Genomic DNA, 53,292 nt, shown 5'->3' with positions numbered 1-53,292 from the left:
GGTGCGACGTCGGGCGCGCTGATCGTGAGCTCGCGGCCCTCCGCGACCCACTTCTCGCGGCCGCCGTCCAGCAGCCGGACGTCCGGGTGCCCGAAGAGCGAGAACACCCACAGGGTGTACGCCGCCCACCAGTTCGACCGGTCGCCGTAGAGCACGATCGTCGTGTCGCGGGAGATGCCGCGGCTGCCGAGCAGGCGGGCGAAGCCCTCGCCGTCGACGTAGTCGCGCACGAGCGGGTCGTTGAGGTCGAGGTGCCAGTCGATCTTGACGGCGCCCGGGATGTGGCCGGTCTCGTAGAGCAGCACGTCCTCGTCCGACTCCACGACCACCAGGCCGGGTTCGCCCCGGTGCTCGGCGAGCCACGACGTGCTCACGAGACGCTCCGGGTGGGCGTACTCGGCGAACTTGGGCTCGGTGTCGTCGACGGCGACCGGCATGGGTCCTCCTCCTGAGGCGGGACTCGGCGGGTCTTCAGCCTAGGTCGGGGCCGACCCGCGACCACGAGGCGGTCGAAGAAGTCCACCTGGTGGGACGGTCGGCTCAACCGACGTCCGGACGCGGCGCCGCCCGCACCGCGTCGATCGCGCGCTGCAGGTCCGTGGGCGTCGTGCCCAGCGCGCCGATCGCGGCCGCGACGCGCGCCGCGAAACCTCCCGTGGCGACCGGGAGCCGGGCCGTGCCGGGCACGAGGGCCTTCTCGTTCGTGACCCATGAGCCGGCGACCGCGTGCCACGCGTGCGCCACGAGCATCGCCGCGGTGCTGGTGCACAGCGCGACGTAGGCGACGTCGGCGGCCTTCGCCCCCTTGGCCGCCGCGTCGAGCAGGAAGTCCACCTGCCAGAGCCCGGCGAGCATCGCGTCGCGCAGCGCCCACGGGTACGGGGTGAGGCCGGCGACGAGCCGGGCGAGCACGCCGTCGTCGTCGGCGAGGGGGACGCACGTGGCGACCTCACCGGCGTAGGCCACGTCGAGGAAGCCGAGCGGGTGGCCCGGCTGCGGGTGGAAGGCGAGCTCGCCGCGACGGGCCCGTTCGCACTGCTCGGACACCCGGCCGAGGTCGCGCAGGATCCAGTCCACGGCAATCCCGTCGACCGTGAGCCACGCGCCGCCATTCACCCACGGACCCCACCGGCCCGGTGCGGCGACCTCGACCGGCCGACCGGCCCAGCGCGTCGCGAGGTCGGCCAGCGCGAGCAGATCGAGCGGGTCCTCGTAGTAGAGCCCGAGGTCGACGTCGGAGTCGCGGCGGTGGGTCCCCCGCGCCCGACTGCCGCCGAGCACCACGGCGACGACGCCCTCGATCCGGGCGAGGTCGCGCGCCATCGCGTGGAGCCGGGCGTCGCTGAGCACGCCCCGGACACTACCGGCGGGCGGGTGGCGGCCCACGGCTCGCCGCCGTGGTCCTCGTGGCCATCCCCGGCCCCGTCGCCGTCCCCGTCGCCGCCGCGCGTCAGCGCGGTCAGCGCACGTGCAGCGTCTCGAAGCCGAGCCCGCGCACCTCCTCGGCGAGCGCCGCGAACTCCGCGTCCCACCCGGGCGGGTGCGCGTCGGCGAGACTGAGGGTGCCCTCGGCGCGCGCCTGCTGCAGCGCGTACGTCCGCACGCCCGCCGCGCGCAGGTCCCGCGCGAGCACCAGCGTGTCGTTCGCCATCCCGGGCGCGACGGTCGTGCGCACCTCGTAACCCGTGCCCCGCTCGGCCGCCGCCCGCAGGACGAGGGCGAGCGACGCCGTCGCGCGCTCGCCGGCGTGCCGCGCGCCCGCGACGGTGTCGTACCGCGCGGCCGTCGCCTTGACGTCGAGGCCCACCCAGTCCACGTGCGGCAGCAGCGCGGCAAGCCGCGCCGGGTAGGCGCCCGCGGTGTGCAGCCCGACGGCGAACCCCTCCTCGCGCGCCCACCTCGCCGCGGCGAGCGCGCCAGGCTGGCGGGTCGGCTCACCGCCGGTGAGCACGAGCCCGTCGAGCAGCCCGCGACGACGCCGCAGCAGTGCCGCGACCTCGTCCCACGCGACCGTGCCGGGCGTGCGCGAGGGCATGAGGTCGGGGTTGTGGCAGTAGACGCACTGCCACGGGCAGCCCTGGAGGAACGCCGTCGCGACGAGCATCCCGGGCCAGTCGACCGTGGACAGCGGCACGAGCCCCGCGATCTGGAGCGACGCGAGCGCCGCCGCGTCGGCGCCCGAGGTGGGCTCGCCGTCGGGCGCCATCAGACCAGGGCGGGCTCGCGGAACGGCGTGCGCTCGGCGAACTCGCCCTTCTTGCCGATGTTGAAGGACTTCGTCGGACGGTGGTACCCCATCACGCGCGTCCACACCTCGCACTCGACCTCGCGCCCGGCGGCGGCGCACTGCGGGCACGTGGGCTGCTCCGCCGCGAGGTAGCCGTGGTTGGGGCAGATCGAGAACGTCGGCGTGATCGTGAGGTAGGGCAGCGAGAACCGCGTGAGCGCGCGGCGCACCATGTTCCGGCAGGCGTCCGCCGAGCTGATCTGCTCCCCCATGTAGAGGTGCAGCACCGTGCCGCCGGTGTACTTGCGCTGGAGCTCGTCCTGCAGCTCGAGGGCCTCGAAGGGATCGGTCGTGTGGGCGACCGGCAGCTGGGAGGAGTTCGTGTAGTACGGGTTCTCGTCGGTGCCGGCCTGGAGGATGCCGGGGAAGCGTGCGCGGTCCTCCTTGGCGAACCGGTAGGTCGCCCCCTCGGCGGGCGTCGCCTCGAGGTTGTAGAGGTGACCGGTCTCCTCCTGGAACTGCACGAGGCGCTCACGCACGTGGTCGAGCACGCGCACGACGAGCGCGTACCCCTCCGGCGTGGTGAGGTCCTCGGCGTCGAGGAAGAAGTTGCGGACCATCTCGTTCATGCCGTTCACGCCGAGCGTGGAGAAGTGGTTCTCCAGCGTGCCGAGGTAGCGGCGCGTCCAGGGGTACAGGCCGCCGTCGATGAGCCCCTGCACGAACACGCGCTTGACCTCGAGGCTGTCCTTGCCGAGCTCGAGCAGCCGGTCGAGCTCGGCGAGCAGGCCGGCCTCGTCGTGCGCGTGCAGGTAGCCCAGGCGCGCGCAGTTGACCGTGACCACGCCGATGGACCCGGTCTGCTCGGCCGAGCCGAACAGGCCGTTGCCGCGCTTGAGCAGCTCGCGCAGGTCCAGCTGCAGGCGGCAGCACATCGAGCGGATCATGCCCGGGTCGAGCTCGGAGTTGATGAAGTTCTGGAAGTAGGGCAGGCCGTACTTGGCCGTCATCGCGAACAGCCGGGACGCGTTGTCGCAGTCCCAGTCGAAGTCGGCGGTGATGTTGTACGTGGGGATCGGGAAGGTGAAGACGCGCCCGTCCGCGTCGCCGGCGGTCATGACGTCGATGTAGGCGCGGTTGATGAGGTCCATCTCGGCCTGGAGCTCGCCGTAGGTGAAGTCGACCGGCTCGCCGCCGATCATCGGGTGCTGCTCGGCCAGGTCCGCGGGCGGGTTCCAGTCGAACGTGAGGTTCGTGAACGGGGTCTGCGTCCCCCACCGCGACGGCACGTTGAGGTTGTGGATCATCTCCTGCAGGCACTGGAACACGTCGTCGTAGTCCATGGCGTCGAGGCGGACGAACGGCGCCAGGTAGGTGTCGAACGAGCTGAACGCCTGCGCGCCCGCCCACTCGTTCTGCAGCGTGCCGAGGAAGTTCACGATCTGGCCGCACGCGCTGGACAGGTGCTTCGGCGGACGCGACGCGATCGCCCCGGGGACGCCCCCGAAGCCCTCCTCGACGAGCGTCCGCAGGCTCCAGCCCGCGCAGTAGCCGGACAGCATATCGAGGTCGTGGATGTGCAGCGCGCCCTCGCGGTGCGCCGCTCCGGCCTCGGGCGCGTACACGCGGTCGAGCCAGTAGTTCGCGACCACCTTGCCGGAGGTGTTGAGCACCATCCCCCCGAGCGAGTAGCCCTGGTTCGCGTTGGCATTCACGCGCCAGTCGCTGCGCTCCAGGTACTCCTCGATGGTGGCGGCGGCGTCGACGGTCGGCATGGTGGAAGGCCCTTCTCTGGCACGGGTGGCTTGCGCCCCCACACTACGATGACCACAACATGCTGGGGTGCGAACGACGCGCCGACACTAGATGTTGTGGTGCGTGTGATCTATGTCACCGTGCAATCGGGACCTTGGTCCCCGGCATCGGGGGTCGCGATGTGGCACGGCGGGCGCGTCGGGCTCAGCCCACTTCCGGCCAGGGCGCGAGCCCACGCCGGGCGAACACCTCGACGGCGAGCGACGGCACGTCCGTGACCACACCGTCGACGCCGAGGTCGAGCAGGCGGTCCATCTCGTCCGGGTCGTTGACGGTCCACACGTGCACCACGTGGCCCGCGGCGTGCGCCGCCGCGACGAAGCGCGGGGTCACGACCGGGACGCCCCGGAACGTCAGCGGCACCTGGATCGCCCGAGCCGGGCCGGCTCCGACCAGCCGCGACGCGGCGGCCCGCTCGGGCATCCGCGCGAGGGCGACGAGCCGCGCCGCGTCGGCCATCCCGGCGCCGAGCATGACGCGCTCGCCGGTGATCCGGGCCATCCGGGCAACCCGACGCGAGGAGAAGGCCGTGAGGCAGACGCGCTCGGTGGCGCGTGCCTGCCGCACCGCGCGCAGCACGGGGCCGACCACCTCGTCGGTCTTCGCGTCGATGTTCACGACGACGTCGGGGTGCTCCGCGAGCAGCTCGTCCAGGCGAAGGGGTGCGGCGCCGTCGACGTCGCGCAGCGCGGCGAGCTCGCGCCAGGGCACGGTCGAGATGTCGCGCGGGTCCCCGAACCGACGCGCGAGGGTGACGTCGTGCGCGAGGACCGGGACGCCGTCGCTGGAGTGGCGCACGTCCGTCTCCATCGCACGCACCCCGACGGCGAGCATCGCCGACACCGCCTCGCGCGTGTTCTCGGGCGACTCCGCCATGCCGCCGCGGTGCGCGAGGATGACGGGCTTGCCCGGGTGGTACAGGTCACGTCGTCGATTCACGCTCCCATCCTCCCCCGTGCTAAAGTCGGTTCCCGCCGCACGGCATGCACCTCTAGCTCAATTGGCAGAGCAACTGACTCTTAATCAGTGGGTTCTGGGTTCGAGTCCCAGGGGGTGTACCACGAGGGCCCGGTTCCGCAAGGAGCCGGGCCCTCGCGTCGTTCCAAGCCCGGTGCGCCCTCGTAGAGCCCGCCGTCGCCGTCGCGGCAGCCCGCCAGCGCCCCCCGCGGGGGCGCCGTGCCGGGCGCCGTGCCGGGCGCCCGGGAATCTCCTCCGAAGAAGTTTCCCGACCGATGTATCAGGGCGTCCTCGCCCGCCTCTCTCGCAGTGTCACGGGGTCGAGGCACCTGCGCCGAGAACCCGCGACGCTCCGCCGCGCGACGTCGGTGGCGGGGCACGCAGGGGGTTGCAGGGGGCTCTGCAGGGGGCTGCAGGGAGGATCGGGTCGGGTCGGCGCACCGCTGGGGGGTGAGCCGACCGGCCCGATCCTGAACCACTCGCCCCGACTCCGTCGCAGGCACCACCTCGGCTACCGTCATGGCCGCCTTCTCGGCCGCTGTCGTGCGGCGTTCGTCACTCGCTCGGGCTGAGCCCGGCCGGGCCGATACGGTGTCCCCGTGACCACCACGCCACGCATCGCGCTCGTCACCAGCTCCGACAACCCTCAGGGCGAGCCGGAGGATCGGGCGCTCGTCGTCGCCCTCACCGAGCGCGACGCGCAGGTCAGCATCGAGATCTGGGACGACCCCGCCGTCGACTGGTCCTCGTTCGACCTCGTCGTGCTGCGCAGCGTCTGGGACTACAGCAGCCGCCGGGCCGAGTTCCTCGACTGGGCCGCGCGCGTGCCCACCCTGCGCAACCCGGCGAACGTCGTGCGCTGGAACAGCGACAAGCACTACGTGCGCGCACTCGCCGAGCACGGCCTGCCCGTGGTGGAGACCCTCTGGCTCGAGCCGGACCGCGAGTACACCAAGCGCGACCTGCACAACCGCTTCCCGGCCCGCGAGGACTTCGTGGTGAAGCCCGCGATCTCCGCCGGCTCGGTCGACACCGGCCGGTACACCGCCACCGACGCCGACTCCCGCCGCCTCGCGATCAAGCACGCCGAGCGCCTGCTCTCGGCCGGCCGCTCCGTGATGGTCCAGCGCTACATGCCCGAGATCGACACCTTCGGCGAGAGCGCGCTCGTCTTCCTGCACGGGGAGTACTCGCACGCGATGCACAAGGGCGCCATGCTCATGGGCGAGGACAACGGCGAGGGCGACGCCTACACCCCCGAGGTCATGGAGCCGTGGACGCCGTCGCAGGTCGAGATCGACGTCGCGAGCGAGATCATCACCGAGGTGCGCCGCCTCGTCCCCGGCCGCTCGATGCAGTCCCGCCCCCTCCTCTACGCGCGCGTCGACCTCGTGATCCGCGGCGACCAGCAGCCGCTGCTCATGGAGCTCGAGCTCGTCGAGCCCGCGCTGTACACGTCGCTCGCGCCCGGCTCGCTCGACCGGTTCGCCAGCGCGATCCTGCGCGAGGTCGCCTACGGCCCCGACCCTCGCAACGACACCACCGCCTGACCCAGCGCCGCGGCTAGGGTGGTCGCGTGAGTGCTGCCGTGGACCCCATCGTCTGGATCGACTGCGAGATGACGGGCCTGGACGCGCGCAACGACGCGCTCGTCGAGGTCGCCGTCATCATCACCGACTCCGACCTCGCGCCGCTGGACCCCGGGATCGACCTCGTCATCGCGCCGCCGCCCGGGGCGGTGGAGCAGATGGGCGACGTCGTGCGCGAGATGCACACGAAGTCGGGCCTCCTCAACGCGCTCGACGGCGGACTCCCCCTCGCGGACGCGGCCGAGCTGGTCCTGGAGTACGTCAAGCGGTTCGTGCCCGAGCCGCGCAAGGCGCCGCTCGCCGGCAACTCCGTCGGCACGGACAAGGTGTTCCTCGAGCGCGACATGCCGGCGCTCATCGAGCACTTGCACTACCGCGTCATCGACGTGTCCTCGGTCAAGGAGCTGGCGCGGCGCTGGTACCCACGCGCCTACTTCGCCTCGCCGCGCAAGGCCGGCGGCCACCGCGCGCTCGCCGACATCGGGGAGAGCATCGACGAGCTGCGCTACTACCGCACCGCGCTGTTCCCCGACGGCGAGGGCCCGAGCTCCGCGGACCTGCGCAAGCGGGCGGCGCTCATCGCGGCGGCGCCGACGCTCGCGGGGTGAGCGCTCTCGTGGGGTGATGGTGCGGCTGGTGGTGCGCGAGGCGGGACTTGAACCCGCACGCCCGAAGACACAGGAACCTAAATCCTGCGCGTCTGCCAGTTTCGCCACTCGCGCGCCGGCGCGGGCGCAGGGCCCGGGCACAGCCGGATCAGCGTAACCGCCGTGCTGCCCCCGGCCGGCCGCCGGGCTGCTAGACGAGGTCGAGGTCGCGGCGCAGCTTGGCGACGTGACCGGTCGCCCGGACGTTGTACTGCGCGAGGGTGAGCGTGCCGTCGGGCGCGACCACGAACGTCGAGCGGATCACGCCGACCACGGTCTTGCCGTAGAGCCGCTTCTCGCCCCACGCGCCGTAGGCCTCGAGCACCTTCTTGTCCGGGTCCGCAGCCACGGGGAAGGACAGGTGCTCGGCGTCCGCGAAGCTCGTGAGCTTCTTCTCGCTGTCGGGCGAGATGCCCACGACGGCGTAGCCCGCGCCCTGCAGCGACGCGAGGGAGTCGCGGAAGTCGCACGCCTGCGTCGTGCAGCCGGGCGTGCCGGCCGCCGGGTAGAAGTACACGATCACGCCGCTCGTCGCGCTCTCGCGAAGCTCCGCGAGCGAGACCGTGCCGCCGCCCGCCGTCGGAAGCGTGAAGTCCGGGGCGACATCCCCCACCGCGAGCGTGGCCATCGTTCTCCTCGTCATCGGATCAGGGCGCCGTCGTGGCGACCCCGGACGATCTTGCCGCACGCGTGCGGTGGGGGCGAACCGGGTGGGCCGTCAGCGGCCCGGGAACGCCGAAGGGCCGGATCCGAGAACGGATCCGGCCCTTCGTACCGGGTGAGTAACGGGACTTGAAAGCGCTACACCGGACACTCAGTGGAAGCGCGACCATCCGCGCCAGGACGCCGAAAAGCACCTCCGACACGCGGGAGACGACACGCCGATCTGCGATAGTCCGACACGCCCGAAACTGTGTACCGGGACACAGTGAGGCCTACTGCTTGAGCCACGAGCCGCACCCTCGCGTGGTGAAGTCCTGCCCCTCGGCGATCGTCACCGTCGGCCGACCACCCGTCACGATGTCGTTCTGCACGATGTCGTCCTGGTTCGTGCCGGAGACGTAGATCGACCAGTAGCACCCGCTCCTGACCTCGCCGGCCGTCGCGTAGGTGCCCGGCTCGACGTCGCGGCCCACAACCCACGTCCCCTCGCGGATCGTGGTCTCCGCGATCCGCTGCTCGGCGCCCGTGACGGCGGCCTCGCGTGCCGCCACCGCGGCCTCCGCTGTGGCCACCGCAGCCTCGCGCTCCTCGACCTCCGCGATGCGCCCCTCGGCCGCGACAGCCCGATCCTCCGAGGCCGTGACCGAATCCCGGTAGGCGTCCCGGTCCCCCGAGACGATCTCCAGCTCTGCGGACACGTCCTCAACCTCCGCCAGCGCGGCGTCTCGCTCGCCCTCGACGGCGGCGGCGTGCTGCTCCCACTGGCTCACCACGCCCGAGTAGTAGGCGGACGCGATGCCGAGCGTGACGAGCGCGGCGAGGACCGCCGCGACGGCGGGGAGCACCCACCGCGGGAGCGCGGCGAGACGGGACGAGATCGAGGCGGGGGTGATCATGCGCGCGAGGCTAGTAGGCCATCCGCGCACGTGCAGCCGAACGACAGCGCACACCCCCATCTACCGCTACGGGTTGATCCGAGCGGATCAACCTCACGCGCCCGGCTCCACGCGCTCGTACCGCTCCACGAGCGCGGCCCGCTCCCCAGGCGTCAGAGCGTCGATGCGGTCGCGCAGCACCTCGACCGTCACCCACAGATGATCCGCCGCCTCGTGCCAGTCCTGCGTCCACGCCAGCGCGTCCAGCAGCGCCGGCAGGGATATCAGGCGCCGCGCGGTCTCGGCGCGTACCGACCGCTCCACGGCCGGCGCGCAGCCGGAGCGGTGTCCACGCTCGACGTGCACGACCTCGTGCGTGATCGTGCAACGCCGCTCGACCTGTAGCTGCTCGGGGTGGAGGCGGATCAGGTCGGCGCCGTTCGTCTCCCCGCGCCGGCCGTGCAGCGGCACCTACTCCACGAGCACGTGCTCCAGGGCGCGCAGCGCACGCCACGGATGAAACCGACCAGCCCCCATGCCGTGACACGGTGCCACCAGGGGGTGACAACTACTCGGCCTCGTCCACCAGATCCGGCGCCTGCTGGAGGCTCATCAGCCTGTAGGTCGTCCGAACTCCGCCGGTCCGCGAGACGGCCTCCGTAACCATCATCTTCGCGAGAAACTGGTGACTGGCCTTCGATCGATCAGCCACAAGCGCCGCCACGTCAGACCTCATCGATTGCCCCACCGACACCTCGATTGCCCCGCCGTCCTTCTGGGCAAACCGCAGCGTGGAGTTCGACCAGCGCCACCCGTCGAGATAGCCGATGCTGTCGTAGGCCCTGGTCTCCTCGGGTCGGCGCTGCGCAGCATCGACGATTCGATCCGCCGCCTGAACGGTGAGGCGAGTGGGCCGGAGTTCGCCGTCGCGCTCGACGAGGGAGCCGGCGATGCTCCACTCCTGCTCGGCGACGGTCTTTCCGAGGAGCCGGAGCGCCTCGCGTGCGCCCACGCTGTACTCCGAGAGCGCCTCATCGAGGTCGTCAGTGCCAGCAGTGGCCAGTTCGAACGTATCCGCGAGGCGCTCCATCCCAACATGCCACAGGGCGCTACTGCCGTCCCGTCCATCTTCGTCAGCCTCTGCCGCGTCCGGCTGCTCGAGCAGCACGATCCTCACCGACCCTGGTGAAGGAGCGAGCACGTTGAGGTGGCCATGCAGGCGAACGAACCGTGAGCCAGACTTGGCCAGCTCTCTCACTGCGCCCTCGGCTCGTCGCAAGAACTCACCTAGCGCGAGGGCAGACGTCTCGTGTGCCAGATTTTCGCCGGAATCTTCGATGTGAAGGTCAAGCTGTGTCCGGGCACCAGTTTCGAGTGACCGCAGCGTCGCCGCAAGCCGCGGGTCTTGGGACGCGCCGGCAGAGAGGCTCCTGCGACGAAGTTGGTCGAGGTACTCATTCCCGGTCGTGGCGGTCCACGCCGACCGGAGGAGGTCGCTGCTCGTCATGGCTCCACCTCCAAGTAGCCCTTGCGCCGCCCCGGGTCGGCCGTGCCGTCGCTGTCCGTCACAGATGTCCACATGGACCGCCAGTAGTTCAGATCATCCAGCATCTCAGCCACTGCTAGGAAGCCATCCACCAGTCCTGCCATCGGCTGGATGCGCGGCGGGCCGGGAGTGGTCCAGAGATGCTCGCCCGCTTGCCCGACTGCGAGCACTTCGGCACCAGGAACCACCACGCAAACATCGATGTCGTGGGGTGCCGCCCACGTCTTGTGCGTGACGAACCCTCCGTTCACCCAGAACCTGGCCGAGGGGTAGTGCGCGAGCGCGACGGATCGGTAGGCCTTGAACGCGTCCCAGAGGATCCGACGCTCGGCCTCGAACGGCGCACCGACCACGAACACCTCCTCCACCTCAGCCATGGAGGCGCGGTGACGGCCCAGCCGCAAGAGCTCCCCGACGAGCTGGGCACGGAGCGGCAGGCGCGAGACTGGCGTGACGCGCAGGTCGTCGGTGCTCACGCCCCCTCCTCTGGTCCGGGCGGGTCGGGTGCTTCGCTGGCCGCGTCCTGCCCGCCTGTGCGCCGCTGGTACTCCGTCAGCCCGTCCGGGGTGCGGATGTCGTCCGCCGCCAGACCCATGTCGCCACGACGCGGCTCGTCGCCACGCCCTCCAGTCTCATCGGCCCCGCTCACCGGGGCGCGGCTATCCAGGGTGGGATCCCCATCGGGACCACCTGCCTCTCGCTGCTCTACTGCGATGCTCCGGATGAGCGCCGTCAGCGCATCCCTCTGGGACGCGGTGAGTAGCGCAGACTCGGCAGGAGGTTCGTACGGGCCCAGCTCGACGTGTACGCCGAGCCAGTCCTGCACGTCTGAACCCAATGCTCCGACGAGCGCGGCCACGGTGGCCGGGCTCGGACGGCGTCTCCCGTAGATGACGCCAGAGACGGTCGAGGCGTGAACCCCGACAGACTCGGCGAGCCTGCTCATGCTCGGGATGTCGGCGGTGTAGCGGGGGTCGGTGAACCCTCGCTCCACCATCCGACTGCCCCAAGGCTCGGGGATCGCTGCTGTACTCACGTCTACGAGACTCCCCGTTGTCGCCGCCTACCGTCTACCGGGAGTGTAGACGCGGGCGCTACAAGTTCCATGGTTGTAGTTCTAATTCGCACTGATCAGACGAGTGGCTACGCCCGCGCTGCTGTAGACATGGGCGTCTACTCCGTCTACCCTCTTGCGCATGGCACAACGCAAGGTCTACAGTCCAGGGAGCACAGATGATCGCCACAACATGGAGGTTGGACATGCGGCTCAAGAGCCCGCAGATGCTCCGCCAGTTCATGGCCTACCAGGACGTGAATGTCCGGGAGCTCGCGAAAGCCGCCGGACTCGGGCACGCGACCGTCGGCCACCTTCGGTCCGGCGCGCGGAGCACGTGCTCGGCGGAGACGGCACGCGCAATCGAAGGTGCGCTCCAGGCGCCCCCGGGCCTCCTCTTCGACCCCGTTGCCTCTATCGTCTCGCGAGAGACTGCACGCAAGGCGGTGGCCTGACCATGGCTCCGGCCTCCTTCGAGCACGCGGCAGCGGAGGCCGCCTCCCTGGCGGAGCGGCTGTCCTACCTGCTCGACGTCATTCGCTCGGGCGGTCCGCGACGGGGAGCGGGCGATCCGAGCGTGACGCCCATAGTCGCGTCACCCAACCCACTCCCGGACGACATCGACTGGGAGCGAGTCGAGCGGACGCTCGGCGTCCGGATCGTGCCGGAGCCCCTGGTGGACCTAGCCGCGGGCTCGCTCGATCTCGCCGAGCTGCTTCACGGCGTCCGCGAGCCACACCACGGCGTGCGCAAGGTCGTGAAGCTCCCCGGACCCGACTCTGTCGCGGATGCCGATGGCCTTGGTCTCTGCCCATGCGGCGTAGTTGATGATGTCCGTGACGTTCGCGCTCATGGTTCTTCTCCTGTCGGTTCGGCGTCGGGGCCGGAATCCCTGACGCACGATCACACCGTAGGAGAGCCCCGCGACCGGGGCGACCTGTCGAGCCCCGGTCGCGACGGGGGTGCGTCGGCATGACCGTCGAGACCCCCCACGTCATGCCCGAGGCCGACGCCCGCCGCCTGACCGAGCGCATCCGCCTGACCGCGATGTCGGTGCGCGACGGCGTCGAGAAGTTGCAGCGACTCGTCGGTGAGGCGCAGGCGGGCCTCGCGCACCTCGCGCTCGGCTATGCGTCCTGGACCGCCTACCTCGCGGACCTGTTCGGCGACGAGCCCCTGCGACTCCCCCGCGACCAGCGTCGCGAGATCGTCGGCTGGCTCGCTGGCGAGGGGATGAGCACGCGGGCTATCGCCCCGATCGTGGGGGCAAGCGTCGGCACCGTCCACGCGGACCAGGTGTTCAGTTCTGAACACCTCGTCCCTGCCCCGACCATCGCGACCGCGGAGGGTGTCGTCGTCGCCGATCAGCACCGGGTGGACCTCACAACCGGGGAGATCCTGGACGACGGCCCCTCCCGCTTCATCGCGGGACCCGGCATCGACGGCTCGCTCGACGTGCCCGACTGGACCGAGGACGAGATCGCCGAGGTCATGGACCCGGACAGCGAGGGCGTCACCTACTCGAACCAGCCCATCCCCGAGACCAGCCCGATCACCGGCCTCGACGGCAAGACGTACCAGCGCCCCGAGCCCAAGACGCCGCGACGCCGCCCGCTCACCGACGCCTTCTGGGCCCTCTCCCACGACCTCACCAAGAAGGTCGACACCCTCTCGCTGCCGTTGCGGACGGCGAGGTCGATGAAGCGCTGCGCCGCGTCCTGCGTGGTGAAGGTCTCGCTGGTGGCGTTCGCTTCGCCGGGGAGTCGGAATCTGACGCGCCATCGGACCCCGTCTGCGCGGCTGATCGGTGCCGGTTTGACTGCCATGGTGCCCTTCTGTGGCGGGTGTCCTGACCGGGACTGTGTCTCACTGGTGTGTCCCAGGTTTGTCCTGGTTCGTACACCTGTGCATCGTCCCTGGTCAGGACCCTACCGCGATGGGGTGAGTAACGGGACTTGAACCCGCGACCCCCTGGACCACAACCAGGTGCTCTACCAGCTGAGCTATACCCACCATCGCGCCTGCGGCGCCGGACCAGTGTACCCGAGCCGCGCGGGACTCCCGCACATCGGCCGCTCCGGTCAGAACGTGACGAGCGACCCGGCAACCGTGGAGATCCCGAGCACCACCACCCCGATCACCACGGTCCGCAGGATCGCCACCCACGCCCGGCCGTGCTCGCTGCGCGACCCGACCCAGCCCGAGACGACGAGGCTGAGCCCCACCACGGGCACCGTCACCTCGCCGACCCAGCCGGTCGGCAGCAGGAGGCCCAGGAGCAGCGGGAGCAGACTGCCCACGAGGGGGCGACCCCGGCGTACGCGGCCATCCGCACCGGCCACCACGCCGTCGCGGGCGCGTCGAGGTCGAACTCGGAGTCCAGCTGCGCCGCGAGCGCGTCCTTGGCGTGCAGCTCCTGGGCGACCGCCCGGCTGAGCTCCTCCGAGAGCCCCTTCGCGCGGTAGTGCTCGACCAGCTCCTCGAGCTCCTCCTCCGGGGCGAGGGCCAGCCGGCGCTGCTCGTCCGCGACGATCGCGAGCTGGCTGCGGCGCTCCGCCGAGGTCTCGCCGAAAGCGGTCCCCGCCGAGGTCAGCACGCCAACGGTCATGAGCGCGGCCACGCCGATGACGGCTTCGCGGCCCGTGGCGCCGGCCGACAGCAGTCCCTGAAGGATGGCAGCGGACGAGATCACGCCGTCGTTGGCGTGCGAGGTGAGCTCGCGTCGCAGCGCGTCCCCCTCGGTGTCCCACTCCCCCGTCTCAGCGCTCCCCCGGGGCGCCAGCAACCATCGCAGCACGTGGCCAGGGTAGGACAACGATCGGTTGACGACCCGCCGAACTCCCGCGCCTTCCGTTCGCCTTCCCGGCGCCGTCCCTTCCCGCCTTGCCGCGGACGGCGTGCAGGGGCAGGGTGGGGAGCACCCGATCCGAGGGAGGACGAGTCATGGCTCGAGGACGTCAGCCGGGCAGCGACGAGGACGATGAGGGCCCGGGCCCGAGCGTCAAGGACCCGGAGCTCTACACCGAGCTGCGCAAGGACGGCGCGAGCAAGGAGAAGGCGGCCCGGATCTCCAACGCCGCCGCGGCGCAGGGTCGCTCCGCCGTCGGGCGCAAGGGCGGCGAGGCGGGCTCCTACGAGGACTGGACCGTCGCGGAGCTGCGCAAGCGCGCGGGCGAGCTCGGCATCTCGGGCCGCTCGTCGATGCGCAAGGCCGAGCTCGTCGACGCGCTGCGCAACCACTGACGGCGCGTGGGCACTCACGGTCGCCCCGGTCCGCCCGACGCACGCCCCACCGGGGGTGAGGCGGCGCACGACGGCGAGCCCGCCGTCGTGCGCTCGACCCACCCGGGTGCGCCGCACCCCGCCCACGTGCCGCCCGACGGCGTCGACGACCGGCCCGGCGACGGGCGCAGCGAGACGATCGAGCAGCGCTCGGACCGCAACTGGAACGAGCTCCTGCAGGAGCTGCGCGTCATGCAGACCGGCGTGCAGGTGCTGTCCGGCTTCCTGCTCACGCTGCCGTTCCAGGCCGCGTTCGCCGACCTCGACCACTACCAGCGCACGCTCTACCTCGTGCTGGTGGTGCTCGCCGTCGGGACGACGGGTGTGCTCATCGCGCCCGTGAGCGTGCACCGCGCGCTGTTCCAGAAGGGCCTCAAGGCGCCGCTCGTGCGCACGAGCAGCCGCCTGGCGCGCACCGCGCTCGTGATGCTCGGGCTCGTGGTGACGGGAACGGCGATGCTCGCGTTCGACGTCGTGCTGTCGCGCACCGCCGGCGTGATCGTCGGCGTCCTCGCGGCGACCGGGCTCGCACTGCTGTGGTTCGTGCTCCCGCACCGGCTCACGGGTCGTCGGGGTCGGGAGCGTCGTGCGGCGGACGCCGCGTGAGCACCGCGATCACCACGCCGACCGTGATCCCGATGACCGTCTCGACCCCGCGCGCGAGGAGGAGCTGAGCCACCGGCTCGGGCGCCGAGACCTGCACCACGAGCAGCGCGAGCGGCGTGATGAAGACGAGCGCCGCGCCGTAGTGCCGCGCGACCAGCAGCTCGGTGAGCATCTGCAGCACGACGACCAGCGCGAGGGTCACGGCCACCGACGGCTGCAGCGCGAGCGCCGGGGGCGGGCTTCACCTGGGCGAGGTCCGCGGCGACGGTGCGCGAGACGCGGCTCACGCGGGCGAGGTGAGGGTTTCGGGCGACCGCGTTGGCGGCCGCGGCCGCGTCGGCGGCCGGTGTGTCGGGCCGGCTGACCCCGTCCGCCGGTCGCGGTGTCTGCTCGCCCACGTCCGCCATTCTCGCGTCTCGCTCGGGTGAGTCCCGCCCGCAGGTGTCGCGCGCCACTCGGACGGCGGCCGCCGGGTCGAGGCGGACTCGGGCTGCGTCCGGTGGCCCGTGTGGTACTGATGGACGCGTGAGTGACGTGCGCGCGGACGACCTGGGCCCCTGGCTCTCCCCGGAGAACCTCGACTTCGTCCGGCGCAAGGTGCCGATGGTGTACGTCGACGTGGTGCCGGTGCGCCTGGACTCCGACGGCAGCCTCTCGCGCGTCGGCCTGATCCTGCGCAGCCCGCGCGAGGGCGGCCTGTGGCGGACGGTGATCTCGGGTCGCGTGCTGCTGCACGAGCCGCTCCGCAGCGCGATCGCGCGGCACATCGAGAAGGACCTCGGACCGATGGCGCTGCCGCGCATCCCCGCCTCCCTCCAGCCGTTCGCGGTCAACGAGTACTTCCCGACGGCGGTCCCCGGCGCCTTCCAGGACCCTCGCCAGCACGCGGTGTCGCTCGCGTACGTCGTGCCGGTCGACGGCGACGTCGCGGCCCAGGCCGACGCGCTGCAGCTCGCGTGGCTCACCCCCCGCGAGGCGCTCGAGGAGGCCGTCCAGGCCGAGTGCGTCTCGGGGCACGGCGCGCTCGTGACGGGCGCCATCGCGCACCTGGGCGCCCTGCCGTGACCACGGCATGACGGCCGTGAGCGCGGCCGCGTTCCTCGCCGAGCACGCCCCCGAGCTCACCGTGCTCGTGACGCAGGACTCGACGGCGACGGTCCCGCTCGCGGCAGCGGCGCACGGCGTCGCGCCCGGTCAGATCGCGAAGACCCTCTCGCTGTGGCACGGCGACGTCCCGGTGCTGCTCGTCATGGCGGGCGACGCCCGGATCGACAACCAGGCGTACAAGGCCACGTTCGGCTGCAAGGCGCGCATGCTCTCGGCGGACGAGGCCCTCGCGCGCACGGGACACCCCGTCGGCGGCGTCTGCCCGTTCGGCCTCACCGAACCGCTGCCGGTCTACCTGGACCGCTCCCTGCTCGCGTGGGAGGAGGTCCTGCCGGCCGCGGGCGGGACGAACACCGCGGTCCGCCTCACGCCGTCGCGCCTGGCCGACCTGACGGGCGGCACGTGGGTCGACGTCGCCCGCGTGGCTCCGCCGGCCTGACGGCGCGCGCTCGCCGTCGTAGGTGACTCCGCCGCGCGGTGGAGGCAACCCTCGGCGCAGATCGTCCCGACGACGGAGCCCTCCCGCCGCGGCGCGGCGTTCACTGGTCCCACCGCTACGGAAGGGACCGCTGATGGACCGCCCGCTCGCCGCCGACCTCCTCCTGCTCACGCTCGACGAGGACAAGGGCACCACGCTCGTCGACTCCTCGAGCCTCGGACCCGCGCTGCTGGGCGCGACGCTCGTCGGGTTCGTGCTCGACGGCACGCTCGGCCTCACGCCCGAGAAGGGCGAGATCCAGGACGCGCCCGCGCAGCCGTACCCCGTGGGGCCCGGCCGGTTCTACCGCACCAGCGCTCCCCCGCCCGAGGACGCTCTGCTCGCGCGGATCGCCGAGGACGCGGCCGGCAAGAAGCCCAAGGACGCCATCACGTCGATCGGTGTCTACACGTTCTCCGACACCACGGGGAAGCTGCGCGGCCACCTCACCGCGTGGCTGGTCGCCGAGGGACTCGTGCAGGAGTCCTCGCAGCGCGTGCTCGGGCTCTTCCCGCGCACCGTGCACCCCGCGCGCGACCCGCGCACCCGGCGGGCGCTGCTGGGTGAGCTCCGTGCGGTCTACCAGGGCAGCGACCCCGCCACGCCGCGCACTGCCGCGCTGGCGGCGGTCGTCGGGGCGATCGACGCCGCGCCGCGACTCTTCCCCGACCTCGACAAGAGGGCCCTCAAGGGGCGCGCGAAGCAGCTGCGCGAGACGCAGTGGGCCGGACGCGCCGTCGCCAAGACGCTCGAGGAGATCACCACCGTGATCATCGCCGCCGCCGTGGTGCCGACGATCGTGGTGACGAGCGGGTCCTGAGGAGCGCGGTCAGCGTCCGGCGGAGCGAGCCCAGGCGACCATCGCGTCGAACGCGGCGTCGAGCTCGCCGTCGAGCACCTGCAGCTCGGGGTGCGCGTCGTAGTGGGCGAGGATGCGCCGGGCGCCCTCGTCGAACGTGATCGTCGTGCGGAAGTCGGGCACGAGCTCGCGCACGGCCGTGCAGTCGAAGACGGCGGAGTGCGCCTTGTCGCCCACGAGGCCGGGGCCGAGGTCCGGGCGGAACGCCGCGATCGAGTCCGACGCGACGGGCACGAGCTCGACGTCGGACACCCCGGCCGCGTCGGCGAGCCACGTGTAGACCTGGTTCCACGTCGGCGCGTGCGTGCCGGTGAGCGTGAACGCCTCGCCGACCGTGCGCGGGTTCGCGAGCAGCCCCGCGAAGCCGACGGCGAAGTCCTCGGCGTGCGTGAGGGTCCACAGGCTCGTGCCGTCGCCGTGCACCACGACCGGCTTGCCCGCGCGCATCCGCGCGATGTCGGTCCAGTGCCCCATCGTGGGCAGCAGGGTGTCGTCGTAGGTGTGCGAGGGGCGCACGATCGTCGCTGGGAAGCCGCGCCCGCGGTAGGCGGCCACGAGCAGGTCCTCGCACGCGATCTTGTTCCGCGAGTACTCCCAGAACGGGTTGCGCAGCGGCGTCGACTCGCGGATCGGCAGGCGCGACGGCGGCTTCTGGTACGCCGACGCGGAGCTGATGAAGACGTACTGCCCGGTGCGACCCTCGAACAGCTCCACGTCCGTGGCCACGTGCTCGGGCGTGAACGCGACGAACTCCGCCACGGCGTCGAACTCGGCGTCACCGAGCGCGGCGCGCACGGAGCCCGGGTCGCGCACGTCGGCCACGAGCGAGCGGGCGCCGTCGGGCAGCGGTCGGGAGCCGTTGCCCCGGTTGAGGACCGTCACGTCGTCGCCGAGCGCGAGGGATCGCGCCACGCACGACGTGCTGATGACCCCGGTACCGCCGATGTAGAGGATGCGTCGCTGCGTCACCCCTCGACCCTACGCGTCACCCGAGGTCGAGCGTGGGCCAGTCCGCGAGGTCCGCGCGCATCCGGCGGTCGTGAGTCGCGACCACGACGGCGGCGCCCACCTCGCGCAGCCATGCCGTCAGCGCGTCCATGAGGTCGACGGCGAGGTGGTTCGTCGGCTCGTCGAGCACGAGGACGTGCGGCGTGGTCATCAGCGTGAGCGCGAGGTCGAGCCGACGACGACGGCCCACCGACAGCTCGGCCACCGGCCGGTCGAGGTCCTCGGGAGCGACGAGGCCCGTCGTGGCGAGCGGGACCACGGAGTCGGGGTCGAGCGACCCGTCCTCGAGCGCGGCGAGGATGCGCGCCGTCGCGACGTCCTGTGCGCCGCCGGCAGTCGCGGCGTCGAACGCGGCCTCCTGCGCGAGGTGGCCGACCCGCACGTCCGGCGCCACGGCCGCGGCCAGCAGCGCGAGCAGCGTCGACTTGCCCGCGCCGTTCGGGCCCACGACGAGCAGCCGCCCGCCCGGACCGAGCTCGACGGCGAGGTCGGGGCGGTCGAGGCGGCCCGGGACCACGGCGCCCGTGAGCGCCAGCACCCGACCCCCCGAGGCGATGGACGTGCGCGCGGCGGGCTCGCCGTCGAGCGCGGGCAGGGCGATCTCGGGCGGCGGGGGCGGCACGTCAACAGCCGTGCGCTCGAGCCGCGCGTGCGCGCGGTCGGCGGCCTTGACGTGCTGGCGCGCGCGGGTCCCGCGGCGGTTCTTCTTCGACCCCTTGGGCGGCCGCCACTCGTCCGAGAGGTGCTCGTAGGCGTAGTCCCGGCGATCGAACAGCTCCGCGAGCCGCTCCTGCTCGGCGCGGTACCGCGTGCGCCACCGCGCGAGGGCCGCCCGCTTGGCGCGCCGGTAGTCCGCGTAGCCGAACCCGACGCCGCGCCGGGCGCCGTAGCGGGCGGGCACGCCGTCGACGGTGGGGTCGAGATCGAGGACCGCGGTCGCGACGTCGTCGAGCAGCTGCCGGTCGTGGGTCACCACGATGACCCCGCCGGGCCACGTGCGGATGCGCTGAGTGAGGTGGGCGAGCGCCGTGGGGTCGAGGTGGTTGGTGGGTTCGTCGAGCAGCAGGGCGTCGGCGCCTTCGGCCAGCCGGCACGCGAGGCGCACGCGGTAGCGCTCGCCCGCGCTCATCGCCGCGAGCGGCCGCGCCGGGTCGCGCGGTGCGCCGAACCGGGTGAGCGCCTCGTCGAGGAGGCGGTCGGCGTCCCAGGCGGCGCTGGCCTCGTACTGCTCGACGGCGAGCGCGACGTCGCGCGCCCGCTCCGCACCGCCGCGCCGGCCCCCGTCGCCCGACGCGAGCGCTTCCTCCAGCCGCGCGGCGGCCGCCCGAGCCGTGCCGAGGCTCCGGGCGACGAGGTCGCCGACGGTGGCTGCGCCGTCGGCCATCTCCTGCGGCACGACGGCGAGCGAGCCCGCGCGCTCGACGTCCCCCGCCGTGGGCGCGAGGTCGCCGGCGAGCACGCCGAGCAGCGTCGACTTGCCCGAGCCGTTCTCGCCCACGACGCCGAGCCGGTCGCCGACGCGCAGCGTGAGGCCCAGGCGTGCGAGCACGGGCGTGCCGGGCGCGGAGGGGTAGGCGAACGCGACGTCGCGGGCGCGCAGCAGCGTGGTCATCGGCGCCTCACGCCCGCAGCAGGAGCGGGACGAGCGCGGCGAGCTCCTCCTCGGGCGAGGCGCCCCACTGGCGCCGTTCGTCCTCGTCGGCCTGGGCGGTCGCGCCGAGCCAGACCTCGGCGCGATTGACCTGGTGCAGGACGGCGACGGCGGTCGCGACCTCGGGCGTGACGTCGCGCCACGTGCGGCCCCACGGCGCGAGGACCTCGTCGAGCAGCGTGATCCGGACGAGCGGGTCGTCGCCGACGATGTGCCGGGGCATCTCGAGCTCGGTCAGCGGGTTCGACCACTGCGAGTCGCCGAGGTCGAAGACCCTGAGGCTCCCCGCCTCGGCGTAGACGTTCCACCGGTGCAGGTCCCCGTGCACCCAGGTGAGCGGCAGGCCGATCGACTCCGCCACCTCGCACGCCTGCGCGACGGCGGGGCGAAGCCCCAGCAGCTCCTCGGCGCGCGATGCGCTGAGGTGTCCCGGCTCCTCGTCCGGCCGGGCCGACAGGAGCGCGACGAGGGCGTCGAGACGGGCGGGCACCGTCGCCGGGGAGCGGTCCGGCACGCCGGTCGCGAGCAGCTCCTCACGCGCGTCGGCGCACGCGACGTGCAGCTGCGCGATGAGGCGGACGACCTCGACCCAGTCCTCGCGCACGAGGTGACCCTGCTCGCCGTCGCCCTCCCCGACCGACGGCCCGTGGTCGGCGGTGAGCAGCCAGCCGCGGGCCGCGTCGACGCCGAGCGGTTCCTGGACGTGGTCGGGAGCGAGGCGCGCGAGCACGACCTGCAGCCCCGGCTCGAAGCGGGCGTAGTCCGCGCACGCCTTGAGCCACACGTCACCGCCGCGCGTGGGGAGCACGACCTGCGCGGACCACGGCCGCACGCGGCGCAGACGGGCCGGTCCGACGGGCTCGTGCCGTGCGTCGCCGAGGCCGCTCAACGCGGCGGTCGCCCAGGCGCCGGCGTCCGCGAGCCACTCCGGGCTGCGGACGACGGCGGAGAAGGGTCGGGCGTCGGGCACCGACCCACCCTCCCCGAGAGCGACGCCGCGGACAACTCCGTTTCGGGGCGGAGGGACGACTCAGTCGAGGCGGTCGGCAGCGACCAGCCGCTCCTCGTCGACCTCGAGCTCCTGCGCCACGACCTGCGCGCGGCCCTCGAACACGTCGCGGTCGAGCTCACCCTCGGCGTCGGCCACGAGCATCGCGACGAAGGTGTCGCCGTTGACGTTGAGGAAGGTCCGGAAGATGCCGGTGAACCAGTCGACGGCGATGAGCAGGCCGACCGCCTCGAAGGGCAGCCCGAGCGTCGTGGCGAGGAACATCGCGACCACCGGGAAGCCGCCCGGCACCGTGATGGTGCCCATGTTCAGCAGAATCGCCAGGCCCATGCCGAGCACGACCTGGCCCGGGCTGAGCTCGACGCCACCGGCCTGGGCGAGGAACAGGATGACGATCGTGTAGTTGAGCACCGCGCCGTAGGAGCCCATCGTGAGGCCCAGCGAGAGCGTGAAGCTCGCAACCCGCTGGCTGATGCCGACCTTCTCCACCGCGGTCTTGAGCACCGTGGGGAAGGTGACCGCGGAGCTCGTCGTCGTGACCGCCACGACGGTCTGGTCGATCAGCGCCGTGAGCAGGCGCACCGGGCTCACCCGGGTGCGCGCCACCACGACGGCGAGGAACGCGGCGAACAGGATGACCACGCCGAGCAGCGTCGTGCCGAGGTAGCCGAGCGCCGTGGTCACGACGGCGAACCCGACGTCGCCGGCGAGCGCGGCCAGCAGCGCGAACACGCCGATCGGCGCGACTCGCATGATCATCCGGATCATGATGAGGACGACGCTCTGGATCTGCTCGAGGAAGTCCAGCACCACGGCGCTGCCGGACTGGCTGCGGTGGACGCGCAGCGCGACGCCGAACAGCAGCGAGAAGACGATGATCGGGACCATTGCCGCCGACGCCATGGCGCCCACGACGTTGGTCGAGACGAACCCGAGGATCGTCTCCTGCCACCCGCCGGCCTGACCGGCGGACTCCTGCAGCGACGGGTCGAGCTCGCCGCTGAAGACCATCCCCGTGCCCGGCTGCAGGAGCGTCGCGAGGCCCCACGCGAGCACGGCGGCCACCACGGAGAACCCGATCATCCAGGAGAACGTCCGCGCGGCGATCTTGCCCGTGCCGGCGCCCGACATCGACGCCGTCGCGACGATCACCGACGACATCACGAGCGGCACGATGGACATCTGGATGAGGCGGATGAACAGGTCGCCGACGAACTTGATGTTGCCTGCCCAGTCCCCGACCACGAGGCCGAACAGGATGCCGAGGACCGCGCCGATCCCGATCTGGACGCCGGGGTTCTTGAGAGCCTTCATGAGCCGAGACGCTAGGCGGGCGCCGTTGCGCGGCAGTCACCGGGGCGTGACCCGTCCGTTTCGGTGCCGTGACGTTCCGCGCTCGCGCCGGCGCCGAGGTGTGGTGGACGCGACACCCGGGCGAAACACCGCCCGTGCGAGGGTGTCCCCATGCAGCGCACGGCCACGGCCCACCTCGAGCTCGACGTCACCTCCCCCGCGACCCTCGCCCTCGAGATCGGCGTCGCGCAGCCCTACCTCGACGCGGGCGCAGCGACCGAGACGTGGGCGATCACCGCGAACGGGCAGTCCGTCACCCCGCAGGAGCTGCTCACGCAGCACGGCACGCGGGTGCACGTCGTCAACGCCGAGATCGGACCGCTCACCCTGGACTACTCCGTGACGGTGCAGGGGCGCATCGACCCGATCGAGGTCACCGAGTGGGACCTCCTGCGCTACCTGCGGCCGAGCCGGTACTGCGAGTCGGACGCGCTGGCCCCGACGGCGAAGGCGGAGTTCGCCGGCCTGCCCGCCTCGGACCTGCTCGCCTCGGTCAGCTCGTGGGTCGGTACGCGGCTGTCCTACGTCCCCGGCTCCTCGCTGCCGACCGACGGCGCGACCCGGACGTTGCTCGCGCGGCAGGGTGTGTGCCGCGACTACGCGCACCTCGTCGTCGCGCTGCTGCGCAGCCTGGACGTGCCGGCCCGGCTCGTCGCGGTCTACGCCCCAGGGCTGGACCCGATGGACTTCCACGCCGTCGCCGAGGCCTACCTCAAGGGGCAGTGGCACGTCGTGGACGCCACGACGCTCGCACCGCGCGAGACCTTGCTGCGGATCTCGACCGGGCTCGACGCCTCCGACACCGCGTTCCTCTCGGTGCACCACGGGCAGGCGGCGCTACAGGCGATCGAGGTGTCCGCCGTCGCCGACGTGCTCCCGAACGACGACGTCACACAGCTCGTCACGCTCGGCTGACCTCCGCCTCCCTTTCGCGAGGCGATCTTCGTCCTTTCGCGAGGTGATCTTCGTCCTTTCGCGAGGCGATCTTCGTCCTTTCGCGAGGCGATCTTCGCCGCCCTCAGGCCGACAGCGCGGCCGCGATGTCGGGCGCGAGGAGGCGGAACGCCTGGCCCCGGTGGCTGATCGCGTTCTTCTCCGCGGGGGTGAGCTCGGCGCACGAGCGAGCCTCGCCGTCGGGCACGAGGATCGGGTCGTAGCCGAACCCACCCTCGCCGCGCCCCGCGCGCAGCAGCGTGCCGGCCAGCCGCCCCTCCCGAACGACCTCGGTGCCTGACGGCGTGACAAGCGCCGCCGCGCACACGAACGCCGCGCCGCGGTGCTCGTCGCGGACGTCGGCGAGCTGGGCCATGAGCAGGTCGAGGTTGGCGGCATCGTCGCCGTGCCGGCCCGCCCACCGCGCGGAGAAGATGCCGGGCGCTCCACCGAGGACGTCGACGGCGAGCCCCGAGTCGTCCGCGACCGCGGGCAGGCCGGTGGCCGCCGCGAGGGCGCGGGCCTTGAGCAGCGCGTTCTCGGCGAAGGTCACGCCGTCCTCGACGACGTCGGGCACGTGCGGGAAGGCGTCCGCGCCGACGACGGCGTCCGGGGCGAGCGTGGGCAGCGCGCCCGGGGCGTCCGCCGACCCCACGAGGATGGCGCGCAGCTCGCCGACCTTGTGCGCGTTGCGCGTGGCGAGGACGAGGCGTGGCTGCGATGTCGCCGTGCTCGCCGTCGGGGCCGCGCTCACGCGTCCGCCGCCGTCTCTGCCGGCGCTGCGGTCGCTGCGGCGGGGAAACCTGCGGGTTCGGCGGCAAGCGCGTCCTGCTGGAGGCGTGCGAGGCGCGAGGTGCCGACGAGGGCGAGGTCGAGAAGCGCGTCGAGCTCGGCGCGGTCGAACGGCGCGCCCTCGGCGGTGCCCTGCACCTCGACGAACGAGCCCGAGCCGGTGACGACGACGTTCATGTCGGTCTCGGCGCGGACGTCCTCGACGTAGGGCAGGTCGAGCATCGGGACGCCGTCGATGATGCCGACGCTCACGGCGGCGACCGAGTCGCGCAGCACGGTGCCGGCCTTGACGTGGCCCGCGCGCTGGCCCCACGCGACGGCGTCGGCGAGCGCGACGTAGGCGCCCGTGATCGCTGCGGTGCGGGTGCCGCCGTCGGCCTGGAGCACATCGCAGTCGAGCACGATCGTGTTCTCCCCGAGCGCCGCGACGTCGATCACAGCGCGCAGGCTGCGGCCGATGAGGCGGGAGATCTCGTGCGTGCGGCCGCCGATGCGGCCCTTGACCGACTCGCGGTCGCTGCGCGTGGACGTGGCGCGCGGCAGCATCGCGTACTCGGCGGTGACCCAGCCCTCGCCGGAGCCCCTGCGCCAGCGCGGGACGCCCGCCGTGAACGACGCGGCGCAGAGCACACGCGTGCCGCCGAACTCGACCAGGACGCTGCCTTCGGCGGAGTCCAGCCACCCGCGGGTGATCCGGATCGGGCGGAGCTCGTCGGGGGCGCGGCCGTCGGCGCGCGTGATCGCCGCGGGAGTCTGGGAGGTCATGCGGCCATCCTCGCACTCGCGACGGGGACGAGGATCCTCTCGCAGGCGGCAGGAATCCTCTCGCAGGCGGCAGGAATCCTCTCGCGAAGCGGATCACCCCGTGTTCTGCAGCCCCGCCGCGACGCCGTTGACCGACAGCAGCAGCAGGTGGCGCAGCTCGGCCACCTCCTCCTCGGGCGCCCCGCGCCGCAGCCGGCGCAGCGCCCGCAGCTGGATCAGCGAGAGCGCGTCGACGTAGGGCGAGCGCAGCTGCACGGCTCGACCGAGCACGCGAGAGCCCTCGAGCGGTCGGCCGTGGCCGGTCGCCTTGAGCACCCACTCGCGGGTGAGCTCCATCTCCTCCATCACGAGGCCGGCGAGGTCGTCGCGATCTCCGAGCGCGAGGTAGGCGCGGGCGATCCGCTCGTCCGCCTTGGACAGCGACATCTCGACGTTGTCGAGCATCGCGGCCAGCAGCGGCCACTCGCGGTAGGCCTGGCGCAGCACCTCGACATCGCCCACGGCCGCGAGCGCCGTGCCGAGGCCGAACCAGCCGGTGAGGTTGATCCGGGCCTGCGTCCACGAGAACACCCACGGGATCGCGCGCAGGTCGTCAAGGGAGTTGACCGAGAGGCCACGCTTGGCCGGGCGGGAACCCAGGGCGAGGAGGCCGACCTCCTCCAGCGGCGTCACCTGTGCGAACCACTGCGGGAAGCCGTCCGCCTTCACGAGCTCGTAGAACCGCTCGCGCGAGACGCGGTCCATCACTGCCGCGATCTCAGCGAACCGCTCCGCGGCGCCCGCGTTGCGCTGCTCGATCGACGGCGAGCCCTGCATGAGCGTGGCGGCGCCGACCTGGTCGATGTGCCGGGACGCGATCGCCTTGTCGCCGTAGCGCGCGAAGATGACCTCGCCCTGCTCGGTGAGCTTGAACCGGCCCTCCACGGAGTGCGGGGGCTGGCCCAGCACCGCGCGGTTGGCCGGGCCGCCGCCGCGGCCGAGCGCACCGCCGCGGCCGTGGAACAGCGTGAGCTCGATGTCGTGCCTCTGCGCCCACCGCGCGATCCGCGCCTGCGCGTCGTAGAGCGCGAGGGTCGCCGAGACCGGCCCGACGTCCTTGGAGGAGTCGGAGTAGCCGAGCATCACCTCGACCTTGCGGCCGGTCGCCGCGAGCCGCTCCTGCACCTCGGGCAGCTCGAGCATCGCCTCGAGGATGTCCACGGAGTTGTTGAGGTCGTCGAAGGTCTCGAACAGCGGGATGGCGTCGATCACGGGCGGCTTGCCGTCGCCCGCCGCGAGGGCCGCAAGGCGGTAGACGTTCGCGAGGTCCTCGGGCGCCTGGGTGAAGGACACGATGTAGCGGCGCGCCGCGAGCGGGCCGTACCGGCGCTGGATCCGCCCGACGATCCGGTAGGTCTCCAGCACCTCCTTCGAGCGCGGGGAGAGGTCGCCGTCGATCCCCAGCCGCTCGATCTCCTCGAGCGTCTCGCGGTGCACCTGGGAGTGCTGGCGCACCTCGAGCTCGGCGAGGTGGAAGCCGAACGACTCCGCCTGCCAGATGAGGTGCTGCAGCTCCCCGTAGGCCGCGCGCGCGTCACCCGCCGCGGCGAGCGAGGCCTGCACCGTGCGCAGATCGGCGAGGTACTCCTCGGGACCGTGGTAGGCGAGGTCCGCGTTCCGGGTGCGCGTCGCGTCGAGGCGCTCGGCCATCATGAGCAGCACCTGGCGGTGCGGCTCCCCCTGCGTGCGCGACTCGATGGTGGCGGCGAGGTCCTCGGACAGGTCGTGGTGCTTCTGCTGGATCGCGAGCAGCGCCTTGCTGGGCGGCGTCGACGTCCTGTCGACCGTGAGCTCACGACCGATCCGACTCGTGTGGTGGCGCAGGCCCAGGAGGATGTGCTCGGCCGCGATGATCGACGCCTCGCGGGTGATCTTCGCCGTGACGTTGGGGTTGCCGTCCCGGTCACCGCCGATCCAGGTGCCGAACTTGACGAACGCGGGCGCCTTGGGCGGCACGGTGCCCGACGTCGTGGGCTGCAGCGCCATGTCGAGCGAGCGGTAGATGAGCGGGAGCTGCTCGAAGAGCGTGCCGTCGAAGATGCTCATCGCCGTACGGACCTCGTCCAGCGGGGTGGGCTTCTCCTTGCGGATCGGCGACGTCCGCCACAGCACGTCGATCTCCTCGAGGAGCCGGCGGCGCAGCTCGCGATGCTCGGCCTCGTTCGTGCGCGGGTCGTCCTGCTCCGCCAGCAGCGCCGAGATCCGACGGATCGCCTGCGAGACGGCACGACGGCGAGCCTCCGTCGGGTGCGCCGTCAGCACCGGGCGGAACTCCAGGGCCGCGAGGCGACGCATCGTCTCCTCCTCGCCCACCTCGCCGCGCAGCTGCGAGATCGCGCCGGGCAGGGTGTCGACGGCGGGCAGGATGCCTTCCGGGCTGGAGAAGTCCCGGCCGCGCAGCGTGCGCACCCGGTGGTACTCCTCCGCGAGGTTGACGAGGTGGAAGTAGCAGGTGAAGGCGCGGGCCACCTCGGCGGCGCGCTCCGGGGTGAAGGACTCGACCAGCTCCTCGGCCTTCGCGAACGCGTCCTCGTCGCCCGCGTACGCGGCGATGGTGAGCGCGCGCAGCTCCTCGACGGCCCCGAACAGCTCCTCGCCGCCGCTCTCGGTCAGGACCGTGCCGAGCAGCTCGCCGAGCAGTCGGACGTCGGAGCGGAGCTCGTCGGGCATCTGGGGAGCCACGCTGGTACGGGCGTCGGAGGCCATGCGGTCACCTTTCTCATCATCCGCGGCGGGTGGTGGCCGCCCGCGGAGGGTCGTGCCCCCGCGCAGGTTATCCCTCGCGTGTGACGCGCAGGTCACGCGTCCGCGTCGTGAACCCGGCCGACCAGTCGGCCGCGGTCCGCAGCCCGACCGGGCTACAGGTCGTAGATCGCCCCGGCGACCGCGAGCTCGGTGGGACCCGCGTACGCGGCACGGGCCGTGGCGTACACGACGCCGGCGTCGGCCCAGGGCTGCAGGTGGGTGAGGACGAGGGCGCGCACACCCGCGGCCGTGGCCAGGCCGCCGGCGCGACCGCCCGTGAGGTGGATCCCGCGGACCTCCTCCTCGCGCTCGAACGCCGCCTCGGCCAGCAGCAGGTCCACCCCGTCCGCGACGGCGGAGACGCCGTCGCACAGGTCGGTGTCACCCGTGTAGCCGAGCGTCGCGACGCCGCCGTCGGTCGCCGGCCCGGTCACGCGGTAGCCGAACGCGGGCACCGGGTGCAGGACCGCGTGCGGGACCAGGGTGAGGTCGCCCACGGTGGTGGGCTCGCCGTCGTGCACGATCTCGACGGCGAACGTCGCCGCCAGGTCCGCCGGCGCGAGATGGGTCAGCTCGAGCAGGCGTTCGCGCGTGCCCTCCGGTCCCAGCACGCGCACCGGGCCCGACGGCGAGGACGGGCCGTAGCGCAGCCACACCGCCAGCGCCGTGAGGTCGGCGCAGTGGTCGGGGTGGAGGTGGCTCAGCACGACGGCGTCGAGCCGGGACGGGTCGGTCGTCGCCATGAGCGGACCGAAGGCGCCCGAGCCGAGGTCGAGGACGAGGCTGGTGTCCTCGGTCGTCACGAGGTAGCTGGAGGCGGGCGACGTGGGGCCCGGCACCGATCCGGAACAGCCGAGCACGGTGAGCCTCATCGAGCGGCGCTCCCGGCCTCGGCGGCGGGGCGAGCGGCGGTGCGAGCGGCGATCGGCGCGGTGATCCGCGGGATCTCGCCGGTCACCGACGCGGCGTCCTGCACCGCGGGGACCTCGGGCCCGAGGAACCGGCGGGCCAGCCTTCGGAAGGAGTCGCGGTCCCCGGTGGCGAGCCACTCGTGCTGCGGCGGCTCGGGCGCCGTGCGGAGCAGGTCCTCGCGCACCAGGGTGCGGTACAGCTCCTTCGCGGTCTCCTCGGCCGAGGAGACGAGCGTGACACCCTCCCCCATCACGTAGGAGATGACGCCGGTGAGCAGCGGGTAGTGGGTGCAGCCCAGGACGAGGGCGTCGATGTCCGCCTCGCGCAGCGGCGCGAGGTAGTGCTCGGCGGCGTCGCGCACCGGGGCGCCGGAGGTCACGCCGGACTCGACGAACTCCACGAACGCCGGGCACGCCTGGGTGAACAGGCGCAGGTGGGGCGCGGCGGCGAACGCGTCCTCGTAGGAGCGCGAGGAGATCGTGGCGCGCGTCCCGATGACGCCGACCCGGCCGGTGCGGGTCGCGGCGACCGCGCGGCGCACCGCGGGGTGGATGACCTCGATCACCGGGATGCCCGACGGCTCGTACCGCTCGCGCGCGTCGCGCAGCACCGCAGACGAGGCGGAGTTGCAGGCGATGACGAGCGCCTTGACGCCCGAGTCGACGAGGCTGTCGAGCATCTCGAGGGAGTACCGGCGCACCTGCGCGATGGGCCGGGGACCGTACGGCGTGCGGGCGGTGTCGCCCAGGTAGCGGACGGCCTCGTTCGGCAGCTGGTCCAGCACGGCGCGGGCCACGGTCAGCCCGCCGACCCCGGAGTCGAAGATGCCGATCGGGGCGTCACTCATCGCTCCAGGGTAGTTCGTGGCGCCCCCGTCGCGGCTCGCACCCGCGGGTGATCCGCGACTCAGCCGAGCGGGTCGAGCCCCTCGGCGCCACCCTCGGGCAGCTCGCCGAGCATCGCCTCGACGAGCGACTCCTGCAGCCAGGAGAGCGCGAGGTAGAGCGTGGCCAGCGCACGGGTGGCCTCGTCGGCGTCGGCGATCGCGACCTGCTCGAGGGCCTGCGAGTCCTCCGCGTCCTCGACGCCGAGCCGCTGCGCGAGCACGAGCCGCACGTCCGTGAGGGCGCCGGCCCAGGTCATCGCCTCCTCGGGAGCGACGAGCAGCCGGCCGGGCTCCCCCTGCAGGTCCCACCACACGCGTCGCAGCCGCTCGCCCTTGGCGCTGCGGATGGACTCCTCGGTGAGGCGCCGGACCTCGCCGGCGATGTCGTCGTCCTCGCTCGCGGGTGGCAGCAGCCGGGCGAGCGCGGGGTCCAGCGGCGCGCGCGGGTCCTCCTCGTCCTCGTCGCCGCCGAGCCCGACGGCGCCCCAGTCCACGTCGGGCAGGTTCACGTCGGGGTGGGACGACGTTCCCTCACCGCGGCTCCCGCGCCGGCCGTCGGGCTCGGCGTCGTCGGGCGCGTACGGCTCGGTGACGTCCCAGCCGAGCAGCGTGGCGACGTCGGCGACGACGCGGCCGACGATCGCGCGCTCGGTGGCGTCGAGGCGGGTGAGGTACCCGCGTCGGGTGCGGCGGAAGGCGTGCACGTCAGCTCTCGTCCTGCTCGAGGGTGGCCCACAGGCCGTAGGTGTGCATGGCCTCCACGTCCGCCTCCATCCGCTCGCGACCGCCGCTGGACACGACCGCCCGACCCTCGTGGTGCACCGCGAGCATGAGCTGCTCGGCGCGCTCGCGGCTGTAGCCGAAGTGGGTCTGGAACACGTAGGTCACGTAGGACATGAGGTTGACCGGGTCGTCCCAGACGACGGTGCGCCAGGGCCGGTCCGGCTCGGGACGCGCATCGGCCGCGGGCCTGCCGACCGGGGCGGGCGCGGGCGCCAGCACGGGGTCGGCGGGGAGAGCGGTCACGTCGTCAGCCTAGGCTGGAACGCGTGAGCGAGGTGGATGTCGACGTCGCCGTCGTCGGCGCGGGCCCGGCCGGGTCGGCCGCCGCGCTGCGCCTCGCCGAGCGGGGGCTGCAGGTCGCCCTCGTCGAGCGCGGCGACTCCCCGGGCTCGAAGAACCTCTCCGGCGGCGTTCTCTACCCCGCCACGCTGGCCGCCGCAGTGCCCTCGTTCGCGGCCGACGCGCCCTACGAGCGGCGAGTCGTGCGGCACGTGACGACGCTGCTGCAGCGCGAGTCGGTCGTCAGCCTGGACTACACGGACAGCGCGCTCGGCGCCGCGCGCGGCGAGGCCGCCGCAGCCGCCGCGCCCACGACCGCCCCCAACGCCGTGACCGTCCTGCGCGCGCACTTCGACCCCTGGCTCGCGGGCAAGGCCGAGGAGGCCGGCGCGTTCCTCATGCCCGGGCTGAAGGTCGAGGCGCTCGCCACGCAGGGTTCGGGCTCAGGCACCCGCGTCGTGGGAATCGTCTCGGACGGCTCGGTGATGCGCGCGCACGCCGTGGTCGCTGCCGACGGCGTGAACTCCTTCCTGGCCCGCGGCGCCGGCCTGCGCCCCGATCCGCGGCCGGACCAGCTCGCCGTCGGGATCAAGGCCGTGCTGCGCCTGGGTGAGGAGCGGATCGAGGACCGGTTCGGTGTCGGGCCCGGCGAGGGTGCGGCGCACGCGATCGTCGGCGACGCCACGGCCGGGGTGGCCGGCGGCGCGTTCCTCTACACCAACCGCGACTCCCTCTCGGTCGGGATCGTCGTGCGCCTGGACGCGCTCGTGGCCTCGGGCCGCACGGCCTCGGAGCTCATCGAGCACCTGCTGGGCCACCCCGGGCTGGCCCGCTACCTCGAGGGTGCCGAGCTCGTCGAGTACGGCTCCCACCTCGTCGCCGAGGGCGGCGCGGCGATGGTGGGCGACGTCGCGCACGCCGGGCTCGCCGTTGTCGGCGACGCCGCCGGCCTCACGATCAACTCCGGCCTCGTGCTGCGCGGCATGGACCTCGCGGTGACGTCCGGGCTCGTGGCGGGCGACGCCGTGGCCGACGCGGTGCAGGCGGGCGACACCTCGGCGTCGGGCATGGCGCGCTACGCCGCGGCGCTCGAGGCCAGCCCCGCGATGGCGGACATGCGCACGTACGCGCGCACGCCGTCGTTCCTCGAGCGCGAGGGGCCCTACGGGCCGTGGGGCCAGGCCGCGCAGGACGTGCTGCGGTCCGCGTTCGTGCTCGACGGCGCACCTCGCCGCCCGCTGCGCACCCTCCTGCGCGGGGCCGCGCGTCGGCAGTCCTGGCGGACGTGGCTCGGCGACGCGAGCGCGGGGTGGCGAGCGCTGTGAAGGTTCCCCCGCTCAACGTGCGGCTCGGTGCGACCCGGTTCGACCCGGACGACGCCCCGCACATCGACGCCTCCGCCCTGGTCCCCGGCAGCCCCGAGGCGCGCGCCGTCGTCGCCGTCTGCCCCGCGGTGGTCTACCGCGAGACGCCGACGGCGGTGCTCGCCGACGCCGCCGCGTGCCTGGAGTGCGGGGCGTGCCTCGCCGTCGCCTCGGGCGGGCTGCGCTGGACCTACCCGCGCGGCGGCACGGGCGTGCGCTTCCGCGAGGGGTGAGGCGCACCGTCCGCTCTAGGGTGTCGCCATGACGACGTCCCCGCCGGCCAGCACCGCGCTGCTCACCGACCGCTACGAGCTCACGATGGTCGACGCCGCGCTCGCCGACGGCACCGCGTCCCGCGCGTGCGTGTTCGAGGTGTTCGCGCGCCGGCTGCCCGCCGGGCGGCGCTACGGCGTCGTCGCGGGCACCGGGCGCCTGCTGGAGGCGCTCGAGCACTTCCGGTTCGGCGACGCCGAGCTCGACTGGCTGCGGGAGGGCGAGGTCGTCAGCGGCGCGATGCTCGACTACCTCGCCGACTACCGGTTCCGCGGCCGGATCAGCGGGTACGCCGAGGGCGAGCTGTACTTCCCCGGGTCGCCGCTGCTCGTGGTCGAGGCGCCGTTCGCGGACGGCGTGCTGCTGGAGACCCTCGTCCTGTCGATCCTCAACTACGACTCCGCGATCGCCGCGGCCGCGTCGCGGATGACGTCCGCGGCCGGGGAGCGACCCTGCCTGGAGATGGGTTCGCGGCGGGCGCACGAGAGCGCGGCCGTCGCGGCGGCGCGCGCCGCGGTGGTCGCGGGCTTCGCGGGCACGTCCAACCTCGAGGCGGGCCGGCGCTACGACCTCGAGACCATCGGCACCGCGGCGCACGCGTTCACCCTGCTGCACGACGACGAGCGCTCGGCCTTCGTCTCCCAGATCGCCTCCGCGGGGCCCGGCACCACGCTGCTCGTGGACACCTACGACGTCGAGCAGGGCGTGCTCACCGCCGTCGACGCGGCCGGGACCGCGCTCGGCGCCGTGCGGCTGGACTCCGGCGACCTGCCGACCGTCGCGCGCGAGGTGCGCGAGCAGCTGGACTCCCTCGGCGCCACCGAGACCAAGATCGTGGTGTCCTCGGACCTGGACGAGTACGCGATCGCGGCGCTCGCCGTCGCGCCGGTGGACTCCTACGGCGTGGGCACCTCGGTGGTGACCGGCTCGGGCGCGCCGACCTGCGGCATGGTCTACAAGCTCGTGCTGCGCGAGGGCAGCGACGGCGCGATGCACGCCGTGGCGAAGGCGTCCGCGGGCGGGAAGGCCAGCGTCGGCGGGCGCAAGACCGCGGGCCGCCGGATTGAGAACGGGCTCGCGACCGAGGAGGTCGTGCTGCTCTCCCCCGACGCCGACGTCCCGGCGCTCGGCCAGGTCGCCGAGGTCGACGAGCTGCGGCCCCTGCACGTCACGTTCGTGGCCGACGGCGAGCTCCAGCCGGGCTGGACCGGCGCCGACGGTGTGCGCCGGGCCGCGCAGCGCCACCGTGAGTCCCTCGCCGAGCTGCCCCGCGCGGCGCGGCGGCTGTCCGCGGGCGACCCCGCGATCCCGACCGAGATCATCACGGTCTGAGCCGCCCGCGAGAGGGTTCGCGTCGACAGAGGACGAACTTCACCTCGCGAAAGGACGAAGATCACCTCGCGAACGGGTCGGCGCGGGTCCGGGCGTCAGGGCTTCCCGACGAACCAGTCGCGCACCCGCGCGATCCGCGAGCGCAGCTCCGAGGCGCTCGCCACGGGCACCTCGCCGCCGCCGGAGTGCTGACGCAGGCGGGTGTGCACCACGCCGTGGGGCGTGCCCGAGCGGCGCGACCAGGCCGACACGAGCTGGTTGAGCTCCTTGCGCAGCCGCGCGATCTCGCGGTGGTCGACCACCTCGCGCTCGCCGTCGTGCCCCGCTGCGCCACCGTGCCCCGGCGCGTGCCCGTGCCCCGCGCGCAGGTGCGAGGCCTGCTTGGCGCGCAGGTGCGCGGTGACGTCGTCGGTGTCCATGAAGCCGGGGATCGCGAGGAAGTCCGACTCGACCTCGGAGCCGATCTCCCCACCCACGCCGAACTGGCCGCCGTCGAAGAGCACGTGGTCGAAGGACGCCTGCGCCGCGAGCGCCTGGAAGCCGGGCCGGTCGAGGTCGTCCGAGGCGCGCTCGGAGCGGTTGGCCTGCTCGAGCGCGGCGTCGTCCAGGCCGTCCGGCTCCGCCGAGCTGCGGCGGTCCAGCGCGTGGTCGCGCTCGACCTCGAGCTCGCCCGCGAGGGCGAGCAGCACCGGGACGGACGGCAGGAACACCGACGCGGTCTCGCCGCGCCGGCGAGCGCGCACGAACCGGCCCACGGCCTGCGCGAAGAACAGCGGGGTCGACGTCGCCGTCGCGTAGACGCCGACGGCGAGCCGCGGTACGTCCACGCCCTCCGACACCATGCGCACGGCGACCATCCACCGCTGCCGCCCGGCGGCGAAGGACTCGATGCGTGCGCCCGCACCGTCGTCGTCGGACAGCACGACGGCGGGCTCCTCGCGCGTGATCGCGCGCAGCTGGTCGGCGTACGCCCGCGCGGTGGCCTGATCGGTCGCGATGACGAGGCCGCCCGCGTCCGGCACCGTGCGACGGACCTCGGACAGCCGGGTGTCGGCCGCGCGCAGCACCGCGGGGATCCAGTCGCCCTCGGGCGCCAGGGCCGTGCGCCACGCCTGGGCGATCATGTCCTTCGTCAGCGGCTCGCCGAGGTGCGCGCTGACCTCGTCGCCCGCGCTCGTGCGCCAGGTCATCTCGCCCGAGTAGGCGAGGAACAGGACGGGGCGCACCACACCGTCCCGCAGGGCGTCCCCGTAGCCGTAGGTGTAGTCGGCGCGGGAGCGGCGCACGCCGTCGGCGTCGGGCTCGTACGTGATGAACGGGATGGGCGCGGTGTCGGAGCGGAACGGCGTGCCGGTGAGGCTGAGCCGGCGCGCCGCGGGCTCGAACGCCTCGCGCACCGCGTCGCCCCAGGAGAGGGCGTCCCCGGCGTGGTGCACCTCGTCGAGGATGACCAGGGTGTCGGCCTCGCGGGTGCGCCGCAGGTGCAGCTCGGGGTTCGCGGCGACCTGCGCGTAGGTGAGGGCGACGCCGTCGTAGTGCGCGCCGTGCGCCGCCTGGGCGTTGCGGAAGCTGGGGTCGATCGCGATGCCGACCCGCGCGGCGGCATCGGCCCACTGCGTCTTGAGGTGCTCGGTCGGCGCGACCACGGTGACCCGGCGCACGACGCGCCGCTTGAGCAGCTCGGTCGCCACCCGCAGCGCGAACGTGGTCTTGCCCGCGCCCGGGGTCGCGACGGCGAGGAAGTCCCGGGGCTGCAGCTCGGCGTAGCGCGCGAGCGCCGCGGCCTGCCAGGCGCGCAGGTTGCCCGCGGTGCCCCACGCGGCGCGGCCGGGGAACGCCGGGGACAGCTCGGCGGCGGCGGCCGGGGAGGGCTGGGTCGGCAGGTGCACCGAGGGTGCGGGAGAAGCAGCGGGGGAAGCCGCAGGGGACGTGGCGGGCGCAGTCGAACGAAGGCTCTCGAAGAGGTCCGGCTGGGCCTCGTCGTGGGCAGTCAGGTCGTTGCTGCGGCGGGCCGCGCTCACGCGTCCGATCCGGCGGAGCCGCCAGAACCACCGGAACCGGAGCCGCCGGCACCGCCGCCGGAAGAGTCACCCGAGCCGCCGTGCAGGCTCGCGTAGATCTCCTTGCAGACCGGGCACACCGGGAACCGGCTGGGGTCGCGCTGGGGCAGCCAGATCTTGCCGCACAGCGCGATGACGGGCTCGCCGGACATCGCGGACGCGAGGATCTTGTCCTTCGGGACGTAGTGCGCGTACCGCTCGTTGTCGCCGGGCTGGACCTGGTGCCGGATCTCGGTCCGCTCGATCGTGCTGGTCGACCCGCCGGGGCCGTCCGGTCCGCCCGGGGCAACCTGGGGCTGAGGAAGCGGCTCGGTCATGCGCTCGAGTCTACGTGCCGGGTCCGCCGGCTCGGCAGGCTCAGTGCCGCGGCCAGGAGCGGATCCGGGTGAGCACGGTCACGGCGTTGCGGTCCAGGATCCGGCCGCCCCAGCGCACGCCGACGGCGAGCCACACCACCGCGGTGACCGTGCCGACGGCGAGCGTGAGCCAGCCCCACGCCGTCGACCCCGCGAACACGGGGATGAGCGTGAGCGCCGTCGGGAGCACGAGCAGGCCGAGCACCGCGAACGACAGCAGCTGCACCGCGAACGCGAGCACCGACCCCCCGCTCTGGCTCGACATCGGGTTCGCACCGGGCGGCGGCGCGGGGTAGGGCAGTGCCGCGCTGAACACGCAGGCGATGGCGAACCCGCCGCCCAGCAGCACGAGCGAGATCCCGAGCACCGCCGGCACCCACGCGCCGCGTCCCAGCAGCACCGGGGGCACGACGGCGAGCAGCACCACGGTGGGCACGAGCCACACCGCGAGGCCCAGCACGCGGCCCAGGCGGTCGTCCGCGCCGCGCACCCCGGCGGCGACGTGCAGCCAGAACGCGGTGGAGTCGTAGGCGATGTCGTCGTGGATCGACCAGGCACCGATCCACGCCGTCACGGGACCGAGCGCGAGCACGGCCCAGGCGAGCACCTCGCGGAACGCGACGTCGGTGCTCTGGCTCGTCACGAGCCAGGCCAGCAGGAGGACGAGGACAGGCATGAGCGCGATCGCGCCGGTCGAGGCGAGGTAGCGCGGGTCGCCGCGCCAGTAGCGCAGCGCCCGTCCCGCGACGGCAGCCGCGGCGGGGGTCGTGCGCACGCGGACCGGTGTGATGACGGCCGGCCGGGCTCCCTCGCCCGCCGCCGCTGGTTCGCGCAGCAGCGCGTGCGCCAGCGGCAGCCGCCCGGTCCGCTCCGCCGACGGCCCCTGGCCCGACCCGACGCTCACCATGGAGCGTCGGACGAGGCGCAGGTAGAGCACCCCGGCCACGCCGAGCGTCGCGAGCACGACGGCGAGCCGCGCCAGGGCCACGCCCCACCGCCCGGCCGCCACGTCGCTCGGCACCGCCCACGGCGCGCCCAGCGGGGTCCACGCGAGCACGCCTGCCAGGGCGTCGAAGGAGCTCAGCCGCAGGCCCACCGACTGGAGCAGCACCGGGACGAGGCTGACCACGAGCACGGCGCCCGTGGCGACCACGCCCGCGAGGTCGCGACCGCGCCGGCCGCGCATCAGTCCCGAGGCGGCGGTCGTGGTGACCCGCGCCAGCAGGAGGCAGGTCGCCGCGCCGAGGAGACCCGTGACCAGGGCGACGAGCGCGGCCGAGACGCGCTGCGCCGTCGTGCCCGAGCCGACCCAGGCCAACGCGGTGGTGACGCTGACGAGCACGGTGACCGCGCCGGGGATCGAGACGGCGCCGGCGACGAACAGCCCGAACGCGAACCGCGGCGTGGGCGTGAGGTAGAGCGCGAACCGCTGCGGGTCGAGGGTGTTGTCCAGGCCGAACGCGACCATCGGCACGATCGCCCAGCCCAGGACGAGGGCCGAGCCGAGGAGTACGAGCACGGTGTCGCGCACCTGCGGATCGGCGGCGACGCCGAGCGCGACCATGCCCGCGACGGCGAACGCCAGCAGCCCGAGGGCGTACAGGCCGCCGACGGCGAGCAGCACGATCCGCCACTTCTCCCGCAGCAGGGTGTTGCGCAGGAGGGTGAACCTCAGCCGCGCGAGGGTCGCAACCACGACAGCCCCTCCGTGACCTCCTCGGCGCCGACCAGCTCGGCGAACCGCCGCTGCAGGTCACCGCCGCCGACCTCGGCGACCGTGCCCGAGGCGACGAGCCGGCCCTCGGTCATGACGGCCACGTGGCTGCACAGGCGCTCGACGAGCTCCATCACGTGGCTGGACAGCACCACGGTGCCGCCGTTGGCGACGTAGTCGGCGAGGATCGCGCGGATGTGGCTCGCGGAGACGGGGTCGACCGACTCGAACGGCTCGTCGAGGACGAGGACGCTCGGGGCGTGCACGAGCGCCGTTGCCAGGCCGATCTTCTTCGTCATGCCGGCGGAGTAGTCGGCGACGAGCTTGTTCGCGTCGCCGGTGAGGCCGAGCACGTCGAGCAGGTCGTCGGTGCGGCGGCGCACCACGTCCGGGTCCATGCCGCGCAGCAGGCCCGCGTACGTCACGAGCTCGGCGCCCGTCAGGCGGTCGAACAGCCGCAGGCCGTCGGGCAGGATGCCGAGTTGCCGCTTGGCGGTCGCGGGGTCGCGCCACACGTCCACGCCGTGCACGAACGCCGTCCCCGCGTCGGGCTGCAGCAGACCCGTGGCCATGCTCAGCGTGGTCGTCTTGCCCGCCCCGTTCGGACCGACGAGCCCGAAGTAGGAGCCGGTCGGGATGACGAGCTCGAACTGCTCCACGGCCGTCTTCGGACCGAAGCGCTTGAAGAGGCCCCACGTGTGCAGCGCGGGGACCGACCCGGGGTCGGCGGGTGGACGCGGCGGCACGGGTGACGTCATGGCGTCCACTCTGGCACCCGCCGGTGACGCGGTGGCTCCGGCGCGCGACCGAGGTTGCCCATCCGCGGCTCCGACGTCCGGGCGAGAGGCCGGGCCGACGGCTCCCCCGCCGGGATGAGACGCCGCGCGTGGGTCGCTGAGCTGCTCGCCCGTGCTCACGACCGGCCGGTGAGCAGCGTCGACGCCTCGGCGAGCACCGGCACGAGGTCCAGCAGCCGCTCCCCGCCCTCGGGGACGCCCTCCTCCGACAGCCCGCACACCGGCACGTGGTCGACCCCGGCCGCGGCGTACCGGGCGAGCAGCTCCGCGACCTGGCCGGGGCGCGCGCTCACCGACACCGAGAGGAAGCCGACGACGTCGAAAGGCCCCGGGCGAGCGGCGCTCTCGTGCGCCGCGCGAGCGGTCCGCACGGCCGGCAGGAGCGAGTCGAGGTCGCCGGCGAGGATGACGCCGTCGCCCACCTCGCCGGCGAGGGCGAGCGTGCGCGGGCCCTCGGCGCCGACGAGCACGGGCAGGTCCGGGGTGGGGCGGCGCAGCTCGACCTCGTCGAGGCGCACGTAGCGGCCGTCGGTCGTGACCCGCTCGCCGTCGAGAAGGGCACGCAGCGCCGTCGCGTACTCGCGCAGCAGCGTGAGCGGGGAGGCGGCGCGGCCGCCGACCTGCGCCATCCACTCCTGGACGCCGTGGCCGATGCCGGGCAGGAACCGGCCCGGGAAGATCTCCGCCAGCGAGGCGAGCTCCATCGCCGTGAGCGCCACGTTGCGCAGCGGGACGGGGAAGAGCCCGACCCCCACCCGCAGGCGCTGGGTGTCCGCGAGCGCGACGGCCGCGGGACCCATGCCGCTGGTGGCGAAGCAGTCCTCCCACAGCCACAGGGAGTCCAGGCTCGCGTCCTCGGCGGCGCGCGCGGCGGCACGGATGCGGTGGGGTGGCTGGTCGGGCGGGACGATGAGTCCGACGGTGGTCATCGGTCCACGCTACGGGCCGATCGCACGCGTGTCCGGGAAATGCCGCCGCGAAGGGCCGGTGGAACGCCGACGGGCGGGCCACCCGAAGGTGACTCGCCCGTCGATGGAGCTCAGTCGATCACTTGCCGACGGCGGACTTCAGCGTCGAGCCCGCGGACAGCTTGACGCCGTAGCCGGCGGGGATGGTGATCTCCTCGCCGGTGCGCGGGTTGCGGCCCGTGCGGGCAGCGCGCTCGACGCGCTCGGCCGAGAGCAGTCCGGTCACCTTGACGGCCTCGCCCTTGCCGAGGCTGTCCACGAGGACCTCCTGGAAGGCGGCGAGGGCGTCGTCGGCCTGCTTCTTGGTCAGGCCGGCCTTCTCGGCGATGGCGGCGACGAGGTCGGTGCGGTTGACGGTCACAGGGTTCCCCTTCTTCACGTGCGTCGGCGCACGGTGTGCGCCCTTCGTGTGGAGACACTACGCCCTACCTGCCGGAAAACCGCACCAACCCGCCATTTCCACCCCTGCGTGTCCCCGTCGAGGGCCTTGCGAGGGCCCTGCGAGAGCCGTGCGGCGGCCCTGCCACACCCACGGCGGACGTCACGCGGGACGCCCGCGCCCGCTCCGGCGAGCACCGCTCGAGGCCGCTGCCGAGGAGCCGGCGGGCTCCGCCGTCGGGCCCTGAACCTGTGCGTGACCTGCGAGCTTGAGCCCCACGACGCACCCGACGATGCCCGCCAGGAACGCCAACCGCAGCGGCGTCGCGGGCTCGGCGCCGGTGAGCATCGCCCAGCCGACGGTGAGCGCCGCGCCGACGCCGACCCACACGGCGTACGCGGTGCCCAGGCCGATCCGGCGCATGGCCCAGCCCAGGCCCGCCATCGAGCCCGCGAGCGCGATCGCGAAGAGAGCCGTCGGACCGGGACGGCTCAGGCCGTCCGAGGCGCCCAGCGCGGTGGCCCACACGGCCTCGAGCACGGCGCTGGCCAGCAGCACGAGCCACGGCATCAGGACACGACCTTGAGACCGACGACGCAGGCGACCAGGCCCGCGAGCAGGAGGACGCGGGTGCGGGTGGCCGGTTCGGCGCCGGTCACCATCGCCCACCCGACGGCGAGCGACGCCCCGATCCCGACCCACACCGCGTACGCGGTGCCGGTCGGGATCACGGTCATGGCGAAGGCGAGGCCGGCCATCGAGCCGGCGAGCGCGACGGCGAAGAGCACGGTGGGGCGCAGGCGGCGCAGGTTGTCGGACGCGGCGAGCGCCGCTGCCCAGACGCCCTCGAGGACGCCGGCGGCGGCGAGCACGAGCCAGGCGGTGGTGGTGGCGGACACAGGTCACCCTCTCTGGCCGTCGTGTCCGTGCGGGTACAGCTCCCTCGTCCGCGGGCGCTGCCGAGCGCCTGCGGCCACCCTCTCACGCACGCCGTCGGCCGGGCCAGCCGTGGTGGCCGGCCTCACCGCCCGCTCAGCCGAGCCAGAGACCGAGGGCCGCGGCGCCCAGACCGAGCGCAAGCATCCCGACGGCGTGCACGACCGCGCGCACCGCCGCACCCTCCCGCTCCTCGGCGGCGAGGCGGACGGCCTCGAGGCTCGCCGTCGAGAACGTGGTGAACCCGCCGAGGAACCCCGTGCCGAGCACGGCGAGGACTTCGGCCGAGGCGACGTGGTCCTCGGACAGCCCGACGAGCAGCCCGAGCAGGAACGAGCCGAGCACGTTCACGACGACCGTCCCGAGCGGGACACTCGCGCGCACGTGCCGGTTCACCAGCCCGTCCACGACGAACCGGGACGCCGCGCCCGCGCCGCCTGCGAGCGCCACCGGGAGGAGGGTGGCCGGGCTCACGACCGCTCCCCTGCGTCGGCTGCATCGGCTGGGTCGTCGGCGGCGTCGGAGTCGCGCGGCAGCGTCGGGTCGACGCGGGCCGCGAGCGCGTCGAGCGCGTGCGCCGGGTCGAGCCGCACCGGCACCAGCGCGCGTGCCGTGCGGACGCCGAGCACCGCGGCGCCGACGCCGAGCGCCACGCTGACCAGCGCGTACGCCAGGCCGGTCCCGAGGTGGCCGCCGCCCAGGAGGCGGTCGGCCTCGACGGCGAACGAGGAGTACGTCGTGTAGCCGCCCAGCACACCGGTCCCGACGGCGAGGCGCACCGCTCGCCGTCGACCCTCGTCCGGTCCGCGCCGACCCAGCCCGGTGACGAGCGCCGCGAGCACGAACGACCCGGTCACATTGATGACGAACGTGGTCCACGGCCACGCACCCGGCTGCGCGGGGGCGGCGTTCTCGGCGATCGCGCGGATCGCGGTGCCGACGGCGCCGCCCGCGGCGACGAGGAGCACGAGCGCCGGGCTCAGGTGCGGGGCACGAGACGCGACGCCCGACGGCGCGTCGCTCGACTGCGGGTCGGCGCTCCCGGACACCGGCCCAACGTAGCTCAGAACTCGCGTGCGCAATCGTGTCCCAGGGCGACGCGAGTTCGCTGGTCTCCGCAGCGAAAGGGAGAGTGACGCCGCCTCGGCGTCGTCAGCGAGCGCGTGGCCGATCGAGGAGGAGCACATGAGCGACAACACGATCCGAGAACCGCGGGATCCGGCGACCTGCCCGTCGAGCAGCTCGGCATGAAGGGACTTCCGGTCGTGGGCGAGGGTGGCGCACGGGCTTCCCTGTGGCGCGGCTGGCCTGGCCGATACCCTGGTGGCGAACCCCCGTGACTCGACGTGCTCCTCGCCGCCCCCGGCGCGCCGAGGATCTCGTGCGTCGCGATCGACGATGACCGGGATGCACGACGGCGAGCGTCCCGTTCGCACCACAGGTCGCCGTCGCGCGGGTCGCTCCGCGGAAGACGGCCGGCAGCCGCGCGTACGCTCACGTGCGTGACCAGCACCGTCGCGCCGGACGTCCGACGCGCCCACCGGCTCGACCCGGCCCACGTCGTCGACGTGTTCGTCTACGTGATCGTGCTCAACCTCGCCGCCCAGCTCGTGCCCCAGGTGATCGCCGAGAGCTTCGCGGTGTCGCTCGCCGTCGCCGTGGTGCTCAAGCTCGTGCTCGAGGTGGTGCTGCGCGCGAAGAAGGCGGCGATCGCTCGCCTGCGCTCGGCGACGACCGGTGCCCAGCGGGTGGTGCGCGCGCTGACGCTCGGGGTGCTGCTGCCGGGCTCGAAGATCGTGGTGCTCGAGCTGATCGGGTTCCTGTTCCCCGAGCAAGTCTCCCTCGGCGGGTTCTGGAGCGTCACGGGCCTCATCGTCGCGTTGCTGCTCGCACGCCGTGCGGTGCGCTGGCTGCTCCGGGTCGACTGAGGTCGATGCGACGTCGACCCGCGTCGGCCCACGTCGACCCAGTGAGCCCTCAGTCCAGGAAGAGCCCGGCAAGCGAGGCCAGACCCAGCGTCACGAGCCCGATCGTCACCGCACGCGCCGCGGTGAGCCACGGGCGCGTGCCGCCGAACCTCGCACCGACGAGGGACATGAGCGTGAGCGACACGACGACGGCCAGGAGGGACACCACAGTGCCCGCCGAGGTGTGGATGAACGTGACCAGAAGGATGGGCACGAGCGCCCCGATCGCGAACGCGAGGCCCGCGAACGCCGCGAACCGCCACGGCGGCCAGTACTCGGTGTCGTCCACGTCGAGCTCGTCGTCCAGGTGCGCGGCCCGTGAGCTCCGCGGCGACCTCCTCCGCGAGCGCCGGCGAGAGGCCCTTCTCGACGCAGATCGCCGTGAGGTCGGCCAGCTCCTTCCCCGGCTCGCGCTCGAGCCGGAGGCGCTGGTCGTCGATGTCACGCAGGAGGGCGTCGCGGTCGATCGCGGCGCGCATGTAGGCGGTACCCGCCGTCGTGCTCGTGCCGACGACCATGGCGATCACGGCGGAGAAGAGGACCGCGCGGTCGCTCAGGTCGGCCACGGCGAGTCCCGAGATGATCCCCACGTTGGACACGGCGCCGTCGTTCGCCGTCGCGACGTACTCGCGGATCAGGCTCTCGCGGTCCCGCTCGGAGAGCGCGGCGTCGGAGACGGTGCCGTCCCCGTGCCGCCGTCGCCGCAACCAGCCCAGGATCGCCACGGCGACAGTATGGCGCCGAAGGTGTGGCGCCGGCGGAGGACGGTCTGGCGAGCGTTCGTGCCGCGACCTCCGAGCGGCAGCGCGGCGTCCCTCCCCCGGCGGCCGGGAACGCGCGATGATGCGGGAGAAGACCGGCGCCGAGGCGCCACGTCGCTCCCGCTCGCAAGACGCGCCGCCTCGGCGGCCGGAAGGAGACGCCGTGGACACCAAGGTCGCCCTCGTGACGGGAGCGGGCTCCGGCATCGGACGCGCGGCGGCGCTGCGGCTGGCCGCGGACGGCTACCACGTCGTGGTCGTGGGACACAGCCAGGCGAGCGCCGACGACGCGGCGCACGAGGTCCTCGAGGCCGGCGGCGCCGCCCTGGCGCTGCAGTGCGACGTGGAGGACGCCGCGTCGGTGCGCGACGCCGTCGCCCGCGTGCAGTCCGAGCTGGGCCGGCTCGACGTCGTGGTCGCGTCGGCGGGGATCAACGGCGTGTGGGCGCCGCTGGAGGAGCTCGAGCCCGAGGAGTGGGCGCGCACGCTCGCGGTCAACCTCACCGGGACGTTCCTCACCGTGAAGTACGCGGTACCGCTGCTCAAGGCGCAGGGCGGCTCGGTGGTCATCGTGTCCTCGATCAACGGCACGCGGACGTTCAGCAACACCGGCGCGTCCGCGTACTCGGCGAGCAAGGCGGGCCAGGTGGCGTTCGCCAAGATGATCGCCGTCGAGCTCGGTCCGCACCGGGTCCGGGTCAACGTGATCTGCCCCGGCGCGATCGAGACGGAGATCGGCGACAACACCGAGCAGCGGCACACCGAGCACCTCCGCGTCGCGGCGAGCTACCCGGACGGCCAGATCCCGCTCACCGGCAGCACGCCCGGCAGCGCGGGCCAGGTCGCCGACCTCGTCGCCTACCTCGCCTCGGACGCCGCGAGCCACGTCACGGGGTCGGAGATCTGGATCGACGGCGGGCAGTCGCTCATCGCGTGAGGCCGCAGTTCGCGGTCGGGCGGGACGGACGACGGCGAGCCGACCGGATCAGGCGTCCTCGCCCTCGTCGAGGGTCGGGTCGAGCTTCTCGAAGCCCGGGACGAGGTGGACCAGTCCCGGGGAGATGCGCTCGACGTCGTGCCACGCCACGAGGAACGTGCCGCGGTGCCGCCACCGGACGAGTGCGGCCACGACCCACGGCGAGCGCACCCCGCGTCGCTCGAAGCCGAGGAACGACCCGCCCGTGTGGGGGCTGACGAGCAGCCCGACGACGTCCGCGCTGCCGACCGCGTGGCTGCGGTGGGTCTGCGCGACCAGGGGGGTGTCGCCGTCGTCGCCTTGGTCGTCGGCGTTGCCGCTGCCGTGCTCGCGCTCGTCGGGACCACCCGGCTCCGCTTCGTCCGGGCCACCACCGGACCCGTCGCCCTCCTCGAGCACCTCGAGCGAGAGCCGCAGGTCGACGACGCGACCCAGCTCCTCGCCGTCGTGCGTGACGACGTGCGCGTCCAGGAGGTCACCGAGGATCACGACTCCCCCTCCGGGTCGTGCTGGCCGCCGGGGATCCGGCGGACGACGTGCTCGCGCAGCCACCGCTCGGGCCAGTCGACGTCGAGCGTGCTCGCCTCGACGTCGAGCTCGACCACGGTGCCGAGGTGGGAGACGGCGGACCACGCGATGCGCTCCCACCGCGACTCCGGTGGGCGACCGCCGAGGATCCGGGTCACGAGCACGGGGCCGGACAGGATCGCGGCGACGTGCGCGGGCTCGCCGGCCACGACGTCGCCGCCGTCCGCCCCGCCCAGCTCGAGGTCCTCGACGGTGGTGACGGGCTCGCCGTCGACGTCGAGCACCTGGCGGCTGAGCAGGTGCAGCCGCGCGTCGATGATGCGGCGCGTCACGAGCCGGCCCCCGTCGCGATCATGAGCGGTATCGCCGCGAGCGCCGCGACCAGCACGATGCCGAGATACACGCTGCCGAGGGTGTTCGCCAGCCGTCCGTTGACGCGTTCGCCCATGTAGTCGGGGTCGTTGGCGACGACGAGGATCGGGATGTACGTCAGCGGGAGCGCGACGGCGGAGAACACCACCGAGAACTCGGTGACGGCGACCGGGTCGACGCTCGTCATGAGGATGGCGACGGCGAGCAGCAGCGCGATCATCATCGTGACGTGGAACCGTGCGGCCTGGGCCGGGCGGCGGAACTTGCCCCAGGACCAGCCGAGGTACTGCGCGAGGGTGTAGCCGCTCGACAGCGCCGTCTCGAGCGCCGCCCCGAACGTCGCCGCGACGATGCCGACGATCACGACGGCGAGCAGCAGCGTCCCGCCCGCCTGCGCCACGGGCAGCACGATCTGGGAGAGCGTGGACACCTCGATGCCGTGCGGCAGGAGGACCACGGCGGCGCAGCCCGCGATCGCGACCGACAGCAGCCCGCCGAGCGGGAAGCCCGTGAACACGTTGAGCCGGTTCTGGCCGAGGCTCTTCGCGGTCCACTTCTCCTCCACCGCGCCGGAGGTGAAGAAGAACACCTCGTACGGCGTCATCGCGGCTCCGAACAGCGCGACGGCGTAGTACCAGTAGGCGGCGGGGTGCTCGCCCTCGGGGACCGCCGGCTGCGTGATCTCGCGCGCGACCTGGCTCCAGTCCGGGCCGAGCAGGAAGAGCGCGACGGCGAAGCCGATGAGCAGCAGCCCCATCAGCCCGACGACGTTCTCCATGATCGCGAACTTCACCCGCCACAGCACGAGCCAGACGGCGAGCGCCGCGACCGGCATCCACAGGCGGGGCTCGACGCTGCTCGCCAGGTGCAGCGCGAGCGCGATGCCGCCGATCTCGGCCGTCAGTGTGAGCAGGTTGATCGCGAACGAGGCGACGAGGTTCGCCCCGCCCGCGCGCGGGCCGAGGCGCTCGCGGATGATCTCGAAGGTGGCCCGGCCGCTCACGGCGGCGACGCGGCCGGATATCTCGGCGAACAGGCAGATGCCGATCACCCCGACGGCGACCACCCAGACGAGCGAGAACCCGAACCGCGCACCGACGACGGCATTGGTCACGAGGTCGCCGATGTCGACGAACCCGCCGATCGCGGTGAGGATGCCGAGCGCGACGCCGAGCAGCTTCTTCACCGGCCGGCCTCCGTGAGCACGGCCTCCAGCTGGTCCGCGGCCTCGTCCAGCGCGTCGACGACGTCGCGCGGGTCGGTGGGCACGCCGCCGTCCGGACCGAGGTCGCCGCCTGCCGTGTGGGCGACCCAGGCGCGGGCGGACACGACCGCGTCGACCGCCATCGCGAGCGCCGCGAGTCCCTGGACCCGTAGTGCGGAGGAGGTGTCGTCGGGCGGGACGAGCGTGGTCAGGGCGGACGAGGCGTCGGACAGCTCCCCGATCTGGTCGGAGATCGCTGTGTCCGCGACGGGGGCGACCAGGTCACCGCCGTCGAGCAGCACCACCGTGAGGTTCGTCGTCGCGACCGCCGAGTCGGCGAACTCGACGGCGTCCGCCACGGCGGCCACGGCCTGGCCCGGCTACTGCCGGGAGGCCGTGCAGGACGAGAGTGCGGCGCTCGTCGCGAGCAGGACGCAGGCGAGGGTCGCGGTGGTGCGGGCGGTGGTGCGGCGAGCGGTGCGCGTGGCGGTGCGCGCGAGGGGACGGCGCGGCGTGGTCACCGGGCACCGTCGGGGTCGACGGCTCCCGGCTGCTCGTCGCGCTCCTCGCGCTCGACGTCGGGCGCGTCGTGCTCGAGGTGAGGCTCGCCGTCGGGCGCGTCCCGTTCGAGGTGGGGCTCGCCGTCGGGCGCCTCGTACTCCGCGGGCTCGTCGAGGGAGGCGCCCTCGGCGACCATGCTCTCGGGGACGTCCGCGGCGCCGTGCGCGATGCCCGCGTCGCGCTCGCTGCGCACGGATTCGGCGTCACGCTGCGCCGCGGCGTGGAGCTCCTCCGCGCTGCGGGGGTTGGACGACTCGGCAGCCATGACGTGCGCCTCGCCCTCGAGCCAGTCCTGCGCGACCTGACCCTCGTCGAGGACGTGGGTGGGCGGCGGGGGCGGCGCAGTCGCCGCCTGCTCGCCGTCGTGCTGCTCGCCGTCGAACGGCTCCGCGTGGTCGTACCGACCGGTGCTGCTCATGCTGACCGCCTCTCCTGGAACCGCCGGAGCGGACCGGCACGCTCGTCGGGCCGGCGGAACGTCTCAGTGGCGCTCACTCTGGCACGCACGCCTCGGGTGCGCCACCACCGACCCATCCGCGGAACGGAACGACACCGCAGGTGAGCGAGGGGGTGGTCGGAGCGACGCCGTCGCACGCGAGCGGTCCGGCGCGCACCGCTCAACGTGGAGAATGGGGGCATGGACGACATCGCCGAGGTCATCGGGTCGCTCGAGTCAGCCGTGCGAGAGATGGACGAGGCGCTCACGAGCGAGCAGGTGCTCGAGGTGGCCGTCGACTGGTGCCAGAGCCTCGTGCCGGGCTGCCAGATGGCCGGCGTCACGATGCGTCGACGCCGCGGGAAGGTCGAGTCCGTCGCGCCGTCGGACCCGGCCGTCGAGCGGTGCGACGCCCTGCAGTACGACCTGGCCGAGGGGCCCTGCCTCGACGCGATCTCGGACGAGATCGTCATCAGCTCGCGCGACGTCGGGACCGACGAGCGCTGGCCGCAGTGGGGTCCGCGCGCTGCCGCGGCCGAGGGCATCGCGGGCATGCTGAGCATCCGGCTCTTCAGCGGCTCCAAGGTGCACGGTGCGCTGAACCTGTACTCGCGCGAGGCCGGCGCGTTCGACGCCGACGCCACGGACATCGCGCGCGTCCTGTCCACCCACGTCTCGGTCGCGCTTCGCGCGATGCAGGCCGACGAGGATCTCCGCGTCGCCGTCGACAGCCGCAACCTCATCGGCCAGGCGCAGGGCATCCTCATGGAGCGCTTCTCGCTGCAGTCGGACAGCGCCTTCGCGGTGCTCTCCCGCATCTCCCAGGACCGCAACCTGCGCCTCATCGACGTCGCCGAGCACGTGGTGACGCGGCGCGCGCTGCCGAACGGCGGCGGCGCGCACGACTGACGCCCGGTGCCCCGCTGAGCACGGCGGCGCTCTCAGCGCGTCGGGTCAAGGACGACCTTGATGCAGCCGTCCTCCTTCTTCTGGAAGGTCTGGTAGTACTGCGGTGCCTCGCTCAGCCCGACGCGGTGCGTGCGCAGATCGAGCACGCCCAGCGGGTCGTCCGTCCGCGCGACGATCTCGCGCAGCTCGTCGGTCCAGCGCCGCACGTTCGCCTGCCCCATCCGGACGCTGACCTGCTTGTCGAACATCTGCATGAGGTTGAGCGGGGTCGCGGCGCCGCCGTACACCCCGCTGATCGACACCGTCCCGCCGCGCCGCACGAGGCTGAAGGCGAGGTCGAGCACGGCCGTGCGGTCGCTGCCGGCGTTCTCGGTCATGGCGCGGCCCAGCGCGTCGGGGAGCAGGCCCGCCATGCTCTGCACGGCGGAGGCGAACGGCGAGCCGTGCGCCTCCATCCCGACGGCGTCGACCACCGAGTCCGGACCGCGACCCCGGGTCAGGTCCAGCACGCGCTCGAGCACCTCGGCCGGGTTCGCGCCGTCGAGCACCGTCACGCCGTGGCGCGCGGCCATCTCGCGGCGCTCGGGCACGAGGTCGACGCCGATCACCTGTCCGGCGCCGCGGAACAGCCCGACCCGCGCGGCCATCTGCCCGATCGGGCCGAGTCCGAGCACGACGAGCGTTCCGCCGTCGGGCACGGCCGCGTACTCCACGCCCTGCCACGCCGTCGGAAGCACGTCGGAGAGGTAGAGGTAGCGCTCGTCGGGCTCGTCGTCGCTCGGCACGACGACGGGGCCGTAGTCGGCTTGCGGGACGCGCAGGTACTGCGCCTGCCCGCCCGGGACGCTGCCGTACATCGAGGTGTAGCCGAACAGCGCGGCACCCTTGCCCTGCTCGGTCACCTGGGTGGTCTCGCACTGGCTCTGCAGGCCGGCGGAGCACATGACGCACCGCCCGCAGGCGATGCCGAAGGGCACGACGACACGGTCACCGACCTGCAGGGTGCTCACCTCCGCGCCGACCTCGCGGACCACGCCCATGGCCTCGTGCCCGAGGATGTCACCGGCCTTCAGGTACATCCCGAGCAGCCGGTACAGGTGCAGGTCCGAGCCGCAGATCGCCGTGGACGTCACCTCGATGACGGCGTCGGTCGGCCGCTCGATCCTCGGGTCGGGCACGGTCTCCACGCTCACGTTCTCGCGGCCCTGCCAGGTGACTGCTCGCATCCCGCTCTCCCTCGATCAGGGCGTCCTCGCCCGTGGTGCGGGCCAGCGGTCTCGACCCGTCCCGAGTCTTGCACGTCGCAGGCGAGCCGGCACCACACCCCTGGCCGTGACCTTCCGCGGAGCAGACCGTCGCGTTGCCAACCGAGTGGTCAACCGAGAAGTTTCGGTGCACACTGCGAACCACAGCGCTCGAGACGGGTGGCGCACAGGTCGGCACGCCGTGTGCCCGACGCCGAGGAGAACCCATGCGCGCCCAGAACCTTCGCCGCTCCGCCGCCGCAGTCGCCGCCTTGTCACTCACCACCGTTCTCGCCGCGTGCGGGGGCGGCAGCGGTGGGGACGAGGGCAGCGCCGAGGGGGACGTCGACTTCACCAGCGAGCCGACGGGCACGCTGCGTGCGTGGGGCTTCGAGAACGCCGACGACGTCGGTCAGGCCCGACTGGACTACGCGGCCGAGACGCTGAGCGACGTCGACGTGGACCTGGACGCGACCGCGTTCGACGCCCAGAAGCTCACCACGCGGCTCGCCAGCGGCGACGTCCCCGACGTCGTGCAGATGGACCGCCGCATCGTGCCCACGTACGCCGCGCAGGGGCTGATCGTCCCGCTCGACGCGTGCTTCGAGGCGCACGACGTGAACCCCGACGAGTGGTGGTACCCCTCGGTCGTCGACGACGTGCGGCTGGACGACCAGCTCTGGGCGGTGCCGCAGTTCTACCAGCCACCGGCCATCCTGCTGAACAAGCGGGTCATGGACGCCGCGGGCGTGACGGCGGACCAGATCGACACGTCCGACCCGGAGACGCTGATCGCGGCCGTGACCGCGATGTACAAGGAGAGCGGTGGCGTGCCGACCACGCTCGGTCTCGACCCCAACCCCGCCGGCCAGGGGCCGCTGTGGATCCTCGGCGCGGGTGGTCAGCTGATCGACGAGGACGGCCGTCCGACGCTGGACGACCCGAGCAACGTGCCGGGGCTGGAGCTGCTCAAGCAGGTCGTGGACGCGCAGGGCGGGTACGCGAAGCTCAAGAGCTTCACGGACTCCTTCGACTCCTTCGGCGACAACAACCAGTACGTGGCCGACCAGGTGGGCGCCCAGGTCAACGCCCAGTGGTACCCCAACGTGCTGTCGCCGTACGTGGGCCAGGTCCAGCTCGAGGCCGTACCGTTCCGTGACAGCGAGGGCCAGCCCTTCTCTGTGGCGGGCGGCAGCGCCTTCGTGATCCCGGTGGGCGCGCAGAACCCCTCCGCCGCCTGCGCGTGGATGCTGGACCTGACGAACATGGACGCCTGGCAGGCGGCAGGCGAGGCGCGCGCCGCCACCCGAGCCGCGGACGGCGGCATCAACACCGGTCTGATGACCGGTTCGCCGGAGGCCGACGCGTCGATCCGTGAGCAGTTCGTGGTCCCGAGCGGGGACGCGGGCTTCGACCAGGTCATCTCGACGTACTACGACGTGCTCGACTACGGCAAGGCGTTCGGCGCCTCGCCCGCCGGTCAGGACATCCTCACCGAGCTCAACAACGCGGTCACCGCCGCGATGCTCGGCGACAAGACGCCGGAGCAGGCCCTCGCCGACGCGCAGGAGGCGGCCCTTCGGGCCTACGACTCCGTCGTCGCGCAGAGCTGACGCCGGCGTGGCCAGCACCACGGCCCCGACCGCGCGGCGCCGACGTCGGCTCGCCCCCCAGGCGCGCCGCGAGGCGATCGCGGGCTACCTGTTCATCGCACCGTGGCTCGTCGGCTTCCTCGTCTTCACCGCGGGTGCGATGGCTTTCAGCCTATGGCTGTCGTTCGGGCGCTACAACCTGGCCCGCAACGACATCACGTTCATCGGCACGGCGAACTTCGAGGGGCTCCTCACCGACCCGAAGGTCGCCACGTCGCTCGGTAACACGCTCTTCTACGCGATCCTCGCCGTCCCGCTCGAGATCGTCGTCGCGCTCGGTCTCGCGCTGCTGCTGTCGCGGGTCGGGCGCGGTGCCGGGGTCTTCCGGACGATCTTCTACCTGCCCAAGATGACACCCGCCGTCGCGACCGCCGCACTGTTCTTCCTGCTGCTGAACGGCAACAGCGGTGCGGTGAACCGCGCACTGCGCGCCATCGGCATCGAGGGACCGCAGTGGCTCGTGGACCCTGCCTGGGTGAAGCCGTCCATCGTGCTGATGTCGCTGTGGGCGGTGAGCGGCACGATGATCATCTTCCTGGCGGCCCTGCGCAACGTGCCCCGCGAGCTGTACGAGGCCGCCTCCCTCGACGGCGCGGGTTCGGGCCGAATGTTCTTCCAGATCACGATGCCGATGATCTCGGGGGCGATCTTCTTCAACGTCATCGTGCTCACCATCGCCGCGTTCCAGGTGTTCGACAGCGCCTACCTGCTGTTCTGGCGCGACAACGCCAACTCCTCCCCCGAGGCGTCGCTCTTCTACGCGATCTACCTGTTCCAGAAGGCGTTCCGGCAGTTCGACCTCGGCTTCGCCGCCGCGATGGCCTGGGTGATGTTCGTCATCATCATGCTCATCACGCTCGTGCAGGTGCGGGTCGGCAACCGGTACGTCTACTACGAGAGCGAGAACTGATGGCAGCCGTCGATGGTGTCACGACGGCCCCGCGCGGGCAGGTCGATCGTGGTGCGGCGCCCCGCGCGCGCGGTACGGGACGGGTCCGCGACCGCATGGGTCGTGTCGTCGCGTGGGTGCTGCTCATCGCGATCAGCGCGCTGTTCCTCTACCCGCTCGTCTGGCTCGTGACCGCGAGCCTCAAGACGCGCGGTCAGGTCTTCGACAACTCCCTCGTGCCCTCCCCCGTGGTGTGGGAGAACTGGCGGACGGTGTGGGACGAGCTGCCGCTGCTCAACTGGCTGTGGACCAGCTTCGCGATCGCGGTGCTCGCCTCGGTGGCGGTGGCGGTCTCGAGCTCGGTGGTGGCGTTCGGCTTCGCCTACTTCCGGTTCCCGGGACGCGGGGCGCTGTTCGGCCTCGTGCTGGCCACCATGATGCTTCCCGGCGCGGTCACCATGATCCCGGTCTACCTCATCTGGAAGGAGCTCGGCTTCCTCGGGACGTGGGTGCCGCTGTGGGGCGCGAACCTGTTCGGCTCGGCCTTCTACATCTTCCTGCAGCGGCAGTTCTTCCTCGGCCTGCCGCGCGAGCTGTTCGAGGCGGCGCGGATCGACGGCGCGGGCTACGTGTCGTTGTTCACCCGCATTGCGATGCCGCTGGCGATCCCCTCGTTCGTGATCGTGCTGCTGTTCGAGTTCCAGGCCAGCTGGAACAACCTGCAGGGCTCGCTCATCTACCTCAACGCGGGCTC

General features: G+C 73.1%; 62 protein-coding genes, 3 tRNA genes and 1 pseudogene (2 of these 66 cut by a window edge). 20 read left to right on the top strand and 46 right to left on the bottom strand.

The window, feature by feature from the left end:
• The 5 genes from AC3AQ1_RS14185 to AC3AQ1_RS14165 all read right to left on the bottom strand — a co-directional run.
• Window positions 1–437: the 5' portion of a sulfurtransferase gene (locus tag AC3AQ1_RS14185; protein WP_108719521.1), read on the bottom strand. It extends 481 nt beyond the left edge of the window; 437 of the gene's 918 nt are visible here — the first part of the coding sequence; it begins with the start codon at window positions 435–437; its stop codon lies beyond the left edge, outside the window.
• Between the two features lie 103 nt (window positions 438–540).
• Window positions 541–1,350: a nucleotidyltransferase domain-containing protein gene (locus AC3AQ1_RS14180; protein ID WP_234417533.1), complete on the bottom strand. Its 810-nt coding sequence runs from the start codon at window positions 1,348–1,350 to the stop codon at window positions 541–543.
• 109 nt (window positions 1,351–1,459) lie between these two features.
• Window positions 1,460–2,206: an anaerobic ribonucleoside-triphosphate reductase activating protein gene (locus AC3AQ1_RS14175; protein ID WP_108719520.1), complete on the bottom strand. Its 747-nt coding sequence runs from the start codon at window positions 2,204–2,206 to the stop codon at window positions 1,460–1,462.
• Window positions 2,206–4,002 carry a ribonucleoside triphosphate reductase gene (locus tag AC3AQ1_RS14170; protein ID WP_108719519.1) on the bottom strand — a complete coding sequence of 599 codons (1,797 nt, stop codon included), beginning with the start codon at window positions 4,000–4,002 and terminating at the stop codon, window positions 2,206–2,208. Before AC3AQ1_RS14170 ends, AC3AQ1_RS14175 begins: the two co-directional genes overlap by 1 nt.
• A 184-nt stretch (window positions 4,003–4,186) precedes the next feature.
• Window positions 4,187–4,981: a glycerophosphodiester phosphodiesterase family protein gene (locus tag AC3AQ1_RS14165; RefSeq protein WP_108719518.1), complete on the bottom strand. Its 795-nt coding sequence runs from the start codon at window positions 4,979–4,981 to the stop codon at window positions 4,187–4,189.
• A 46-nt stretch (window positions 4,982–5,027) separates the two neighbouring features.
• Between AC3AQ1_RS14165 and AC3AQ1_RS14160 the strand changes: the two genes are divergently transcribed.
• From AC3AQ1_RS14160 to orn, 3 genes are all read left to right on the top strand, one after another.
• Window positions 5,028–5,103, top strand: a tRNA-Lys gene (locus tag AC3AQ1_RS14160).
• A 495-nt stretch (window positions 5,104–5,598) separates the two neighbouring features.
• The gene (locus AC3AQ1_RS14155; RefSeq protein ID WP_108719517.1) at window positions 5,599–6,549 is read left to right on the top strand and encodes an ATP-grasp domain-containing protein; all 951 of its coding nucleotides are present in this window, start codon (window positions 5,599–5,601) and stop codon (window positions 6,547–6,549) included.
• Between the two features lie 68 nt (window positions 6,550–6,617).
• Entirely contained in the window at window positions 6,618–7,196 is a 579-nt protein-coding gene (gene orn / locus AC3AQ1_RS14150) for an oligoribonuclease (RefSeq protein WP_108720243.1), read from the top strand.
• A 29-nt stretch (window positions 7,197–7,225) separates the two neighbouring features.
• Here the strand turns inward: orn and AC3AQ1_RS14145 are convergent.
• The 7 genes from AC3AQ1_RS14145 to AC3AQ1_RS14115 form a co-directional block, all read right to left on the bottom strand.
• Window positions 7,226–7,310: transfer RNA gene (locus AC3AQ1_RS14145), tRNA-Leu, on the bottom strand.
• 76 nt (window positions 7,311–7,386) lie between these two features.
• A complete protein-coding gene (locus AC3AQ1_RS14140; protein ID WP_199916481.1) occupies window positions 7,387–7,863 on the bottom strand; it encodes a peroxiredoxin in 477 nt (158 codons plus the stop codon).
• A 307-nt stretch (window positions 7,864–8,170) separates the two neighbouring features.
• Window positions 8,171–8,794 (bottom strand): Rv1352/Rv1906c domain-containing protein, encoded by a 624-nt coding sequence (locus AC3AQ1_RS14135; RefSeq protein WP_108719515.1) that lies wholly within the window; start codon window positions 8,792–8,794, stop codon window positions 8,171–8,173.
• Between the two features lie 93 nt (window positions 8,795–8,887).
• A complete protein-coding gene (locus AC3AQ1_RS14130) occupies window positions 8,888–9,244 on the bottom strand; it encodes an ImmA/IrrE family metallo-endopeptidase (RefSeq protein WP_234417532.1) in 357 nt (118 codons plus the stop codon).
• A 97-nt stretch (window positions 9,245–9,341) separates the two neighbouring features.
• Entirely contained in the window at window positions 9,342–10,280 is a 939-nt protein-coding gene (locus tag AC3AQ1_RS14125) for a hypothetical protein (RefSeq protein WP_159096570.1), read from the bottom strand.
• On the bottom strand, window positions 10,277–10,795 hold the full coding sequence (locus AC3AQ1_RS14120) for a DUF6932 family protein (protein ID WP_108719513.1): 519 nt from the start codon (window positions 10,793–10,795) through the stop codon (window positions 10,277–10,279). Before AC3AQ1_RS14120 ends, AC3AQ1_RS14125 begins: the two co-directional genes overlap by 4 nt.
• Window positions 10,792–11,355 carry a helix-turn-helix domain-containing protein gene (locus AC3AQ1_RS14115; RefSeq protein ID WP_159096569.1) on the bottom strand — a complete coding sequence of 188 codons (564 nt, stop codon included), beginning with the start codon at window positions 11,353–11,355 and terminating at the stop codon, window positions 10,792–10,794. Before AC3AQ1_RS14115 ends, AC3AQ1_RS14120 begins: the two co-directional genes overlap by 4 nt.
• A 224-nt stretch (window positions 11,356–11,579) precedes the next feature.
• Here AC3AQ1_RS14115 and AC3AQ1_RS14110 point away from each other — a divergent pair, with 224 nt between their 5' ends.
• Window positions 11,580–11,828, top strand: coding sequence for a helix-turn-helix domain-containing protein (locus AC3AQ1_RS14110; protein WP_159096568.1), 249 nt, complete (start codon window positions 11,580–11,582; stop codon window positions 11,826–11,828).
• Window positions 11,829–12,055: 227 nt separating this feature from the next.
• On the opposite strand, the gene AC3AQ1_RS14105 is transcribed toward AC3AQ1_RS14110, so the two are convergent.
• Window positions 12,056–12,226 carry a hypothetical protein gene (locus AC3AQ1_RS14105; protein ID WP_159096567.1) on the bottom strand — a complete coding sequence of 57 codons (171 nt, stop codon included), beginning with the start codon at window positions 12,224–12,226 and terminating at the stop codon, window positions 12,056–12,058.
• A 119-nt stretch (window positions 12,227–12,345) separates the two neighbouring features.
• Here AC3AQ1_RS14105 and AC3AQ1_RS14100 point away from each other — a divergent pair, with 119 nt between their 5' ends.
• Window positions 12,346–13,332, top strand: a complete 987-nt coding sequence (locus AC3AQ1_RS14100; RefSeq protein WP_108719510.1) for a hypothetical protein — start codon at window positions 12,346–12,348, stop codon at window positions 13,330–13,332.
• On the opposite strand, the gene AC3AQ1_RS14095 is transcribed toward AC3AQ1_RS14100, so the two are convergent.
• The 3 genes from AC3AQ1_RS14095 to AC3AQ1_RS14085 all read right to left on the bottom strand — a co-directional run bounded on the left by AC3AQ1_RS14095 (window position 13,311) and on the right by AC3AQ1_RS14085 (window position 14,170).
• Window positions 13,311–13,386 (bottom strand) — tRNA-His (locus tag AC3AQ1_RS14095). The two genes, AC3AQ1_RS14100 and AC3AQ1_RS14095, sit on opposite strands and share 22 nt — an antisense overlap.
• 68 nt (window positions 13,387–13,454) lie before the next feature.
• The gene (locus AC3AQ1_RS14090) at window positions 13,455–13,613 is read right to left on the bottom strand and encodes a hypothetical protein (RefSeq protein ID WP_159096566.1); all 159 of its coding nucleotides are present in this window, start codon (window positions 13,611–13,613) and stop codon (window positions 13,455–13,457) included.
• On the bottom strand, window positions 13,610–14,170 hold the full coding sequence (locus AC3AQ1_RS14085) for a VIT1/CCC1 transporter family protein (RefSeq protein ID WP_159096565.1): 561 nt from the start codon (window positions 14,168–14,170) through the stop codon (window positions 13,610–13,612). Before AC3AQ1_RS14085 ends, AC3AQ1_RS14090 begins: the two co-directional genes overlap by 4 nt.
• Window positions 14,171–14,316: 146 nt before the next feature.
• Between AC3AQ1_RS14085 and AC3AQ1_RS14080 the strand changes: the two genes are divergently transcribed.
• Both AC3AQ1_RS14080 and AC3AQ1_RS14075 read left to right on the top strand, forming a co-directional pair.
• On the top strand, window positions 14,317–14,616 hold the full coding sequence (locus AC3AQ1_RS14080; RefSeq protein ID WP_108719507.1) for a DUF7218 family protein: 300 nt from the start codon (window positions 14,317–14,319) through the stop codon (window positions 14,614–14,616).
• Window positions 14,617–14,622: 6 nt separating this feature from the next.
• Window positions 14,623–15,261, top strand: coding sequence for a DUF6328 family protein (locus tag AC3AQ1_RS14075; protein WP_370445289.1), 639 nt, complete (start codon window positions 14,623–14,625; stop codon window positions 15,259–15,261).
• On the opposite strand, the gene AC3AQ1_RS14070 is transcribed toward AC3AQ1_RS14075, so the two are convergent.
• Window positions 15,215–15,463: an FUSC family protein gene (locus tag AC3AQ1_RS14070; protein ID WP_234417531.1), complete on the bottom strand. Its 249-nt coding sequence runs from the start codon at window positions 15,461–15,463 to the stop codon at window positions 15,215–15,217. The genes AC3AQ1_RS14075 and AC3AQ1_RS14070 overlap by 47 nt on opposite strands.
• Window positions 15,464–15,786: 323 nt before the next feature.
• Between AC3AQ1_RS14070 and AC3AQ1_RS14065 the strand changes: the two genes are divergently transcribed.
• From AC3AQ1_RS14065 to AC3AQ1_RS14055, 3 genes are all read left to right on the top strand, one after another.
• Entirely contained in the window at window positions 15,787–16,326 is a 540-nt protein-coding gene (locus AC3AQ1_RS14065) for a DUF4916 domain-containing protein (RefSeq protein WP_108719505.1), read from the top strand.
• A 7-nt stretch (window positions 16,327–16,333) separates the two neighbouring features.
• Window positions 16,334–16,807: a YbaK/EbsC family protein gene (locus tag AC3AQ1_RS14060; protein ID WP_108719504.1), complete on the top strand. Its 474-nt coding sequence runs from the start codon at window positions 16,334–16,336 to the stop codon at window positions 16,805–16,807.
• 133 nt (window positions 16,808–16,940) lie between these two features.
• Window positions 16,941–17,666 (top strand): GOLPH3/VPS74 family protein, encoded by a 726-nt coding sequence (locus AC3AQ1_RS14055; RefSeq protein WP_108719503.1) that lies wholly within the window; start codon window positions 16,941–16,943, stop codon window positions 17,664–17,666.
• A gap of 9 nt (window positions 17,667–17,675) precedes the next feature.
• On the opposite strand, the gene AC3AQ1_RS14050 is transcribed toward AC3AQ1_RS14055, so the two are convergent.
• Genes AC3AQ1_RS14050 through AC3AQ1_RS14035 form a run of 4 tightly spaced genes read right to left on the bottom strand, consistent with a single transcriptional unit; the run spans window position 17,676 to window position 22,687 of the window.
• Window positions 17,676–18,674 (bottom strand): NAD-dependent epimerase/dehydratase family protein, encoded by a 999-nt coding sequence (locus AC3AQ1_RS14050; protein WP_108719502.1) that lies wholly within the window; start codon window positions 18,672–18,674, stop codon window positions 17,676–17,678.
• Between the two features lie 16 nt (window positions 18,675–18,690).
• Window positions 18,691–20,325 (bottom strand): ATP-binding cassette domain-containing protein, encoded by a 1,635-nt coding sequence (locus tag AC3AQ1_RS14045; protein ID WP_108719501.1) that lies wholly within the window; start codon window positions 20,323–20,325, stop codon window positions 18,691–18,693.
• Window positions 20,326–20,332: 7 nt separating this feature from the next.
• Entirely contained in the window at window positions 20,333–21,334 is a 1,002-nt protein-coding gene (locus tag AC3AQ1_RS14040) for a phosphotransferase (protein ID WP_108719500.1), read from the bottom strand.
• A 60-nt stretch (window positions 21,335–21,394) separates the two neighbouring features.
• Window positions 21,395–22,687 (bottom strand): dicarboxylate/amino acid:cation symporter, encoded by a 1,293-nt coding sequence (locus tag AC3AQ1_RS14035; RefSeq protein ID WP_108719499.1) that lies wholly within the window; start codon window positions 22,685–22,687, stop codon window positions 21,395–21,397.
• A 150-nt stretch (window positions 22,688–22,837) separates the two neighbouring features.
• On the opposite strand from AC3AQ1_RS14035, the gene AC3AQ1_RS14030 reads away from it, so the two are divergent.
• Window positions 22,838–23,641, top strand: a complete 804-nt coding sequence (locus AC3AQ1_RS14030) for a transglutaminase-like domain-containing protein (protein WP_108719498.1) — start codon at window positions 22,838–22,840, stop codon at window positions 23,639–23,641.
• 103 nt (window positions 23,642–23,744) lie between these two features.
• Here AC3AQ1_RS14030 and rdgB read toward each other — a convergent pair whose 3' ends face one another.
• From rdgB to clpS, 7 genes are all read right to left on the bottom strand, one after another.
• Window positions 23,745–24,413, bottom strand: coding sequence for an RdgB/HAM1 family non-canonical purine NTP pyrophosphatase (gene rdgB, locus AC3AQ1_RS14025; protein WP_108719497.1), 669 nt, complete (start codon window positions 24,411–24,413; stop codon window positions 23,745–23,747).
• Window positions 24,410–25,216, bottom strand: coding sequence for a ribonuclease PH (gene rph, locus AC3AQ1_RS14020; protein ID WP_108719496.1), 807 nt, complete (start codon window positions 25,214–25,216; stop codon window positions 24,410–24,412). The genes rdgB and rph overlap by 4 nt, the downstream gene beginning before the upstream one ends.
• A gap of 93 nt (window positions 25,217–25,309) precedes the next feature.
• Complete coding sequence (locus AC3AQ1_RS14015; protein WP_234417530.1) at window positions 25,310–27,961, bottom strand: phosphoenolpyruvate carboxylase; 2,652 nt, start codon at window positions 27,959–27,961, stop codon at window positions 25,310–25,312.
• A 152-nt stretch (window positions 27,962–28,113) separates the two neighbouring features.
• Window positions 28,114–28,872 carry an MBL fold metallo-hydrolase gene (locus AC3AQ1_RS14010; protein WP_108719495.1) on the bottom strand — a complete coding sequence of 253 codons (759 nt, stop codon included), beginning with the start codon at window positions 28,870–28,872 and terminating at the stop codon, window positions 28,114–28,116.
• A complete protein-coding gene (murI, locus tag AC3AQ1_RS14005; RefSeq protein WP_108719494.1) occupies window positions 28,869–29,759 on the bottom strand; it encodes a glutamate racemase in 891 nt (296 codons plus the stop codon). Before murI ends, AC3AQ1_RS14010 begins: the two co-directional genes overlap by 4 nt.
• 59 nt (window positions 29,760–29,818) lie before the next feature.
• Window positions 29,819–30,502 carry a DUF2017 family protein gene (locus AC3AQ1_RS14000; RefSeq protein ID WP_108719493.1) on the bottom strand — a complete coding sequence of 228 codons (684 nt, stop codon included), beginning with the start codon at window positions 30,500–30,502 and terminating at the stop codon, window positions 29,819–29,821.
• Between the two features lies 1 nt (window position 30,503).
• Window positions 30,504–30,824 (bottom strand): ATP-dependent Clp protease adapter ClpS, encoded by a 321-nt coding sequence (clpS, locus tag AC3AQ1_RS13995; protein ID WP_370445288.1) that lies wholly within the window; start codon window positions 30,822–30,824, stop codon window positions 30,504–30,506.
• Window positions 30,825–30,847: 23 nt separating this feature from the next.
• On the opposite strand from clpS, the gene AC3AQ1_RS13990 reads away from it, so the two are divergent.
• The 3 genes from AC3AQ1_RS13990 to AC3AQ1_RS13980 are packed head-to-tail and all read left to right on the top strand — an operon-like array spanning window position 30,848 to window position 33,829.
• Entirely contained in the window at window positions 30,848–32,185 is a 1,338-nt protein-coding gene (locus tag AC3AQ1_RS13990) for an FAD-dependent oxidoreductase (RefSeq protein WP_108719492.1), read from the top strand.
• The gene (locus tag AC3AQ1_RS13985; protein ID WP_159096564.1) at window positions 32,170–32,457 is read left to right on the top strand and encodes a hypothetical protein; all 288 of its coding nucleotides are present in this window, start codon (window positions 32,170–32,172) and stop codon (window positions 32,455–32,457) included. Before AC3AQ1_RS13990 ends, AC3AQ1_RS13985 begins: the two co-directional genes overlap by 16 nt.
• A gap of 28 nt (window positions 32,458–32,485) precedes the next feature.
• The gene (locus AC3AQ1_RS13980; protein WP_108719490.1) at window positions 32,486–33,829 is read left to right on the top strand and encodes a nicotinate phosphoribosyltransferase; all 1,344 of its coding nucleotides are present in this window, start codon (window positions 32,486–32,488) and stop codon (window positions 33,827–33,829) included.
• Window positions 33,830–33,924: 95 nt separating this feature from the next.
• Here AC3AQ1_RS13980 and AC3AQ1_RS13975 read toward each other — a convergent pair whose 3' ends face one another.
• The 10 genes from AC3AQ1_RS13975 to AC3AQ1_RS13930 form a co-directional block, all read right to left on the bottom strand.
• On the bottom strand, window positions 33,925–35,712 hold the full coding sequence (locus AC3AQ1_RS13975; RefSeq protein WP_370445360.1) for a DEAD/DEAH box helicase: 1,788 nt from the start codon (window positions 35,710–35,712) through the stop codon (window positions 33,925–33,927).
• A gap of 134 nt (window positions 35,713–35,846) precedes the next feature.
• Window positions 35,847–36,206: a DUF3039 domain-containing protein gene (locus tag AC3AQ1_RS13970; protein WP_108719489.1), complete on the bottom strand. Its 360-nt coding sequence runs from the start codon at window positions 36,204–36,206 to the stop codon at window positions 35,847–35,849.
• 40 nt (window positions 36,207–36,246) lie between these two features.
• A complete protein-coding gene (locus tag AC3AQ1_RS13965; protein ID WP_108719488.1) occupies window positions 36,247–37,941 on the bottom strand; it encodes a hypothetical protein in 1,695 nt (564 codons plus the stop codon).
• Window positions 37,917–38,717, bottom strand: a complete 801-nt coding sequence (locus AC3AQ1_RS13960; RefSeq protein ID WP_108719487.1) for an ABC transporter ATP-binding protein — start codon at window positions 38,715–38,717, stop codon at window positions 37,917–37,919. Before AC3AQ1_RS13960 ends, AC3AQ1_RS13965 begins: the two co-directional genes overlap by 25 nt.
• A 155-nt stretch (window positions 38,718–38,872) precedes the next feature.
• A complete protein-coding gene (locus tag AC3AQ1_RS13955) occupies window positions 38,873–39,685 on the bottom strand; it encodes an LLM class flavin-dependent oxidoreductase (RefSeq protein WP_108719486.1) in 813 nt (270 codons plus the stop codon).
• 118 nt (window positions 39,686–39,803) lie between these two features.
• Window positions 39,804–40,085: an HU family DNA-binding protein gene (locus tag AC3AQ1_RS13950; RefSeq protein ID WP_108719485.1), complete on the bottom strand. Its 282-nt coding sequence runs from the start codon at window positions 40,083–40,085 to the stop codon at window positions 39,804–39,806.
• A gap of 180 nt (window positions 40,086–40,265) precedes the next feature.
• On the bottom strand, window positions 40,266–40,673 hold the full coding sequence (locus AC3AQ1_RS13945) for a DMT family transporter (protein WP_108719484.1): 408 nt from the start codon (window positions 40,671–40,673) through the stop codon (window positions 40,266–40,268).
• Window positions 40,673–41,002, bottom strand: a complete 330-nt coding sequence (locus AC3AQ1_RS13940; RefSeq protein ID WP_108719483.1) for a DMT family transporter — start codon at window positions 41,000–41,002, stop codon at window positions 40,673–40,675. The genes AC3AQ1_RS13945 and AC3AQ1_RS13940 overlap by 1 nt, the downstream gene beginning before the upstream one ends.
• A gap of 133 nt (window positions 41,003–41,135) precedes the next feature.
• Complete coding sequence (gene crcB / locus AC3AQ1_RS13935) at window positions 41,136–41,513, bottom strand: fluoride efflux transporter CrcB (RefSeq protein ID WP_108719482.1); 378 nt, start codon at window positions 41,511–41,513, stop codon at window positions 41,136–41,138.
• On the bottom strand, window positions 41,510–42,088 hold the full coding sequence (locus AC3AQ1_RS13930; RefSeq protein ID WP_234417528.1) for a fluoride efflux transporter FluC: 579 nt from the start codon (window positions 42,086–42,088) through the stop codon (window positions 41,510–41,512). The genes crcB and AC3AQ1_RS13930 overlap by 4 nt, the downstream gene beginning before the upstream one ends.
• A gap of 453 nt (window positions 42,089–42,541) precedes the next feature.
• Between AC3AQ1_RS13930 and AC3AQ1_RS13925 the strand changes: the two genes are divergently transcribed.
• The gene (locus AC3AQ1_RS13925; protein ID WP_108719480.1) at window positions 42,542–42,967 is read left to right on the top strand and encodes a hypothetical protein; all 426 of its coding nucleotides are present in this window, start codon (window positions 42,542–42,544) and stop codon (window positions 42,965–42,967) included.
• Between the two features lie 49 nt (window positions 42,968–43,016).
• Here AC3AQ1_RS13925 and AC3AQ1_RS13920 read toward each other — a convergent pair.
• A pseudogene (locus AC3AQ1_RS13920) lies at window positions 43,017–43,974 on the bottom strand (VIT1/CCC1 transporter family protein).
• Here AC3AQ1_RS13920 and AC3AQ1_RS13915 point away from each other — a divergent pair.
• Window positions 43,931–44,704, top strand: a complete 774-nt coding sequence (locus AC3AQ1_RS13915) for an SDR family oxidoreductase (RefSeq protein ID WP_234417527.1) — start codon at window positions 43,931–43,933, stop codon at window positions 44,702–44,704. The pseudogene AC3AQ1_RS13920 and the gene AC3AQ1_RS13915 sit on opposite strands and share 44 nt — an antisense overlap.
• Before the next feature lie 48 nt (window positions 44,705–44,752).
• Here AC3AQ1_RS13915 and AC3AQ1_RS13910 read toward each other — a convergent pair whose 3' ends face one another.
• The 6 genes from AC3AQ1_RS13910 to AC3AQ1_RS13885 are packed head-to-tail and all read right to left on the bottom strand — an operon-like array spanning window position 44,753 to window position 47,826.
• On the bottom strand, window positions 44,753–45,232 hold the full coding sequence (locus AC3AQ1_RS13910) for a hypothetical protein (protein WP_108719478.1): 480 nt from the start codon (window positions 45,230–45,232) through the stop codon (window positions 44,753–44,755).
• Window positions 45,229–45,603: a hypothetical protein gene (locus tag AC3AQ1_RS13905; RefSeq protein ID WP_108719477.1), complete on the bottom strand. Its 375-nt coding sequence runs from the start codon at window positions 45,601–45,603 to the stop codon at window positions 45,229–45,231. The genes AC3AQ1_RS13910 and AC3AQ1_RS13905 overlap by 4 nt, the downstream gene beginning before the upstream one ends.
• Window positions 45,600–46,829, bottom strand: a complete 1,230-nt coding sequence (locus AC3AQ1_RS13900; RefSeq protein ID WP_108719476.1) for an NRAMP family divalent metal transporter — start codon at window positions 46,827–46,829, stop codon at window positions 45,600–45,602. Before AC3AQ1_RS13900 ends, AC3AQ1_RS13905 begins: the two co-directional genes overlap by 4 nt.
• The gene (locus AC3AQ1_RS13895; RefSeq protein WP_108719475.1) at window positions 46,826–47,215 is read right to left on the bottom strand and encodes a hypothetical protein; all 390 of its coding nucleotides are present in this window, start codon (window positions 47,213–47,215) and stop codon (window positions 46,826–46,828) included. Before AC3AQ1_RS13895 ends, AC3AQ1_RS13900 begins: the two co-directional genes overlap by 4 nt.
• Before the next feature lie 12 nt (window positions 47,216–47,227).
• Window positions 47,228–47,368 carry a hypothetical protein gene (locus tag AC3AQ1_RS13890; protein ID WP_159096563.1) on the bottom strand — a complete coding sequence of 47 codons (141 nt, stop codon included), beginning with the start codon at window positions 47,366–47,368 and terminating at the stop codon, window positions 47,228–47,230.
• Window positions 47,365–47,826, bottom strand: coding sequence for a hypothetical protein (locus tag AC3AQ1_RS13885; protein WP_108719474.1), 462 nt, complete (start codon window positions 47,824–47,826; stop codon window positions 47,365–47,367). Before AC3AQ1_RS13885 ends, AC3AQ1_RS13890 begins: the two co-directional genes overlap by 4 nt.
• A gap of 219 nt (window positions 47,827–48,045) precedes the next feature.
• On the opposite strand from AC3AQ1_RS13885, the gene AC3AQ1_RS13880 reads away from it, so the two are divergent.
• Window positions 48,046–48,753, top strand: coding sequence for a GAF and ANTAR domain-containing protein (locus AC3AQ1_RS13880; RefSeq protein WP_108719473.1), 708 nt, complete (start codon window positions 48,046–48,048; stop codon window positions 48,751–48,753).
• A 32-nt stretch (window positions 48,754–48,785) separates the two neighbouring features.
• On the opposite strand, the gene AC3AQ1_RS13875 is transcribed toward AC3AQ1_RS13880, so the two are convergent.
• Window positions 48,786–49,979 carry an alcohol dehydrogenase catalytic domain-containing protein gene (locus AC3AQ1_RS13875; protein ID WP_108719472.1) on the bottom strand — a complete coding sequence of 398 codons (1,194 nt, stop codon included), beginning with the start codon at window positions 49,977–49,979 and terminating at the stop codon, window positions 48,786–48,788.
• Window positions 49,980–50,224: 245 nt separating this feature from the next.
• Between AC3AQ1_RS13875 and AC3AQ1_RS13870 the strand changes: the two genes are divergently transcribed.
• The 3 genes in view from AC3AQ1_RS13870 to AC3AQ1_RS13860 are tightly spaced (at most 7 nt apart) and all read left to right on the top strand, a layout consistent with a single transcriptional unit that may run on beyond the window.
• On the top strand, window positions 50,225–51,610 hold the full coding sequence (locus tag AC3AQ1_RS13870) for an ABC transporter substrate-binding protein (protein ID WP_108719471.1): 1,386 nt from the start codon (window positions 50,225–50,227) through the stop codon (window positions 51,608–51,610).
• 7 nt (window positions 51,611–51,617) lie between these two features.
• The gene (locus tag AC3AQ1_RS13865) at window positions 51,618–52,559 is read left to right on the top strand and encodes a carbohydrate ABC transporter permease (protein WP_234417526.1); all 942 of its coding nucleotides are present in this window, start codon (window positions 51,618–51,620) and stop codon (window positions 52,557–52,559) included.
• Window positions 52,559–53,292, top strand: the 5' portion of a protein-coding gene (locus AC3AQ1_RS13860; protein ID WP_108719470.1) for a carbohydrate ABC transporter permease. The gene runs 193 nt beyond the window's last position; only the first 734 of its 927 coding nucleotides appear in the window; it begins with the start codon at window positions 52,559–52,561; the stop codon falls past the right edge of the window. The genes AC3AQ1_RS13865 and AC3AQ1_RS13860 overlap by 1 nt, the downstream gene beginning before the upstream one ends.

This window comes from Miniimonas sp. S16, from assembly GCF_057748195.1.
Note: the sequence above shows the minus strand (reverse complement) of the source record. Positions and strands in the feature narration are given on the sequence as shown.

What these genes read in the sequence shown, in the direction of transcription:
- AC3AQ1_RS13955 (WP_108719486.1), bottom strand. Translation starts at nt 39,685, where the DNA reads ATGACCACCGTCGGACTCATCGTCCCGCCCGACCAGCCACCCCACCGC.
- AC3AQ1_RS13970 (WP_108719489.1), bottom strand. Translation starts at nt 36,206, where the DNA reads ATGACCGAGCCGCTTCCTCAGCCCCAGGTTGCCCCGGGCGGACCGGAC.
- AC3AQ1_RS13980 (WP_108719490.1), top strand. Translation starts at nt 32,486, where the DNA reads ATGACGACGTCCCCGCCGGCCAGCACCGCGCTGCTCACCGACCGCTAC.
- AC3AQ1_RS14110 (WP_159096568.1), top strand. Translation starts at nt 11,580, where the DNA reads ATGCGGCTCAAGAGCCCGCAGATGCTCCGCCAGTTCATGGCCTACCAG.
- AC3AQ1_RS14045 (WP_108719501.1), bottom strand. Translation starts at nt 20,325, where the DNA reads ATGACCACGCTGCTGCGCGCCCGCGACGTCGCGTTCGCCTACCCCTCC.
- AC3AQ1_RS14010 (WP_108719495.1), bottom strand. Translation starts at nt 28,872, where the DNA reads ATGAGGCTCACCGTGCTCGGCTGTTCCGGATCGGTGCCGGGCCCCACG.
- AC3AQ1_RS14100 (WP_108719510.1), top strand. Translation starts at nt 12,346, where the DNA reads ATGACCGTCGAGACCCCCCACGTCATGCCCGAGGCCGACGCCCGCCGC.
- AC3AQ1_RS14105 (WP_159096567.1), bottom strand. Translation starts at nt 12,226, where the DNA reads ATGAGCGCGAACGTCACGGACATCATCAACTACGCCGCATGGGCAGAG.
- AC3AQ1_RS13870 (WP_108719471.1), top strand. Translation starts at nt 50,225, where the DNA reads ATGCGCGCCCAGAACCTTCGCCGCTCCGCCGCCGCAGTCGCCGCCTTG.
- AC3AQ1_RS14125 (WP_159096570.1), bottom strand. Translation starts at nt 10,280, where the DNA reads ATGACGAGCAGCGACCTCCTCCGGTCGGCGTGGACCGCCACGACCGGG.
- rph (WP_108719496.1), bottom strand. Translation starts at nt 25,216, where the DNA reads ATGACCTCCCAGACTCCCGCGGCGATCACGCGCGCCGACGGCCGCGCC.
- AC3AQ1_RS14055 (WP_108719503.1), top strand. Translation starts at nt 16,941, where the DNA reads ATGGACCGCCCGCTCGCCGCCGACCTCCTCCTGCTCACGCTCGACGAG.
- AC3AQ1_RS13880 (WP_108719473.1), top strand. Translation starts at nt 48,046, where the DNA reads ATGGACGACATCGCCGAGGTCATCGGGTCGCTCGAGTCAGCCGTGCGA.
- AC3AQ1_RS14140 (WP_199916481.1), bottom strand. Translation starts at nt 7,863, where the DNA reads ATGGCCACGCTCGCGGTGGGGGATGTCGCCCCGGACTTCACGCTTCCG.
- AC3AQ1_RS14030 (WP_108719498.1), top strand. Translation starts at nt 22,838, where the DNA reads ATGCAGCGCACGGCCACGGCCCACCTCGAGCTCGACGTCACCTCCCCC.
- AC3AQ1_RS14035 (WP_108719499.1), bottom strand. Translation starts at nt 22,687, where the DNA reads ATGAAGGCTCTCAAGAACCCCGGCGTCCAGATCGGGATCGGCGCGGTC.
- AC3AQ1_RS14170 (WP_108719519.1), bottom strand. Translation starts at nt 4,002, where the DNA reads ATGCCGACCGTCGACGCCGCCGCCACCATCGAGGAGTACCTGGAGCGC.
- AC3AQ1_RS14060 (WP_108719504.1), top strand. Translation starts at nt 16,334, where the DNA reads ATGACGGCCGTGAGCGCGGCCGCGTTCCTCGCCGAGCACGCCCCCGAG.
- murI (WP_108719494.1), bottom strand. Translation starts at nt 29,759, where the DNA reads ATGAGTGACGCCCCGATCGGCATCTTCGACTCCGGGGTCGGCGGGCTG.
- AC3AQ1_RS14175 (WP_108719520.1), bottom strand. Translation starts at nt 2,206, where the DNA reads ATGGCGCCCGACGGCGAGCCCACCTCGGGCGCCGACGCGGCGGCGCTC.
- AC3AQ1_RS14135 (WP_108719515.1), bottom strand. Translation starts at nt 8,794, where the DNA reads ATGATCACCCCCGCCTCGATCTCGTCCCGTCTCGCCGCGCTCCCGCGG.
- AC3AQ1_RS13885 (WP_108719474.1), bottom strand. Translation starts at nt 47,826, where the DNA reads ATGAGCAGCACCGGTCGGTACGACCACGCGGAGCCGTTCGACGGCGAG.
- AC3AQ1_RS13960 (WP_108719487.1), bottom strand. Translation starts at nt 38,717, where the DNA reads ATGACGTCACCCGTGCCGCCGCGTCCACCCGCCGACCCCGGGTCGGTC.
- AC3AQ1_RS14080 (WP_108719507.1), top strand. Translation starts at nt 14,317, where the DNA reads ATGGCTCGAGGACGTCAGCCGGGCAGCGACGAGGACGATGAGGGCCCG.
- AC3AQ1_RS14015 (WP_234417530.1), bottom strand. Translation starts at nt 27,961, where the DNA reads ATGGCCTCCGACGCCCGTACCAGCGTGGCTCCCCAGATGCCCGACGAG.
- AC3AQ1_RS13875 (WP_108719472.1), bottom strand. Translation starts at nt 49,979, where the DNA reads ATGCGAGCAGTCACCTGGCAGGGCCGCGAGAACGTGAGCGTGGAGACC.
- AC3AQ1_RS13945 (WP_108719484.1), bottom strand. Translation starts at nt 40,673, where the DNA reads ATGCCGTGGCTCGTGCTGCTGGCCAGCGCCGTGCTCGAGGCCGTGTGG.
- orn (WP_108720243.1), top strand. Translation starts at nt 6,618, where the DNA reads ATGACGGGCCTGGACGCGCGCAACGACGCGCTCGTCGAGGTCGCCGTC.